This window comes from Pelorhabdus sp. sgz311001 (assembly GCF_055901755.1).
The window spans coordinates 169,991-227,661 of record NZ_JBVXUT010000006.1; the positions used below are offsets into that span (position 1 = coordinate 169,991).

49 protein-coding genes, 1 tRNA gene, 1 pseudogene and 1 other annotated feature (2 of these 52 running past the window's edge) are annotated in these 57,671 nt (G+C 41.8%); of the genes and pseudogenes, 12 read left to right on the forward strand and 39 right to left on the reverse strand.

The genetic code is table 11. The features are described from left to right. The 6 genes from AC0MXB_RS15630 to AC0MXB_RS15655 all read right to left on the reverse strand — a co-directional run. Window positions 1–1,699, reverse strand: partial view of a phage/plasmid primase, P4 family gene (locus AC0MXB_RS15630; RefSeq protein ID WP_474040650.1) — the 5' portion only. Its footprint begins 506 nt before the window's first position; only the first 1,699 of its 2,205 coding nucleotides appear in the window; the start codon lies at window positions 1,697–1,699; its stop codon lies off the left edge, out of view. Between the two features lie 519 nt (window positions 1,700–2,218). Continuing rightward, entirely contained in the window at window positions 2,219–2,818 is a 600-nt protein-coding gene (locus tag AC0MXB_RS15635; RefSeq protein ID WP_474040651.1) for a JAB domain-containing protein, read from the reverse strand. Continuing rightward, the gene (locus AC0MXB_RS15640) at window positions 2,802–3,071 is read right to left on the reverse strand and encodes a hypothetical protein (RefSeq protein WP_474040652.1); all 270 of its coding nucleotides are present in this window, start codon (window positions 3,069–3,071) and stop codon (window positions 2,802–2,804) included. The genes AC0MXB_RS15635 and AC0MXB_RS15640 overlap by 17 nt, the downstream gene beginning before the upstream one ends. Before the next feature lie 489 nt (window positions 3,072–3,560). Next, window positions 3,561–4,550, reverse strand: coding sequence for an ATP-binding protein (locus AC0MXB_RS15645; protein ID WP_474040653.1), 990 nt, complete (start codon window positions 4,548–4,550; stop codon window positions 3,561–3,563). 179 nt (window positions 4,551–4,729) lie between these two features. Then, complete coding sequence (locus AC0MXB_RS15650) at window positions 4,730–5,413, reverse strand: hypothetical protein (protein WP_474040654.1); 684 nt, start codon at window positions 5,411–5,413, stop codon at window positions 4,730–4,732. Between the two features lie 79 nt (window positions 5,414–5,492). After that, entirely contained in the window at window positions 5,493–7,112 is a 1,620-nt protein-coding gene (locus AC0MXB_RS15655; protein WP_474040655.1) for a PrsW family glutamic-type intramembrane protease, read from the reverse strand. 395 nt (window positions 7,113–7,507) lie between these two features. Here AC0MXB_RS15655 and AC0MXB_RS15660 point away from each other — a divergent pair, with 395 nt between their 5' ends. After that, window positions 7,508–7,837 (forward strand): helix-turn-helix domain-containing protein, encoded by a 330-nt coding sequence (locus AC0MXB_RS15660; RefSeq protein WP_474040656.1) that lies wholly within the window; start codon window positions 7,508–7,510, stop codon window positions 7,835–7,837. A 54-nt stretch (window positions 7,838–7,891) separates the two neighbouring features. Here the strand turns inward: AC0MXB_RS15660 and AC0MXB_RS15665 are convergent, their stop codons facing one another. Further along, a complete protein-coding gene (locus AC0MXB_RS15665) occupies window positions 7,892–8,389 on the reverse strand; it encodes a type III secretion system chaperone family protein (RefSeq protein WP_474040657.1) in 498 nt (165 codons plus the stop codon). 176 nt (window positions 8,390–8,565) lie between these two features. Between AC0MXB_RS15665 and AC0MXB_RS15670 the strand changes: the two genes are divergently transcribed. Both AC0MXB_RS15670 and AC0MXB_RS15675 read left to right on the forward strand, forming a co-directional pair. Then, on the forward strand, window positions 8,566–8,871 hold the full coding sequence (locus AC0MXB_RS15670; RefSeq protein ID WP_474040658.1) for a hypothetical protein: 306 nt from the start codon (window positions 8,566–8,568) through the stop codon (window positions 8,869–8,871). Between the two features lie 175 nt (window positions 8,872–9,046). Next, window positions 9,047–9,742 (forward strand): metallophosphoesterase family protein, encoded by a 696-nt coding sequence (locus AC0MXB_RS15675; protein WP_474040659.1) that lies wholly within the window; start codon window positions 9,047–9,049, stop codon window positions 9,740–9,742. Window positions 9,743–10,108: 366 nt separating this feature from the next. On the opposite strand, the gene AC0MXB_RS15680 is transcribed toward AC0MXB_RS15675, so the two are convergent. Beyond that, window positions 10,109–10,831, reverse strand: coding sequence for a putative phage abortive infection protein (locus AC0MXB_RS15680; protein ID WP_474040660.1), 723 nt, complete (start codon window positions 10,829–10,831; stop codon window positions 10,109–10,111). A 437-nt stretch (window positions 10,832–11,268) separates the two neighbouring features. Then, window positions 11,269–11,354 (reverse strand) — tRNA-Leu (locus AC0MXB_RS15685). 154 nt (window positions 11,355–11,508) lie between these two features. Here AC0MXB_RS15685 and AC0MXB_RS15690 point away from each other — a divergent pair. Beyond that, a complete protein-coding gene (locus AC0MXB_RS15690) occupies window positions 11,509–12,225 on the forward strand; it encodes a M48 family metallopeptidase (protein ID WP_474040661.1) in 717 nt (238 codons plus the stop codon). A gap of 79 nt (window positions 12,226–12,304) precedes the next feature. After that, window positions 12,305–13,018, forward strand: a complete 714-nt coding sequence (locus AC0MXB_RS15695; RefSeq protein WP_474040662.1) for an SIMPL domain-containing protein — start codon at window positions 12,305–12,307, stop codon at window positions 13,016–13,018. A gap of 74 nt (window positions 13,019–13,092) precedes the next feature. Here the strand turns inward: AC0MXB_RS15695 and AC0MXB_RS15700 are convergent, their stop codons facing one another. The 3 genes from AC0MXB_RS15700 to AC0MXB_RS15710 are packed head-to-tail and all read right to left on the reverse strand — an operon-like array spanning window position 13,093 to window position 14,359. After that, window positions 13,093–13,605: a hypothetical protein gene (locus AC0MXB_RS15700; protein ID WP_474040663.1), complete on the reverse strand. Its 513-nt coding sequence runs from the start codon at window positions 13,603–13,605 to the stop codon at window positions 13,093–13,095. Next, entirely contained in the window at window positions 13,602–13,937 is a 336-nt protein-coding gene (locus tag AC0MXB_RS15705; RefSeq protein ID WP_474040664.1) for a hypothetical protein, read from the reverse strand. The genes AC0MXB_RS15700 and AC0MXB_RS15705 overlap by 4 nt, the downstream gene beginning before the upstream one ends. A gap of 17 nt (window positions 13,938–13,954) precedes the next feature. After that, on the reverse strand, window positions 13,955–14,359 hold the full coding sequence (locus AC0MXB_RS15710; RefSeq protein WP_474040665.1) for a hypothetical protein: 405 nt from the start codon (window positions 14,357–14,359) through the stop codon (window positions 13,955–13,957). A 142-nt stretch (window positions 14,360–14,501) separates the two neighbouring features. On the opposite strand from AC0MXB_RS15710, the gene AC0MXB_RS15715 reads away from it, so the two are divergent. Continuing rightward, the gene (locus AC0MXB_RS15715) at window positions 14,502–14,855 is read left to right on the forward strand and encodes a hypothetical protein (RefSeq protein ID WP_474040666.1); all 354 of its coding nucleotides are present in this window, start codon (window positions 14,502–14,504) and stop codon (window positions 14,853–14,855) included. 98 nt (window positions 14,856–14,953) lie between these two features. Here AC0MXB_RS15715 and bcp read toward each other — a convergent pair whose 3' ends face one another. Next, window positions 14,954–15,418, reverse strand: a complete 465-nt coding sequence (bcp, locus tag AC0MXB_RS15720) for a thioredoxin-dependent thiol peroxidase (protein WP_474040667.1) — start codon at window positions 15,416–15,418, stop codon at window positions 14,954–14,956. A gap of 106 nt (window positions 15,419–15,524) precedes the next feature. Between bcp and AC0MXB_RS15725 the strand changes: the two genes are divergently transcribed. Beyond that, window positions 15,525–16,637, forward strand: coding sequence for an acyltransferase (locus AC0MXB_RS15725; RefSeq protein ID WP_474040668.1), 1,113 nt, complete (start codon window positions 15,525–15,527; stop codon window positions 16,635–16,637). A gap of 13 nt (window positions 16,638–16,650) precedes the next feature. On the opposite strand, the gene AC0MXB_RS15730 is transcribed toward AC0MXB_RS15725, so the two are convergent. The 10 genes from AC0MXB_RS15730 to AC0MXB_RS15775 all read right to left on the reverse strand — a co-directional run bounded on the left by AC0MXB_RS15730 (window position 16,651) and on the right by AC0MXB_RS15775 (window position 28,529). Further along, entirely contained in the window at window positions 16,651–17,976 is a 1,326-nt protein-coding gene (locus AC0MXB_RS15730) for a hypothetical protein (RefSeq protein WP_474040669.1), read from the reverse strand. Window positions 17,977–18,001: 25 nt separating this feature from the next. Continuing rightward, window positions 18,002–19,756 (reverse strand): pyruvate kinase, encoded by a 1,755-nt coding sequence (gene pyk / locus AC0MXB_RS15735; RefSeq protein WP_474040670.1) that lies wholly within the window; start codon window positions 19,754–19,756, stop codon window positions 18,002–18,004. 22 nt (window positions 19,757–19,778) lie between these two features. Then, on the reverse strand, window positions 19,779–19,976 hold the full coding sequence (locus tag AC0MXB_RS15740; protein ID WP_474040671.1) for a putative signal transducing protein: 198 nt from the start codon (window positions 19,974–19,976) through the stop codon (window positions 19,779–19,781). Between the two features lie 22 nt (window positions 19,977–19,998). After that, the gene (locus AC0MXB_RS15745; protein ID WP_474040672.1) at window positions 19,999–22,092 is read right to left on the reverse strand and encodes a sigma 54-interacting transcriptional regulator; all 2,094 of its coding nucleotides are present in this window, start codon (window positions 22,090–22,092) and stop codon (window positions 19,999–20,001) included. A gap of 138 nt (window positions 22,093–22,230) precedes the next feature. Then, on the reverse strand, window positions 22,231–23,016 hold the full coding sequence (locus AC0MXB_RS15750; protein WP_474040723.1) for a short-chain-enoyl-CoA hydratase: 786 nt from the start codon (window positions 23,014–23,016) through the stop codon (window positions 22,231–22,233). 100 nt (window positions 23,017–23,116) lie between these two features. After that, window positions 23,117–23,533 (reverse strand): MaoC family dehydratase, encoded by a 417-nt coding sequence (locus AC0MXB_RS15755; RefSeq protein WP_474040673.1) that lies wholly within the window; start codon window positions 23,531–23,533, stop codon window positions 23,117–23,119. A gap of 75 nt (window positions 23,534–23,608) precedes the next feature. Then, entirely contained in the window at window positions 23,609–24,802 is a 1,194-nt protein-coding gene (locus AC0MXB_RS15760; protein ID WP_474040674.1) for an FAD-binding protein, read from the reverse strand. Between the two features lie 14 nt (window positions 24,803–24,816). Continuing rightward, window positions 24,817–25,602: an electron transfer flavoprotein subunit beta/FixA family protein gene (locus tag AC0MXB_RS15765; protein WP_474040675.1), complete on the reverse strand. Its 786-nt coding sequence runs from the start codon at window positions 25,600–25,602 to the stop codon at window positions 24,817–24,819. A gap of 49 nt (window positions 25,603–25,651) precedes the next feature. Then, entirely contained in the window at window positions 25,652–26,791 is a 1,140-nt protein-coding gene (locus AC0MXB_RS15770; RefSeq protein ID WP_474040676.1) for an acyl-CoA dehydrogenase, read from the reverse strand. A 175-nt stretch (window positions 26,792–26,966) separates the two neighbouring features. Next, the gene (locus AC0MXB_RS15775; RefSeq protein WP_474040677.1) at window positions 26,967–28,529 is read right to left on the reverse strand and encodes an acyl CoA:acetate/3-ketoacid CoA transferase; all 1,563 of its coding nucleotides are present in this window, start codon (window positions 28,527–28,529) and stop codon (window positions 26,967–26,969) included. Between the two features lie 484 nt (window positions 28,530–29,013). Between AC0MXB_RS15775 and AC0MXB_RS15780 the strand changes: the two genes are divergently transcribed. The 3 genes from AC0MXB_RS15780 to AC0MXB_RS15790 all read left to right on the forward strand — a co-directional run bounded on the left by AC0MXB_RS15780 (window position 29,014) and on the right by AC0MXB_RS15790 (window position 32,912). Next, complete coding sequence (locus AC0MXB_RS15780) at window positions 29,014–30,408, forward strand: GntP family permease (protein ID WP_474040678.1); 1,395 nt, start codon at window positions 29,014–29,016, stop codon at window positions 30,406–30,408. Window positions 30,409–30,834: 426 nt separating this feature from the next. After that, the gene (locus AC0MXB_RS15785) at window positions 30,835–32,229 is read left to right on the forward strand and encodes a GntP family permease (protein ID WP_474040679.1); all 1,395 of its coding nucleotides are present in this window, start codon (window positions 30,835–30,837) and stop codon (window positions 32,227–32,229) included. Between the two features lie 104 nt (window positions 32,230–32,333). Continuing rightward, the gene (locus AC0MXB_RS15790) at window positions 32,334–32,912 is read left to right on the forward strand and encodes a YdcF family protein (RefSeq protein ID WP_474040680.1); all 579 of its coding nucleotides are present in this window, start codon (window positions 32,334–32,336) and stop codon (window positions 32,910–32,912) included. Window positions 32,913–33,028: 116 nt separating this feature from the next. Here AC0MXB_RS15790 and AC0MXB_RS15795 read toward each other — a convergent pair whose 3' ends face one another. The 9 genes from AC0MXB_RS15795 to AC0MXB_RS15835 all read right to left on the reverse strand — a co-directional run bounded on the left by AC0MXB_RS15795 (window position 33,029) and on the right by AC0MXB_RS15835 (window position 45,087). Next, window positions 33,029–36,463, reverse strand: a complete 3,435-nt coding sequence (locus AC0MXB_RS15795) for a DNA polymerase III subunit alpha (protein ID WP_474040681.1) — start codon at window positions 36,461–36,463, stop codon at window positions 33,029–33,031. Window positions 36,464–36,554: 91 nt separating this feature from the next. After that, window positions 36,555–36,989 carry a cell division protein SepF gene (locus AC0MXB_RS15800; protein WP_474040682.1) on the reverse strand — a complete coding sequence of 145 codons (435 nt, stop codon included), beginning with the start codon at window positions 36,987–36,989 and terminating at the stop codon, window positions 36,555–36,557. Window positions 36,990–37,105: 116 nt separating this feature from the next. After that, entirely contained in the window at window positions 37,106–38,914 is a 1,809-nt protein-coding gene (typA, locus tag AC0MXB_RS15805) for a translational GTPase TypA (protein ID WP_474040683.1), read from the reverse strand. Window positions 38,915–39,075: 161 nt separating this feature from the next. Next, window positions 39,076–40,680, reverse strand: coding sequence for an MBL fold metallo-hydrolase RNA specificity domain-containing protein (locus AC0MXB_RS15810; protein WP_474040684.1), 1,605 nt, complete (start codon window positions 40,678–40,680; stop codon window positions 39,076–39,078). Window positions 40,681–40,823: 143 nt separating this feature from the next. Continuing rightward, on the reverse strand, window positions 40,824–41,750 hold the full coding sequence (gene murB, locus AC0MXB_RS15815) for a UDP-N-acetylmuramate dehydrogenase (protein ID WP_474040685.1): 927 nt from the start codon (window positions 41,748–41,750) through the stop codon (window positions 40,824–40,826). Then, a complete protein-coding gene (locus tag AC0MXB_RS15820; protein ID WP_474040686.1) occupies window positions 41,731–42,084 on the reverse strand; it encodes a YlbF/YmcA family competence regulator in 354 nt (117 codons plus the stop codon). The genes murB and AC0MXB_RS15820 overlap by 20 nt, the downstream gene beginning before the upstream one ends. Before the next feature lie 64 nt (window positions 42,085–42,148). Further along, window positions 42,149–42,607: a tRNA (uridine(34)/cytosine(34)/5-carboxymethylaminomethyluridine(34)-2'-O)-methyltransferase TrmL gene (gene trmL / locus AC0MXB_RS15825; RefSeq protein ID WP_474040724.1), complete on the reverse strand. Its 459-nt coding sequence runs from the start codon at window positions 42,605–42,607 to the stop codon at window positions 42,149–42,151. A 99-nt stretch (window positions 42,608–42,706) separates the two neighbouring features. Then, window positions 42,707–43,870 (reverse strand): PP2C family protein-serine/threonine phosphatase, encoded by a 1,164-nt coding sequence (locus AC0MXB_RS15830; RefSeq protein ID WP_474040687.1) that lies wholly within the window; start codon window positions 43,868–43,870, stop codon window positions 42,707–42,709. Beyond that, window positions 43,867–45,087, reverse strand: coding sequence for an ATP-binding protein (locus tag AC0MXB_RS15835; protein WP_474040688.1), 1,221 nt, complete (start codon window positions 45,085–45,087; stop codon window positions 43,867–43,869). The genes AC0MXB_RS15830 and AC0MXB_RS15835 overlap by 4 nt, the downstream gene beginning before the upstream one ends. 249 nt (window positions 45,088–45,336) lie before the next feature. Here AC0MXB_RS15835 and AC0MXB_RS15840 point away from each other — a divergent pair, with 249 nt between their 5' ends. Continuing rightward, window positions 45,337–46,950, forward strand: a complete 1,614-nt coding sequence (locus AC0MXB_RS15840; protein WP_474040689.1) for a GDSL-type esterase/lipase family protein — start codon at window positions 45,337–45,339, stop codon at window positions 46,948–46,950. Here AC0MXB_RS15840 and AC0MXB_RS15845 read toward each other — a convergent pair. From AC0MXB_RS15845 to AC0MXB_RS15865, 5 genes and pseudogenes are all read right to left on the reverse strand, one after another. After that, the gene (locus tag AC0MXB_RS15845) at window positions 46,943–47,821 is read right to left on the reverse strand and encodes a prephenate dehydrogenase (protein ID WP_474040690.1); all 879 of its coding nucleotides are present in this window, start codon (window positions 47,819–47,821) and stop codon (window positions 46,943–46,945) included. The two genes, AC0MXB_RS15840 and AC0MXB_RS15845, sit on opposite strands and share 8 nt — an antisense overlap. After that, the gene (gene aroF, locus AC0MXB_RS15850; protein WP_474040691.1) at window positions 47,818–48,834 is read right to left on the reverse strand and encodes a 3-deoxy-7-phosphoheptulonate synthase; all 1,017 of its coding nucleotides are present in this window, start codon (window positions 48,832–48,834) and stop codon (window positions 47,818–47,820) included. Before aroF ends, AC0MXB_RS15845 begins: the two co-directional genes overlap by 4 nt. Window positions 48,835–48,888: 54 nt before the next feature. Then, window positions 48,889–49,125: a binding site (T-box leader), on the reverse strand. A 77-nt stretch (window positions 49,126–49,202) separates the two neighbouring features. Next, window positions 49,203–49,682, reverse strand: a pseudogene (locus AC0MXB_RS15855) (MogA/MoaB family molybdenum cofactor biosynthesis protein); the annotation flags it as partial. 1 nt (window position 49,683) lies between these two features. After that, entirely contained in the window at window positions 49,684–50,172 is a 489-nt protein-coding gene (gene moaC / locus AC0MXB_RS15860; RefSeq protein ID WP_474040692.1) for a cyclic pyranopterin monophosphate synthase MoaC, read from the reverse strand. 14 nt (window positions 50,173–50,186) lie between these two features. Beyond that, a complete protein-coding gene (locus AC0MXB_RS15865) occupies window positions 50,187–50,411 on the reverse strand; it encodes a MoaD/ThiS family protein (protein WP_474040693.1) in 225 nt (74 codons plus the stop codon). Between the two features lie 173 nt (window positions 50,412–50,584). Here AC0MXB_RS15865 and AC0MXB_RS15870 point away from each other — a divergent pair, with 173 nt between their 5' ends. Then, window positions 50,585–51,256, forward strand: coding sequence for a metal-dependent hydrolase (locus AC0MXB_RS15870; protein ID WP_474040725.1), 672 nt, complete (start codon window positions 50,585–50,587; stop codon window positions 51,254–51,256). Between the two features lie 56 nt (window positions 51,257–51,312). Here AC0MXB_RS15870 and AC0MXB_RS15875 read toward each other — a convergent pair whose 3' ends face one another. Next, a complete protein-coding gene (locus AC0MXB_RS15875; protein WP_474040694.1) occupies window positions 51,313–54,795 on the reverse strand; it encodes a UvrD-helicase domain-containing protein in 3,483 nt (1,160 codons plus the stop codon). Further along, on the reverse strand, window positions 54,792–57,671 hold the 3' portion of the coding sequence (locus AC0MXB_RS15880) for a PD-(D/E)XK nuclease family protein (protein WP_474040695.1). The gene runs 255 nt beyond the window's last position; the window shows 2,880 of its 3,135 coding nt (coding positions 256–3,135); the start codon falls outside the window, past its right edge; its stop codon occupies window positions 54,792–54,794. Before AC0MXB_RS15880 ends, AC0MXB_RS15875 begins: the two co-directional genes overlap by 4 nt.

Here is a 57,671-nt window from a genome sequence, read left to right on the forward strand (position 1 = left end):
GATTCGTAGCTAAAAAAAGCTTAAACTTAGGTGTAAACTCGAAAAATTCCCCATGTAAAAATCGAGCAGTCAGCTTATCGCCACCAGTCATTTGCTTCACTAACGCTTCATCAAAGACTCTTCCTTGCGTAGCCTCTGATGCTACTACAATACGTGAACCTTTCAGCCGTGCTATATCATTACGAATTCCGTCATTCTTTTTGGCCATAAGCGTATCTGTCGGTGTTTGCTGCGCATACTCGCCCAATAGGCTTTGCAAAGTATTTAAAAAAACAGATTTTCCATTAGCCCCACTTCCATATAAAATCATCAGACACTGTTCACGTGTACTCCCTGTTAGCGAATATCCTACAGCTTTTTGTAAAAACTCAATGAGTTCCTGGTCACCATTCATTACTTTATGAAGAAAAGCGTCCCATTGAGGACATTGCGCTTTTTCATCGTAATCAATTAAAGTAATCTTACTCATAAGAGCTTCCTTGGCATGCGAACGTAAATTTCCTGTTTTCAGATCAATTATTCCATTAACGACATTTAACAGCCAATCATCAGCATCAAAATAATCAGGACGCACAGAAATACTTGGTTCTGCAGCTGCAAACTTCATCATCCCTTTGACCTGATTTAAGCCTTCGGATTTTAAAGAGTGGCGAATCAGCTTTTGTCTTTGTTCATCATCGTCTAGCTCAGCTGCCTCGGAATAAATCCCTCGAATGGTCGCCTTTGCCATTTGCATCATACGATCACCAGGGTCTATCTCAAATCGATTTTCATTCCAGACATAAAACTTCTTCATCGAAGGACAATATTTAAAATCACTACCAAATCTCGCTACCATCCGTTCCCCATTGCCCATATCTGTCTTGCGAAAACTCTGTGCACTTATAGAGCGAATATTCCCTTCCTCGTATCGAGAAGCACTAAAGGCAATACGACAAACCTCATCTTCATCAAGTGGCGGATTACATTGCGACTGATTAATTACCTTTAGCGTCCCTAAGAGAGCCGCCTCAGTTATACCTTGGCGTCTTAACGAACAAGCTAATGAAAATAATCGTTCATTTCTTCCGCCCTCTTTTATTGTTGTATTAAGATTACTTTCAAAGGCTCTTGACTTTGTTTTTTTCTGTAAACGTAGTAAAAGCCACTCGGGTATTGACGCTAGCTTGTCGCTCCATTCCATCCATTGGTATACACCGCCACTTTTATGCTTACTAGGTGCAGCAACAACATAGCCGCCATCAGTCTTAAAATCCACTCCACCGCAAACGCTGCCCGCACTGTTTTGAATCATATTGCCGGGATACTGAAAAAATATATGCGATCCACCACTGCCAGTTCTCACTTGGCATTTTTTCGGCAAGACTCCATGGGTTTCTTCAAGAAAAGCAAGGTTTTTATCTCCACCATGACGAGGATCAATATCTAATACGGCTATACCTGCTGTCTTTCCAGTTGCAATTCCAATATTCGCGTCAGGCCACTTTGTCCACCACTGTCGAATAACAACTTCATCTAAACTAGCGTCTTTCACTCCGTTAGCGGTACGTGGATGCTTCCCTTCGCTTTTGCAATCAGTTTTTCCACAGGAGCAAATTCCTTTAGCATCGGGATTGTGTAGCGGAAAAACCGGCCACCCTAAACGACCGTATGCAAGAGCTGCTTCTAAAAGAGTATTTTGGTTGACTTCTATTGACATAATTAGAGAAAAGCCTCCTGATATTTCTATATTTTAGGCCATCGCCTTACTCATTTGCTTTAGTTGGCTCATTGCGGACTTTTCATCAAATTAAGCGGTATCATAACTAAAAAAAACACATCACAACAAATTCGTTCATTTTTATTCCTGTCTCCACAAAATATTATACCTATTAACATTTTTTTGAAATTCGACTGTCAGCTTAGTCATTATGTCAGAATAACCTTACATCAAGCCCATTATGGTACTTAGAAACAGCCAGAAAAATTTTTATCATATTAAATACTTTTTTTCATTTTTGTTTTAATTCATTTCTTCTCCTTACTAATTAATATACCGGATTATAAAAACCCCTCTTATATAGCTTTAACCTATAATTTGTAAAGCTAATTCCATGAATTCTCCCATTTTACGGTGAAAAATTTATTTTTTTAATGCTTTACTTGCTCTCCCATCTTTCTAAAAACTGCAAAAAGCATAAAAAATGCCGCCTATTACGGCGACACAAACAACTCAAATTCACATATACCCAGCTTCTTTAAGACTTTTATATTGTCCACCAGAGCTCACTATCAAATGATCGAGTACCTTTATCTGCAATAAGTCTCCAGCCTGAACCAATTGCTGAGTTAGTTCAATGTCCTCTGTACTAGGCTCTATATCTCCACTAGGATGATTATGAACCAAAATACAGCTAGCAACCGAAAACTTGATCAACGGTTTAAACAATTCTCGTGGATGAACCAAGCTAGCATTCAATATACCTGATGAAATCTGCTCTTTAAATATAACCATATTTTTTGTATTTAGCCCTATCGTCATGAATTTTTCGACCATGGCAAATTCCAAGTCGTTCCGAATCACGTCATAGGCATCTTTGGGTGAACGAACAACAATTCGTTTCCCCCTGTTCGGGTCGTTAACTGCCTTGACAAATTCCAGAATAGCTTTAAGCTGCTTAGCCTTTACCACCCCCAGACCTTTAATGCGCTGCAAATCGACTTCCTCTGCATTCATAAGTGTCTGGATTGTCGGATACTCAGTAAGCAACGACTCGACAATATACCCATCTGGATTTTCTCTCAGACAGCCAGCAAGCAAGTTACGCATGGTTTTCATCAGAAACCTCCCTGTTAAATAAACCGTTTTCAGTGAAAGAAAGCGTCGCCTTCTGTATGTTCATTAAATCCGCTAATGCTATACCATCAAGCAATCCTTGCAAATACACAGCTTCCTGTTCTGCTAGAAAACTCTCTGTATCTTCATCTTTTCCTCTGCATTGATCTCCTACAAGACACGGCTTGATATTTCGTATCGCTATCACTATTCGTCTGCCAATAAAGTCCAAAAGATCTTTCTTTAGATTTTTCATACAACCCCCTCCACCTGCACACGATCCAGCATAATTCGTACCTGTTTACGCAAAACGTCTATAGTGGAACGTACTTCACCTAAGTTCGTTTCTAGTAATCCCTCATACGTAGCCACCTGATGATTAAGCCCTTGGAGCTGCTCAATAGCATATAAGCGCCTCCTCGTGTTTTCATTCCACCATAAAAACGTTTACTGAAGCTACTGAACCTTACTGAAGATAAATTTTCCATTTTTTCTACCTTATTATTTCCTATACGAAAAATAGTTTTTTTACTTCAGTTCATTCAGTTGCTTCAGTGAAAAATAACTAATGATTTCTTTATCTCTGGAACCCCCGTACTAAAGAATTCTATTAGCTAACATCCTTTATTTTGATTAAACGAAATACCTTCGTGGAATTGAATACTGTCTGATGAATCTAAAGGAATGGTAAAATGCTCTTTCACTGAGCAATCCGCATATCGTTTCAAGCGAGAATAACTATATATCACGCCGCCTCACCAGCCCCGACCACCACATAAGATTCAATAATAACACTATCTCTTCTTTTGGTAATGACAGCTTCAATTACCGTTTGAGGTGAAACATCTAGAATTTCAGCCTGATCCGACCACGCTAGAAAACACTTTCCAGCTTGTTCTAATATAGCTCTGGCGAATACCTGACCGTCCCCCTTTAGCCTTGGCTCTGATCGAATAATCCGGTATTGATTTTGCTTTATCAATACTTGCCCACCTGACGGCTCTAAATCTGAATACGAAGAAGCTAAAGATATATCACTTATTTTTCTCCCCTCACTATTTAGCCAAGAAGATAACTGTTCTCCTATATGACGCTCTGGTTTGAAGTATCTTCCATCAAAAATCCCGGTACGATCTTTGGAGACAGTAGCAATGTGATCTGTGTTTAAATCAAATACTGTAGTAAATTCGTATTCGATGCCTTCTCTCTGAATAGCCGCAGTACCAAGTTTTTTCACAACAGCCTTGCCATTTTCATGAACTTGAACATATTCTACCTTTGTCCGTAACGTTGCAATAATATGACAGGAGGATTTTAATATAGCTTCTACGAGTGCATTGTGCTTTGGAGTAAACTCTCTCCATGCAGCCCAGCTATTCCCTTTAAATTTACCGTCTGTGGCTTTACCTTGCTGATCCAAAATTCCCCCTTCACCAGACCATGCATGACTGAGCGAATCAATAATAATCACCTCAAAACCTTTTTGCTCAGCCAACTTAATTGCCGTAATATACTTTTCCGGTTCGTACGGCGCTTCGAGAGTCAGTACCGAATATGGACCTAAATGAGCATACAACTCAGCACTACCATTTTCACTGTCAATTAAAGCAATCTTTGACCAATCACATAAACCTTTGGCTATCATTAGAGCGCTGTACGTTTTTCCTGCACCACTTGGCCCAGTAAGAGCCAACCGTAATTTTGCTCGTTGTCGTTGCGCTGCTTTAAACTCCATAATTCGCACTCCTTCTTAGCTTTTTCTTTGTAATAGAAATTCAATAAATGCCGCCACCAGCTTTAATAATGAAACTCCTATTCCCACATAGCTCCCTCCCCTTGATTAAAATACAAAAAGACCCAGCCATATAGGCCAGGTCTATGATTCACTTCATATTGCTTATACCAAGTTCAAATCTACTTATTATATAATATTTGATTCCAAAGTTCGTCTTCTTTTTCACCCCAGTTATCTGACGCACTCATTACATATAATCTTGAATTCTTTTCATCTTCTATAACTGCATACTTAATATTATCTTTTATAATATAAGGGTTTGAAGTACCGACTCTCTTTTGTAGTGCTGCTCTTAGTTCTTCAATCTCCCCTCTAGTCATTTTTGGATTAAAGGCAGAAAGAGTGGCGATCCACATCGCCCGCATATAAGCAGGATCATGTTGACTAATTTTACTTGAACTAGAGTGCAATAACATTACCACCAAAAATTGTACATTATTGTCTTTATCAGCAAGTCCCCATATATGAAGCCTATTATCAAGATCATATGGCCTATTAGAAATGTCATTATTGTAAAATGCTGATTTTCCTTTACGCTCGAACTTATTTACTCTGAGGAAGTCAGCTACTATTTTATTGTACCCACTTTGAAACTGATTCCTTGTAATTCCTAAATTATGCTCTTTTAAACTAAGGAAGAAAGTAGTTCCAACGCCTATTAAAAATACTACAATTAATATTCGTGCCCACCATTTCTTAAACCAAGCTTTCTTTTCGTGCTCCCCCTTATCTATTTCCACATTTTCTCTTTTGCTGTTTAAGTTTTGTTTTACACTTTTTTCAGTTCCACTGCTCCCATTCATTGAATCATCACCTTATCACAAACTATTTTTATTTAAGTAAGCAAAGCACTGCTGATAAATACTCAAACTACTGCATCATTCAATCAGCTTTTCGTAACAAAGAAATTTCTTTTAACCCCACAGACATAATTGCAAAAATTAGCAACCATGAAATGGCTGTAAGAATAAGCATATGCATCGGAATTTCAAAAACGGTAGTATGAATATTCATATCCCACACAGTATGCATCACGATTACAATGAAAAAAACCCTCAAAAAGCGAAAACTTCCAAGCACTTTTCCTTTGAGCCCATTTGCTGATTTAGCCATACAGAATGCTGCACCAGATAAAGCCGCCCAAACTACATGCCCCCCTGGCGCAAGCAATCCCCTTATAAATATAAGGTCATACATATCACGAGATCCATAATGACGATACCAGCCTAACGCATATCCAGCAGATTCAAAAGCTGCAAATCCAGCTCCAACAGCTGCACCAATCAAAAGGCCATTAAGAGTATATTTATATTTATCATTGTTCAAAATCCAAACTATAGGAATTAATTTAGCAATCTCTTCGACAATTCCGATTATCAATGGCAAGTTGCTTCCTCGACCAAACTCCCGACTTAACATCAAAGTAATAATCATTGAAAAAACCCCACCAATTAGCAAGGCTTTCATAAGCGAATACATGGATATATTCTGCGGAGCATTTGATTCCCAAAAAAAAATCAATAATGAAAACGGAATCATAAAAGTCCCCATAATAATAAGTCCTGGTAGAAAAATTTGGTTTCGAAAGAGTTCAAACCCTAGAAATAGCCCAATATACGTCAACAATAACACAAAGAAAATTCTCGAGAATATCCAAGGTCGTGGCCACGTATCTGATGCTTCTTCAATTTTAGGCGTTGTTTTTACTGTCCCTAATATCAGAAACGCTTCAACCTCATCCGAGGTATGCCGCTTAAACACGTTAGAAAAAACATCACTCAATTTTAAACCATCAGGCATATTCATACCCGCAACTTTAGTAATTTTACGCGCTAATCGAACCAAAAAGCTTGGCTTATCCTGCTCCTCTGCAAACTCATGCAAAGTTTCATTATTATCATTTTGTGAAGTGCTTTCGTGCACTGATGCATTTACGTGCGGGGTAGACCCCTCTTCTCTGTCTGCAAAATCCTTTCTCTGAGGTCTGTGCCCACTACAACGAGGCATAGCACACGTAGCCCCATTATCTCGCCAACATTTTGCATGATATACTTCGCCGCAATCAGGACAGGTCACAGATTCGTCCTTATAGCCAATTGAAAGATCACAATATGAGCATATGGATTCAGTAAACCTACTTTTCGGATTTAATTTATTTTCATTAATAGGCGTGCCGCATTCTATACAAAATGAAGTATCGAATGGCAATACAGTCTTACATACACTACAGTACTTTTTATGATTATCAGCTATTGGCTCTTTTTCTAAAGAAGTTCTATTATCTTTTGAATTCTCCTCATACCCACTTTTAATAACAACTTCTTTTTCTCTTGGTAATTTTGTATTTCCATCTAATGGCGGTCTCTGCACTACAGCAGCTGGAATCTGACCATTTTTATAGCACTCGATTAATAATTTCAACTCTTCCTTTGTAATATTGGGCCTCTCTTTTTGAACTAAGAGGCAGTATTGCATCAGTTCCTCCCTCGATGGTTGCTTCAAATTCATCTCCTCCTATAGTGACAAGTCAGTCTTCTATTTCATCTCATTCGTGCTCCGTACTTAAGATAAAACCTCTCATATCCACTCAATTGGCAAGAAAACGATTTACCAAATGGCCCCAAAGCCGAATTTTTCTCTTTTAATTCTAAGCATTGTACTAAAGTCAAATTGCTCAAGAGTTTTATCCTGTCTAATAAAACCTTTTACATCAATGCGATCATAATACTTACAAGAGCAGTCAATTAATTTTACGCTCTTTATCCAGTGTCATTTTGACACTTAAAATATTAAAATTCCCTTTAAATAACATATTTTCCTGCAATAAAATGTCTTATCGCCACAACAATTGAACTCCCTGACTTTACAATGTATCTTTTAGTCAAGGAGTGTGCAATATGGAAGGTCTTGGAAGCAGAATTAAACAAATACGGGACAATCGCAGTCAAGAAGAATTTGCTTCACTGCTTCAAGTAGACAGAAGCACTCTCGCCTCTTGGGAAATTGACCGCAGAGAGCCAAGTTTGGAGCATTTAGTAAAGATAGCCACTAGCGAAAACATTAGTCTTGATTGGCTAGCTGGCCGCTTAGATGAAAAAGATCTTCAGCAAGCTACTGCTTACATTTCACCAAGCTGGCTAAATCTTATTGATTTCTCGCTTAATTCTGGAATCTCACCTGAAAATATACATAAATTAATCACTACCGCTTTGGCATTGAAAAAATAAAATGCAATGGGCGGTTTTTTTATATCCCGCCCCATCCATATACTCCCTTTTCAATTAATTCAAAAGAGCTTCATTTTCTGTAGTATATACTTGCACATCATCCTTACAACAAGTTATCTCATTTATAATTTGCTCCGGGGATTGATTTCCAAAAAGAACTCTCATAACTAAAAGATACGCTTCATCCGCATTAAAAACGGCACAACGAATCAACTCTAGTACAAGCGAAGCAAAACTTTGCTCATCAATGATTGGCGTTGAAACTCTGTATGCAATTAATCCTGTGCCAATATCAGCTTGCAAGTTTCCAATATAAAACAAGTTATTTAACCTGGTGGCGAGCTCCAAAATCTCATTGATTTTTCCTTGTGGTATTTTTACAGGCAGAAAAACAACAAACGAATAGCGATCATCAATTCGTCCACAGCACTCCCATTCTGCATTTTCAGTGATGAAGCGAGTAAAGAATTCCCTTTCGTCACGTTGATTCACTTCAAAATTCCATTCCTGCGTTGAAAAAAGCTTTTCTACTTCACTAATCACGTTTCTCATCCGAGACACCTCCCAATTTAAAATAATATCCATTGAACGAAAAAAGAGCTTACATGCAGTAGGCTCGTTTCTTATACCACTTTATTTTCCTATCCTTGTACTGTATACTTAACCACTGAACTATATAATTACAAAGCAAAAGGAAAACCATCAATTAATATTCTAGGAGGCACACGATGAAAGATTTAATTGAAAAGGTTGAGGAAAAGTTTTCGAAAGAATTACTTGCGATAAAATTCTTGGAAGAACTAAGTTCACCATCTGGTAAATCCAAAGATATGAATCCATATAAAGCTATTCTTATTAAGAGTCACATGCGAAGCATAGCCATCTTTGAAGTTCAAAATAAAAATAACGATGTTATATATTATGTCCTATGTATTGATGGGCAATTTAAAAAAATATATGCCAAAGAACATGCTAATGAAATGTCTAATGATTTCATTGAATTAAAGAATAAATGGAATAAAATTAGAAAGTAAACGTCTAATATTAAGAGCTATGCTTGGAATCAATAAAAAGAAATAAGTGAAAATACCGTCAGGTAAATCAAATTTTTTACACTTTATCTCGGCACCACCAAGCTATGCGGCTCGTTACACACCTCCCCTTCTTGGTACAAGTAAATTGTAATACAATGATAAAGGAGGATTTTTCATGCGAATACTTGTAATGAGTGACATTCATGGCGAATACGACATAATGCAAAGGGTACTTGACAAAGGAAAATATGATCCAAAACAGGACAAGCTTATTTTACTCGGCGATTACATTGATCGTGGTAATCAATCCAAACAGGTCGTCGCTGCTGTCAAAGAATTTGTCGCCAATGGCGCTACCGCTTTACTGGGAAATCATGAAAAATTCATGATTGAATCTTTAGAAACGAAAGACAGTCGTCTTTGGGATCACAATGGCGGCAAGGAAACACGCTCTAGTTATCAGCACTCGCTTACAGCGATGCAGGAAGATGCTGAGTTTCTAAAAACTCTCCCCCTCTATTACGAAACAGAAAATCATCTGTTTACCCATGCGGGCATAAAACCAGGAATAGCCATAGAAGACCAAACAGAGCGGGATCTCCTCTGGAGCAGACCCGAAGAATACCTAGGAGTTTACCAGGGAAAGACGCTCGTTTGTGGTCATACGCCAGTACAGTCAATTATGAATAATCAACTGTACAACAAGCCGTTCCAGCAAGGCGATACCATCTTTATTGATACAGGTATGGGCTGGAGACAGCGTCTAACCCTGCTAGATTTAACGAAAAAGATTTACTGGCAATCCTGGCATTGGGATAACACAAAAGAGCCCTACGCGTCATTCAAATTAGATATTCACTATTCAGCGTAAAAGACATCTTAATGACTAACCTAGGGCACATCACATGAAAAACTTAAACACCTTCTCCTCGTTATTATAACCAGTCGATAGTTTATGAACTATTTGCTGGTTTCTTTTTTAGTTTGTCTTTAAACGTAAAGAAACATTAATCGTATAAACAAAAAAAGACTTCCGAGATAGTTCCCAGAAGCCTTGATTCTCTTGGAATTCGAACTGGCTGAGGAAACCCCATCTAATTTTCAAAATTTAATCCTGTTTATGGTAACATGGTTCCCTTTACAGTTACTAGGTTATCAGCCTTTTCGTTGGTATCACCTGATATAAATTAGTACAGTTTATAAATCTTTGACCCCAAGAATATCATTAACAAGCTACCTATGTCTTTTCTTTCATTTTGTCATTAAATTCTTTTGCCTTTTTACCTCTCCAGACAAAACCACATACATCATATTTAGTTACCAACTCTAAAAAACCAGCACTTTCCTCGACTATAGATTCTTTCACATAATACTCTATAACATACTGCTGCTCTCCTGACATTGTCGCTTTTAAAATTTCAATATAAAATTGCTTATCATCAATCGAAGTCTTGTCTATCAATTCAAGTAAGCGATGTAAAGTCTTTGCATAGCTTCCCAAATTAAGTTCCAACGATAGCATTAAAGTTAAATTCTTTTTGCCTGTCTTCTCTCTATTGCAATATTCCTCAAAAATATTAAAATGCATTTTATGAAAATATTCTTGTCCAACGAACTCATGAAGGCCGTCTTTATCAATCATTTTATATTTGATTTCTTTTGCGGTCGAGGTTAAATAAGATAAAACATTAAAAAAAGTCTTTTCAAATCGATCTCGTGCTCCATTATTCTCAGCTTTTTCTAATTGTATTGTTTGTCTTTGAAATGTCAAAAAAATAAAAATAGCGCTAAAGAAAGAAAGTGCCCCACTCAACCAAGTCGTTATAGGCCCCAGTTTGCCTACTTTTTCAACAAACGCTATATTATTTGAATCAGGATAAAATCCTAAGAAAAAAAACAAAATTAAAAAAGGTACTAAAACTGTAAATATAATAAAAAGTCCCATCAACCCCACGCTCATAAAAATTCCTCTTTTCATTTTCCTAATTTTATTTCTTTGAAAATAAAAATAATATTTATAAAGAAACTAATTAAAATCTATAAAAATTAGATTATTCTCCTATAACATTTTAATCACCTGCAAAAAAATTCATCAATAAATAAGTAACTATGAATTTACTTCAAAGCCCCTATACCCGCTTTATTATTTAACCCTTCTACAAAAAAACTTAGTATCGTCTGACCAATATATACACATTCCAGTAGATAAAACTTAAATAGTATTAATCACTTAACAAAAGCAAAGAGTTTATTTATAGCACGACTATCTTTTCTTGAATTTGAGTTCAAGTACTAGCCTTAATAAAAACTTTATGAATAAAAAAGTCAGTAGTCGTATTATAGTCGTATGAATAGAAAAAAGACTTCCGAGATAGTTCTCAGAAGCCTTAATCTTGTTGGTGCCGAAGGCCGGACTCGAACCGGCACGAGGAGACCTCGTCTGATTTTGAGTCAGGTGCGTCTGCCAATTCCGCCACTTCGGCATGTCTTCGTGCTGCACATCGCAGCGACATAAATAATAATAACATCCAGAACCTATTATGTCAAGCACTAAAATGCCAGTTTATAAAAAAATTATGAAGCATTTTATAAAACCCTATGGTAAAATCGTAAATAAACCACTTTCGCGAGGTATTTATGAATATATCATTAAACGGACAGCCCTTTTCCTTTGACGTAGTTTTTGTGCCGCGTCGAAAAACCTTACTACTAAGAGTAGTTTCGGCAAGACAGCTCGAAATTAAAGCGCCAAAGAATTACCCGCTTGCCCAAATTCGCGCGCTGCTACTTGAAAAGACTGCCTGGATCATAAGCCATGCCGCCCATCTGGAGCAATTGTCACACGCCACTGTCAATCAAACAATTGCACCGGGTCAAAAAATTTTATTTCAAGGGACGCCCCATGAACTAATCTTCCATGAACATGCCACAGAAACGAAAGGCATGATCGAACAAGACGCGATTCATTTATATTTTGCAACAACTTTACCGCAAGCTCCCAAGGCGATACTAGCCCAGCTCTTCCAAGAGGCAGCGCAGACCAAACTAAGAGAAACTACCGAAACCTGGGCAAAAAAGATCGGCGTCTTTCCCCGCAAGATTACCTTAAAAAACCAAAAGACTTTATGGGGAAGCTGCTCTTCCGCTGGAAACATAGCTTATAACTGGCAGATTATTATGGCACCGCCGCAAGTGATGGATTATCTCGTTATTCACGAACTAGCTCATTTACGTGAACCAAACCATTCCAAACGATTTTGGCAGATCGTAGCCACTTTTGACCCAGCTTATCAAAAACATCGCCTTTGGCTGAAAGAAAAAGGACTTCTATTACGGCGTCTTTTTTCAAATTAAGAGGAAAAACCAGCTTATATGGCGAAATTCCTTAACAGACTACTCAGTCAAAAACAAAACATTTAGGAGGTTTGAACCTATGAACCGATTGAAAACTCTTTTGCTCCTTTGCTTTTGTCTAGCTTTCTTTTTGCCAACAACTTGGGCTAGCGAAGCGCCGACGGTAACCGTTCAGGGAACCAGCCGGATGGAAATAGAACCAGACCAAGCTTTTATTACTTTAGGCGTCGTAAGTCAAGCCGAAACGGCCGAAGCCGCCAGAGCCCAAAACGCGCAAAATTCCACTGCCGTCCGTGACAAAATTGCCGCACTCGGAATCGCTGCGCAACAAATTCACACATCGCAATTTGTGATTTACCCTGTCTATGCTAATGAACCAGATAAATCCACAAAAGTAGCGAAAATCATTGGCTACCGTGTAACAAACAATATTACCGCACAAGCTGATGATATTGCCAGTGTAGGCACAATCATTGACTCAGCCTTAGCTGCAGGCGCCAATCAAGTCACAAATGTACGTTTCCAGAAAAAAAATGATACTGAACTAAAAAAGGCGCTGTTGACAGAAGCTGTACAAAACGGCTTAGAAAAAGCCCAAACCATTGCGGCAGCTCTCAATAAAAAAATTAAACGCGTTTCTTCCGTAACAGAACAGGATCTTAGCTTCCAACAACCTGATTCGCCTCGGTTGATGCTGAAAGCGGAACTATTCAGTAGTAATGCAGCTACACCGATTTCCCCAGGAACCATTATCGCAACTGGCACTGTCTCGCTCATTTGTGAACTAGAATAAAACTTACTGTCTATCCTAGCTAAAAAAATGGGATGTCTCGCTATCGGTAACCCGATGTATGAGACATCCCGTTTTTATTTTGTATAAAATTTTGCAAACCACTTGACTAAAAAAAGCGCTAAAATTCCACCGCCTACCCCAGTAATAAACTGTGGCCAGCTCATTACAAACAAAATCGCCTTTGCTGCCGGTGCTGGCAATGTCAAAAAAGATAATAACCAGACAAAAGAACTATACATCATTACGGTTTTAAGCGTCGCCGCTCCCAAAAGCCTCAACCAACTTGCCCTATGACGTAAACCGTAAAAACTCAACAGAAAAACTGAATTGGCAATAGCCACAGGCAAAATGAATACAGGCAAAGGCAGCATTTGCTGCGCAAAAGCTACAAGCGGTGTAATCCAAGCAATAAACAAAGCGGCTCTAAGCCCTACCATTTCACAGGCGAACAGCAAAACACTGTTAACTAGCGTTCCGATTAAAAAGGTCGTGAACATCGGCGGAATCGGAATCATCAGCCGCAAGGACTGAAACACAAGCGCTAAGGCGAGTAGCAGTGATCCGCGTACAAGCTGACGAAGTTTCATTTGTGCCACTTATGACGCAATCGCCGCACAGTCGAACGAGGCGGTCGTAAGTTTCCGCCCAAAAAAATCCAAACAAGTAAGGCCAACAGCAGCAAGCTCGCCACTACACTTCCAATAATATCTAGATCTGATAAGACATTGACTATGGTCAACCCAACTAAAAAGGTCAAACTTTTTCCCATATCAATATAGGGATGGCGTTTTAAAACAAGATAGCAAACAGCTAACACGCCTACATCAATCAACACCCAAGCAAACATGTGTACAAAGACATTTTTCAGTAAGCTGCTGCCAATCATAATCGCAAAAATTAACAACCAAGCCTGATTCATCGAGTATCTCTCCTTTCTTAAAATAAGGCGATCTCAGAATGCAGTTGCGGCGCCAAATTAAATAAGGATTTTTGAATCAGTTCCGCTTCCCCTTGCGTGACCTCTAGTTTTACCCAATACTCACGGCCATCGACAAAGTGAAAATAAAACTGATACCCTTTCGTAGCTTCTTCACAGGAAATTTTATCTAGGTCCGTCAAAAAAACATCATCATGCTTGACAAGGCCCTTCATGAATTTTTTCCGATAAATCACAAGACGCTTTGCTGTAACTAAAAAACCCGCATCGGGAATAGAAAGCATAAAAAAGGATTTTTCTAAGGGAACAATACAGGGAATTTCTTCTGGCGGAAACAAATTTGCTCGAAGAAAATCAACCCAAACGCGTTCTGGAATCTTTTCCATTTCTGTTAAAACAGGCATGCCTTTCACCTCACTCTTCTAATCCTAACTGATTGCATCACTTTCGTCAATTCTTTCGAAATTTTGAAAAAAAGTTTATTATTTCCGTTTTCTGTGCATACTTTGATTATATAGAAAATTATTGCATAAAGGAGTGTTTTTTATGAGTTTTTCCTTTCAGTTATTCGAGCCGAAAAAACCTCGCACGGTGCCAAACACAGAACCACTTGTAGAAGTTCGTCCCAATGGCCGCATCGTTTTTAATAAAAAAGCGGCTGATCTTTTGGCAAACAACCGATTTTGCATGCTTGGTTATGATGCGACGCAAGAAGCCGTCGGTATTCTCCCCTTAGAAGAACCAAAAACAAATTGTTTTCCCATCCGTTTCGCTTCTAAAGGCGCTTATATCGGCGCCAAACGCTTTTTTAAACATTTTAACATTTTACCGGAAGAATTAATTGAAAATCAACCGATTCAATCAGGTAACTTTTTAGGCATTCCTCTGAATCAACAATAAAAACACAGCTGTCTCCCAGGCAAAACGCTCTTTGTGAAAGCTTTGCCTGGGAGACAGCTCTTATTTAGGGCAGGAAAATAGCCATAAAGCGAGAATAATTATAAGGCACAGGCCGCGAGGACTTCCTTTGCATGGCCTTGTGCTTTTACTTTGCGCCATACTTTAGTGATTTTACCTGTCTCATCAATCAAAAAGCTAGATCGTTCAATTCCCATTACTTTTTTTCCATACATATTTTTCTCTTTCATAACGCCGTAAAGTTCGCATACCTTGGCGTCACTATCGCTCAGTAAGGCAAAAGTTAACGAATGCTTGTCTTGAAATTTTTCATGAGTAGATACGGTATCGCGGCTCACCCCTAGTACCACAACATTAAGTGCTTCCAATCTCGCAACAATTTCATTAAATTCTTGCGCTTCAATAGTGCAACCCGGCGTATTATCTTTCGGATAAAAATAAAGGAGAATCCGCCGTCCTTTCAAGTCCGATAAGGTAATGGTTTGCCCGCCTGCAGCTGGTAAAGAAAAATCAGGCGCTATCATATTTTCGGTAATTTCGCTCACTCTATTCCCTCCGTTTCTCCTAACTCGCTCATCTTATTCGACATAGTTTAACCAAATCCTGTTATTCTACACCATTTTTACTGTTTTGTAAGGAAAGGACTTTATTATGGCAAAACAACGCATTTTATCTGTTGAATATATTCGCGGCATTGCAATGCTCGGGGTAGTAGGTATTCATACCGGAGCTTACTCACTCACAAATCCTAAAGTAAATATACAGCTTTTCGCTTTACTCGAAATCGTAAGTCGCTTTAGCGTACCTATTTTCTTCTTCGTTTCTGCTTTTGGCCTCTTTTGGGCGCAAAATTTAACAGCGCCCTTTTCTTATGGCGAATATCTGCGAAAACGCGCTAAAACCGTTCTGATTCCCTATTTAGTCTGGTCTTGTCTGTACTTGCTTCATTCCACTTATCTAACTGGCGATACAAGCTTTTGGCGACCACGCGAACTATTTGACACGCTTTTTTTCGGACTGGCTTCTTACCAACTCTATTTTCTCGTCATTTTATTATGGTTTTATCTATTCATGCCTGTTTGGCGCTATTTGCTCAAAATTTTACTTTCCCATCCTGTTTATTTTATCCCTTTGCTGATTCTGCAAATCGTCTTCGATTTTTATTCTAGTTATTGCATTCCTGCCGTTACAGGACATCGCTTTGTAGATCATTTGATTGACTACCGTTTGAATTACTGGGTTTTGCACTATGTATTTATCTTCCTTTTGGGCGGTTACTGTGCTCAAAACTTCGTAGCGGTATCTCAAGCAGTAAAGCGTCATAAAAACGCCGTCCTTCTCTTCATTACGACAACCTTGATCGCGATGCTTGGCTTGTACTACTATCTGCTGTTTGGGCTGCACTATACGCCGGAACAAGCTGTGAATACAGGACACCAACTCAGCCCTTTCGGGATTCTCTATACAGTAGCGGCAAGCTTGTTCTTTATCATGTGGTTTGAAAGCTATTCGCCGCCCACTTTATTGGCCTCGCTGCTGCGTTCTTTAAGCACCCATTCTTATCTTGTTTATCTTGTCCATCCCTTTTTTATGTATTATCTGTCACGTCTATTAGAAAAAGAAAATCTTCTGTTTACAGGCTTTATGACTTTATGTTTCTACAGCGCCACAGTTCTTTGCAGTCTTCTCTTCGCGGCTTGTTTAAACCATTACAAAAAGAAACTGCCGCTTGTATCATTGTTACTAACAGGCAACCGCCAATAAAAACTTCGATCAACTAAGACAAAAAGAACAAAGGGGGCAGCTCTTTTTTGTCCCCAAGCATTCCGATCGCTTCTTGCAAAGCTGCCGCTTCTCGTTTATTCTGACGTTTATTTTGACACCAATACAGATAAAAGAGCTGACAAAAGGCCTCTATTTCTTTTTGCCCTTTAGCAGATGCTTTCGGCCACTGATGAAATATCCAGAATAAAAGATCGCTAAATGCGACTGTTGCTTCCTGACGTAAAACAAAATGCATCAACAACGATAATTCTTTCATGATTATGAAAAGACAGTGTTGTCGAAAACCCTGACTGGCTTCTGAATAGCCTAGCCGACATTCATCACGCAATAAAACTCGTCCTTTTTTCAAAAAGGGATATAATAAAGGAAAGATTTGCTCATACCCGCGCTGCTGCACTGCAATACGGCAAATCCGCCCAGCGCTAGCTGCTGCAGCTTCGAAATAGGCAACGTTTCCCGCCTGTAGGGCCGCTTCAATCATCCCGCTGACAATAAGCGGCGTCACAGTACTCTTGGTCGAAGCCAGAAGCTGACAAGCAATACTTTGACTTTCTAAAATCCACTCCGCAAATTGTGCTTTCGATAAACTGCCTTGTTCTACAAGAATAGCGATCGCTTCAAGCAAAAAAGCCGTTGTATCTTCCGTTCTTTGGCTAACACTTTTTCTTAGCCAAGAAACCCACGGCGCTATGGGTAACGCTCCTAAAGAATGTAGATCACTTCGCTCCATGATTCTAGTATATCGTAAAACGATCTCACGAAAGAGGCTTTGATCTCGCCTAACTGCGATAGAGCCAATCCTTCCTACTGTTAATAGACCGGCTGCAACAGCCGGTCTATTTTCTATGTCGCTTAAACTGGATTCGTTTTTCTCTAAATAAAGTAATGTAAGGTCGGCCGCTTTAGCACAAAGAAAAATTTGACCATACCGTGCAGAAATGAGCGCTAAAAAGGCAAGTTGACTAAGGCAAGCCGTTTGTTGCTCCCGATTCAAACAGCGAAATAAAGGAGTAAACGCAGCAAACAACAAAACAGCCATATCATGTTGTTTCGTCTTTAAACAAGCAGCAATCGCCAAAGTAAGCTTCATCGGTTCATTTTCACGATGCCAGCCGTTCCCATAAGCACTTTTTATCTGCTCAATAATTTGGACGGCTTCTACTGTTTTTCCTTGTTTTAAAAAAGCAAAGAGCAGTAAAAAAGCTTTTTTGAGCCATAGTAAGGATTGCTCTGTATTCTGCTTTTGCTCCAGACGTTTTCTAGAAAAAGCTAAAAGGAAAAAACGCCCGCGCAAAATCTTGCGTCCAAACCCCAGCATCAGCCCTGCTCCCCTTTCCGTCCCTTTACCGTACGTTAATTTCCCCTTGATAAATCAAACCTCTCGCCGCATCGACAGTAACAATCGCCCCATCCTTCAGGCGATCTGTAGCGCCATCAACGCCGACAATGACGGGCATTCCGTAACTGATCCCCACAATGGCTGCTTGAGAAGTAAATCCGCCTTCTTCGGCAATAATCGCGCCAGCCTTGACAGCAAACGACGCTGTTCTTTCATCAATACCGGGAACAATCAAAATATCGCCATCTCTAAACTTTTCCTTGATTTCCCGCTCGGACCGAACAATACAAACTTTGCCTGTTACACTTTTTTGACCAACACCCGTACCGCGCATTAAAATATTACCCACAACATGAACACGAATCATATTGGTTGTACCAACTGTTCCAACAGGAACGCCGGCAGTAATCACAACAAGGTCTCCATCTTTAATAATATTGGCAAACAGAGCACTAGCTACCGCATTATTAACCATTTGATCACTGTCTCTAGAGCTAGGGCCATGAAGCGGACAGACACCCCAATGTAACAGCATACGTCGCAGCGTTTTTTCATTGGGCGTAACAGCTACAATCACCGCTTGTGGACGATATTTTGAAACCATACAAGCCGTATATCCCGATTCTGTGGCTGTCACAATCGCCGCCGCCCCTAGTTCGTGGGCAATTTGTACCGTCGCATGACTGATTGCATCTGTCGTCGTCCGAGATTGTCCCAAACCCTTGTTGGCAAGCAGTGAACTATATTCAAGGGAGTTTTCGGTACGAATCGCAATTTTCGCCATCATTTTAACCGCTTCTACGGGATATTTGCCGGAAGCAGTCTCGCCGCTAAGCATAATACAGTCGCTACCGTCATAGATAGCATTAGCAATATCACTAGCCTCAGCCCGAGTCGGTCTAGGATTTGTCATCATTGATTCCAACATTTGGGTTGCCGTAATAACAGGCTTCCCTACGCGGTTGCATTTATGAATCAATAATTTTTGAATGATTGGTACTTCTTCTGCCGGAATTTCAACCCCTAAGTCGCCGCGGGCTACCATAACGCCATCAACGACTTTTAAGATTTCATCCATATTATCAACACCAGCGGCATTTTCGATTTTAGCAAAAATCAACATGTCCGATTCGGCTTCTTCTAAAACACGCCGAATTGCTAAAACATCGGCAGCTCGCTGGATAAAGGAGGCGGCAATACAGTCCATCCCCTGCTGAATCCCAAAATGTATATCGGCAATATCCTGTTCGGAAAGCGGCGGCAACTGTACACTAACGCCAGGGGCAGCTACCCGCTTCCTATCGCTAATTTCACCGCTGTTTTGAATTGTTGTTACAATATTGCCATCTTCAATTTTATCAACATGCAAACTGATTAAACCGTCTGACAGCAAAATTGTATCACCTGATTTCACTTCTTCAGGCAAAAGAGCATGGCTAACTGTAGCCATATCCGCCGTGCCTTCGATCGTCTTGCCCGTCAAAACAAAACGATTTCCAGCCACAAGCTGCGCTTTCCCGCCTTTAAATTTCCCAAGCCGCATTTCCGGCCCTTTGGTATCGAGCATTAAAGCCACAGGAATTTTCGTTTCTAGCGACGCCTGTCTAACTAAAGCAATCCGTTTCGCATGATCCTCGTGCGAGCCATGCGAAAAGTTGAAGCGAGCCACATTCATGCCTGCTTTTAACATCTCCGCAAGAGTTTCAAGCTTGTCCGTACTAGGTCCTACAGTGCAGATGATTTTCGTTTTTTTAATCATAAGACACTCTCCCTACAGCGATTTATTTAATAGCAAATTGACATAGAATTTCATGTGCTTCATTGACTTCTGATTGTAAAACGAGTATTTCATGGGCGCCGTCGCCAACACCGGCAGCACCGAGCGGCCTAGTATCGGCAAGAATTCCTTCACTTGTCAATAGATTTTTAAGCGTTTCTGCTTGTGCTCGATTTACCGCAATATATACAACTGTCCACATAGCAGCCTCCCAGGCCCTTAATTTAATGAATCTTATACTTTTGCAGCTTTTGATAAAAGCCGGAGCGATGAATACCAAGCAATTTTGCTGCTTTGCTTTTATTGCCGCCTGCTAACTCTAAAGCCTTATAAATGGCTTGTTTCTCCGTATCTCCTACTAATCCTGCCAATTTTTTGTTATTTTCTTGATTTTTCTGCGGCAATGATACAGTGACTGGTGACAACAGCGGTAAATGCTTCGGCATAATATAACGTTCATCGTCCATCATATTAACAGCTCGCTCCAAAACATTCTCTAACTCGCGTACATTCCCTGGCCATTCATAAGCCATTAAAAGTTCCATGGCCGCTGGCGAAACCCCTTCAACTTCATGTTGGACATGATAATAAATTTTTTGTAGCAGAACCTGACATAATAAAGGGATATCCTCGCGTCGCTCCGAAAGCGGCGGAATATGAATCGGAACAATATTTAGACGATAGAACAGGTCAAGGCGAAACTCACCTTTTGCCATCTTTTCTTCCAAATTACAATTGGTGGCTGCAATCACTCGTGTATCGACTTTGGTGCTTTTGGTGCCACCAACGCGTTCAATTTCTTTTTCTTGCAAAACGCGGAGCAGCTTTGCCTGCATCGATAAAGGCATATCACCAATTTCATCAAGAAAAATTGTTCCCCCCTGAGCTAACTCAAATTTGCCGGGCTTACCGCCTTTACGAGCACCGGTAAAGGCCCCTTCTTCATAACCGAACAGCTCCGATTCTAACAGATTTTCCGGTACAGCAGCGCAATTCACTTTCACAAAAGGTCCATGACGACGCGAGCTAGCATGATAGATAGCTTGGGCAAACAGTTCTTTACCTGTACCGCTATCCCCCAGAATCAGAACGGTTGAATTCCCCCGTGCCGCTTTTACAGCTAACATTTTTAGCCGTTCCATCTCTTCACTTTTCCCGACAATCTGTTCTACTGCCAGCTTATGGCCTTTACTGCTGGTCTCTTCTGTATAGCATTCCATATCAGACTGCATCTTAATATGCTTATTGGCTAGAGTTTTTAATTCTTTCAGTTCTGTGAACATAATTTTACCAACTGCACCGACAACTTGTCCGCCCTGCATCACTGGCAGACGTGTTACGATACAATGGTGACTTTTAATTCGCTGATATTCGCCTACTTCAGCTTTGCCTGTATGGGCTACCATATGCATCCTGGTATTGGGAATCACGTCAGACACATGTTTACCAACAGCGTCTTCGCGACGAATCCCGAGAAGGTTACAATAAGCCGAGTTTAGCATAACGATAATTCCCTTACGGTCTACTGCTACCACACATTCTAGCATGCTATCGACAAAAAGATTGGTCATGTAATTTTGTTGCTGCACTGTCCGCAATTCTTTTTGCAATTTATCAAGAGCTGTAATATCCTGAAAGGTTGCTACAGCGCCGTCAATACGCTGTTCATTAAAAATGGGAAAACGATTTAGTAACAACTCGTGACCATTTACATGAAAATACTGATTCATTTCGGCTGTAGACGTCTGTAGAACGCGAAGCATTCCTAGTTGCGGTAAAACTTCTTCAATCGCCCGGCCTTCTAATTGATCTTTTGTAAGACCGATTAACTGTTCCCCGGCTCGATTTACTGCTGTAATAAGCCCCTGTCCATTAATTGCAATCACGCCGTGAAATAAGGCATTATTTTCGGAATCGAACTCACTTTCTAAAGCAGTCACAGCATCAGGAAGACTATATAAAAGCGAGCTGCAATTTACAATGCCTAAAAAACGTTTATTGTCATCCACAACAGGGTAAATCACCTGTTCAAAATGCTTATGATGTTGATGAAGTTCAAAAAGAGTCATAAGCGGTCGAAGCGTAACAATGTTGACTGTCATCACTTCTGAAATCGTATGCCCTAAAGCATCGCCGAAATCGCCAATTGCCTTAATTAAAGCCGGTTTTGTCAATAATCCAGTCACACGGCTTTCACTATTCACTACAGGTAAAGATTCATAGCAAAGATTCGTTGAAAATACCTTTGCCGCTTTTGCCAAAGACATTGACGAATTCAAAGGAACGATATCTGTATTCATCATATCGATGATGCGCATTAGACTCCTCCTTTAAATACTTAGGTTCGAATATAAATAATTTGACGCTTGCAGGCGATTTCCTTTTTTCCAAAAAGCTCCGCTTAATACAAAAAGGAACTTGCCTGACGACAAGTTCCTTCGCTTGCTTTTGCAAAGTTATTTTCCCGTAAAAGCTGGTTTGCGTTTTTCCACAAAAGCAGCCATACCTTCTTTTTGATCTTCTGTAGCAAAGCAAAGGCCGAAGACTTCCGCTTCATAAGCTGTGCCGGAATCAAGATCCACATCCATGCCTTCGTTAATTGCTGCTTTACAAAGCCGTACAGCAATTTCGCTTTTCCCCATAATTTTATGAGCCATTTTCTTTGCTGTATCGAGAAGCTCGGCCAAAGGCACTACTTTGTTCGCTAGGCCGATACGATAGGCTTCTTGTGCATCAATCATATCAGTTGTAAAAATCAGTTCTTTGGCTCTGCCTTTGCCGACTAAACGAGGCAAACGCTGAGTACCACCAAATCCCGGAGGAATTCCTAGGCCAGCTTCTGGTTGACCAAATTTTGCATTTTCCGCAGCAATACGAATGTCGCAAGCCATGGACAGTTCGCAGCCGCCGCCTAAAGCAAAACCATTCACAGCAGCAATCACTGGCTGTGGTAATTTTTCTATTTTATCGAATACAGCCTGACCAAGTTTTCCCCAGTTACGGCCTTCGATTGCATTCATTTTCTGCATTTCTGTAATATCGGCGCCAGCGACAAAAGATTTTTCACCGCTGCCTGTAATAATAACAACTTTGACAGCCGGATCAACGGCTATTTTGCCAAACAAATCGGTTAAATCATACATAACTGCTGCATTTAAAGCATTGAGCGCTTTCGGGCGATTAATTGTTACTAAAGCAATTCCTTCGTCAACGCTGTAAAGTAGTGTACTATATTCCATAATATCCACTCCCTAGCTTTTAGTATATATTCTATACTTTCGTTGCTACCCGTGACTACAGAAAAGAGTCCTGCAGGAGATCCTGCAGTGACTCTTTATGCATTTATTTCTTCATAACTGTTGCTTTACCATCAGTAACAACTTTTCCTTCTTGATTTGTTACTGTGGTTTTTAAAACTAGACGGTTTTTACCTTCGATTTTTTCGATAACTTCTGCCGTCGCTGTCAGCGTATCGCCGAATTTCACGGGAGCGCGGAAAGAAAGTTCCTGTCCCATATAAATTGTATTTGCCCCAGGAAGAGTTGTCCCAAGCACAGCGGAAATAAGACCCGCAGAAAGCATGCCGTGAGCAATTCGTTCGCCAAACATTGAGTTTTTAGCAAACTCCGCATTCACATGGACCGGATTGAAGTCTCCTGTGATACCAGCAAAAGCATAGACATCGGCTTCTGAAATCGTTTTAGAAACACTGGCTTTTTGACCGACTACGATATCAGCAAACTTTACGTCTTGAATCATAATGTCACCTCTTTCTTTTTTTATTCAAAATTCATTTTCACTGGCTTGCATACACTTATATGGTTAAGAAACCATTTAAGCTTTTAGCTTTTTAAACTCTTCAATCAAAATCGGTAGAACTTCCATAGCGTCTGCTACAATACCATAGTCGGCATATTTAAAGATTGTCGCATCAGGATCTTTATTGACAGCAATAATCAGATCTGATGTAGTCATGCCCGCCAGATGCTGAATCGCGCCTGAAATCCCAAAGGCAAAATAGATCTTCGGCGCAACGGTCTTACCCGTCTGACCCACTTGATGCAGCGCCTGTTTCCAGCCAGCGTCAACCGCTGCACGGGACGCCCCAACGGCTCCGCCCAGCACTTCTGCCAAGTCTTCAATGAGCTTGAAGTTTTCCAAGCTGCACAAGCCACGGCCGCCTGCTACAACAATTTCTGCTTCTTCAATATTGCACGATGCCGAACATACGCTGATCACTTCGATCAGTTTCGTCCGAATTTCTTCTGGTTTCACTTTGCTCTTTAAGCGGACAATTTCGCCCGTTTTGCTATAATCTTGCTCGGGACGCTTAAAGACTTTCGGGCGAACCGTACCCATCTGCGGACGATAATCCGGGCATACAATCGTAGCCATGATGTTGCCGCCAAAAGCTGGACGCGTCCAAGCTACTAATCGATCTTCATTGATATCCAGGTTCGTACAGTCTGCCGTTAGGCCTGCATTGACCCGACAAGACACTCTCGGTCCGAGATCGCGGCCGTCGACTGTCGCTCCTAATAAAATTACATTCGGTTTATACGTATTGACTAAATCGACAAACGCGCTAGTGAAGGCATCGGAATTGTAATGACTGAATTCTTCTCCTTCTACGGCATAGACTTTGTCTGCGCCGCTCGCAAAGAGTTCTTTCGCCACTTCATCTACATTCCCGCCGAACATGACTGCCGACAATTCTTCGCCTAATTTATCGGCTAAAATCCGACCCTGGCCTAAGAGTTCATGAACCACGCCGCGAGCCTGACCGGCGGTCTGTTCTACAAAGACCCATACGCCTTTATAATCACTCTTATCGACTGTCGCCGACGATTCTACTTTTTCCCGGCTGATTGCTTCTACCGGACATACCGATAGGCAAGCGCCGCAGCTTGTGCAGGCGTCTGTTGCAAAAGCTTTGCCATTATCCTGCATTTCCAGCGCGCCGAAGGGACAGGCTCCCACACAGGCGCCGCAGCCGATACAGATTTCTTGATCTACTTTTACTGCCACTGTTTGTTCCCTCCTTATATAACCTTAGCGTCGGTAAGTTTTTGCATAAGCACTGCCACGGCTTCACGGGGCGTTTCTGCTTCGATCATCTGACCGCCCGAGCGGGAAGGAGGGGTAAATATTTTGCTAACCTGTGTCGGCGACCCTTTGAGGCCGATGCGTTTTTCATCTACCTCAATTTCAGCCAGCGTCCATACAGGAATTTCTTTACGATTAGCTTTCATGGTACCGCGTACCGTTGGAAAGCGCGGCTCATTTGCTGATTTCACGACCGTAGCTAATAGCGGGAATTTCCCTTCGATCACTTCATAGCCTTCTTCATGTTCGCGTTCGACGCGGAGCGTATCGCCCTGCACTTCGAATTTAGAACAGCAGGTAATCTGGGAAATGCCTAAATGCTCAGCAATTTCCGGTCCAACTTGAGCCGTATCGCCATCAATGGCCTGTTTACCACAGAGAATGAGATCATAGGTAGCGATCTTTTTGATGGCTGAGGCAATGGTGTAGCTTGTCGCCAGCGTGTCGGCGCCGCCGAAGGCGCGATCGCTAATCAGGATCGCTTCATCAGCTCCCATAGCCAAACATTCTTTCAGGGCGTCTTTCGCCTGAGGCGGTCCCATGGAGACGACGGTCACTTTGCCGCCTTCTTTTTCTTTGAGTTGCAGCGCCGCTTCCAAGGCATTTTTGTCAAAAGGATTGACAATGCTCGGCACTCCCTGACGAACGAGCGTGTTCGTTACGGGATCGATTTTCACTTCGGTCGTGTCAGGTACTTGCTTGACACAAACTACGATTTCCATACTTTCGGCCTCCTGTTACACATTAGTAAAAGCGGGGGGCAAAAGCCCCTTACCGCAAGATAGCGCCAGAAACAACCATACGTTGTACCTGATTTGTGCCTTCATAAATTTGGCAAATTTTCGCATTTCTGAAGAGACGTTCTACAGGATATTCTTTCGAATAGCCGTAACCACCGAAGATCTGAACAGCATCTGTCGTAATTTCCATTGCTGAATCAGAAGCAAACATTTTAGCCATAGCAGCCTCTTTCGAATAAGGTTTGCCCTGATCTTTCAGATAAGCAGCTTGATATACGAGCAAACGAGAAGCTTCAATTTTCGTAGCCATGTCAGCCATCATGAAAGCAAGTGACTGCTGTTTTGCAATCGGTTTGCCGAACTGAACGCGTTCTTTGGAATATTTAATAGAATGTTCCAAAGCTGCTTGTGCAATTCCAAGAGCCTGAGCGGCAACGCCAATACGGCCGCCATCTAAAGTCGTCATAGCAATTTTGAAGCCTTCGCCTTCTTTGCCAAGACGATTTGCTGCTGGAACACGGACGTTTTGGAAAATCAATTCCATAGTCTGAGAGGAACGAATACCAAGTTTGTCTTCTTTCTTACCGAAAGTAAAGCCTGGCATGCCTTTTTCCAAAATGAATGCGGTAATCCCTTTCGTTCCTTGCGAACGATCAGTCATAGCAAAAACAACATAAATATCAGCAACTTCGGCATTCGTAATAAACATTTTGCTACCATTTAAAATATAGTCATCGCCGTCTTTGACTGCGATGGATTGTTGTGCACTCGCATCAGTACCAGCATTGGCTTCTGTCAAGCCAAAAGCGCCTAGAGAAGTACCTTCTGCGATAGGAGTAACGAATTTTTTCTTCTGTTCTTCTGTACCATATTTAAAAATCGGCCAAGCGCAAAGCGATACGCTAGCAGAAAGAGCAATACCCAAACCGTCATCAACGCGGGAGATTTCTTCTACTGCCATAATATAAGTTAGACCGTCGCCGCCAGCTCCGCCATACTCTTCAGGGAAGCAAATTCCTGACAAGCCTAATTCGACCATTTTGTCATATAAATTACGGTCAAAAATATCTTTTTCGTCTCTTTCTGATGCGCCTTCAGCCAATTCAGCTTCAGCAAATTCACGAACAAGTTTTTTCATTAAAGCCTGATCTTCTGTCATTTCAAATTTCATTACAATACACTCTCCTTTTATCTCTTGCCTTTTTTAGTGAAACATGAGTTATAAAGAAAACTGTCTGATTATACTCTTTCGCCAAAATATTCAAAATACCTTTGCATGAAACTATTTTTTATACAAACTATTTTTCTACAAAATATTCAGCTTTTAGTACATCAGACGCTCCAAACTAGCAAGTAAGCATTTCTTCTTTAATTCCCATAGGTGCATCCGTAAAAATACGAGCATCCATAGTTTTTAAATTTGGCGAAATCTCTGGCTTAAATTCCATGTGTGCCAAAATGTCTTTTTCCAAATCTACGCCTGGCGCAATTTCGGTTAAAGTAAGACCTTTATCTGTCAATTCAAATACAGCTCTTTCGGTAATATACAGGACAGGTTGATTCACTTTGCGAGCGTAGGCGCCGCTAAAAGTAATTTGTTCCACTTGTTTTAGGAATTTTTTAGCCTTTCCTTCCTGAACAATCGTCAGTTTGCCATCACCAACAGCTACTTTGAGTCCACCGGCTGTAAAGGTACCACAATAAACTACTTTCTTAGCATTTTGTGTAATATTAATAAATCCGCCGCAACCAGCAACACGACCTTTAAACTTACTTACATTAATATTTCCTTCAGGATCGGTTTCGGCAAGACCCAAATATGCTAAATCTAAACCGCCGCCGTCATAAAAGTCGAACTGGTAGGGTTGATCCAAAATTGCTTCGGCATTCGTTGTAGCACCAAAGCTTAATCCGCCAGCAGGTACGCCGCCAACAGGCCCAGCTTCAACAGTCAGGGTCATCGTGTCGCCGACTCCTTCTTCATTGGCAACCATAGAAATTCCTTCAGGCACGCCAATACCAAGATTTACTTTCGCATTACAAATAAGTTCTAAAGCGGCACGGCGAGCAATGACTTTTCTTTCATTTAATTTCATCGGAGGTAGAGAGTTTAATGGCACGCGCACTTCACCAGAGTAAGCCGGATTATAAGCTTCACCATAAGTCTGCTTATGATGCTCTGGTTCAGCTACAACGATATAGTCAACAATCAAACCAGGAATTTTCACGTTCATCGGCGCTAGGGTACCGTTTTTAACAATTCTTTCGACTTGAACAATAACAATTCCACCGGAAGCTTTGGCAGCTTGAGCAATAGGTAAAATTTCGAGCGAAACAGCTTCGCGTTCAATTGTAATATTACCTTTTTCGTCGGCACTAGTACCGCGAACAAGAGCCACATCAATCGGGAAAGGCTTATACCACAGCCACTCCTCGCCGCCGAGTTCGACAACTTCAACAAGATCTTCCTTAGCAGCTGCATTAATTTTACCGCCTTCTACCCGTGGATCTACAAAGGTATTTAAACCGACTTTTGTAATGACGCCAGGTTTTTTGCCAGCAACTCCACGGAACCATTGGGCAATCGTTCCTTGTGGTAAATTATAAGCTTCAATTTGATTTTCTACAGCCAAATTGCCCAGTTTTGGCGATAAATTCCAATGGCCGCCAATGACTCGCTTTACAAGCCCGGCATGACCAAAATGATTTAACCCAAGATCCTTGCCGTCCCCTTGCCCTGCTGCATAAACCAAGGTTAGATTTTTGGGTGATTGACTCTGCAAAAAAGTTTCTTCTACTTGAGCCGTAATAGCTTCAGGATGACCGCTGCCAAGAAAACCGGAAGTTGCTACTGTTGCGCCATCATGAATCAACGCCACCGCTTCCTGCTTTGTAATCACTTTTGCCATATCTAACTCCTCCTTAAAGATAAACTCAAAACCTATTCAGCCATAAAAAATGCAATTGCCGTGCCAAATTTCTAAAAATCTGAAAAATTATAATAAAACTTCGCACTTTTCTTCACAAAGTCAAATGTTTTCGATTGTTTGCTTACAAAATATTTTTGTACAATTCCCGTTATTTAAAATATTTGCAAGCCATTCATTTGATAAAACTGTCTAATATTAGACATACATGTCTAATTAATAGACATTTTATGTACATATTAGTGCACAGTAATCACAAATAATTTTTCTGTTTTTTTTGACTTCATAAAATTCACTATATATTTCAAACGATTTATTTAGAAATAATACGACTATTTTCAAATTCCCACTCATTTTGGTATATAACTTGCAATAACACTTGTTATAAATATCACAAATTTTTCCCCGAAAGGAGTGACGTGTTTCATCGGTTTTCTCAAACTTTACTTAGGATGGTGATTTTAGAATGGATGTAATTGGTATTCTCCTCAGTCTGTTTTTACTTATGTTTTTTGCCTATCGCGGTTTCTCGGTTATTTTATTCGCTCCTGTTTTCGCCCTTCTTGCCGCTTCTATGTCAGGATTACCCCTGATGCCTGCTTATACGGAATTATTTATGGCTAAAGCAGTTGTCTACATCAAATCGTTTTTCCCCGTCTTTATGTTAGGAGCCGTTTTCGGCAAAGTCATGGAAGACACTGGACTTGCCAAAGCAATTGCTCGTTCCATCATTCAGTCACTGGGCAAAGAAAGAGCGATTCTCTCTGTCGTACTAGCCTGTACGGTGTTAACTTATGGCGGTGTTAGTTTATTTGTCGTTGTATTTGCAGTCTATCCTTTTGCTGCAGCATTATATAAAGAAGCAGATATTCCCAAACGCCTATTACCTGGTACCATTGCCCTCGGCGCCTTTACCGCTACAATGGATTCCTTTCCTGGCACACCACAAATTCAAAATCTCATTCCTACTAACTTTTTCGGCACAACAATCTATGCGGCGCCAATCCTCGGCATTATCGGCGGTATTCTAATCTACACATTAGGTCTTTTTTACTTGGAACATCGTCGTAAAGCAGCTGCGGCCGCTGGCGAAGGCTATGGTAACCATACCTTAAATGAGCCTGAAGTAAAAGAAGACGTAACACTTCCGCCTTGGTATGTAGCAATTCTTCCATTAATTACTGTTCTGGTCGTAAATCTCTTGATTACAAAAGTAAATTGGGACCCTTCATTAATTACTATTTTCCAAGACATGAAAATTCCCCTTGTTGCAGCTGGTATAAAAAACGTTCTCGGTATTTGGGCTCTGATTATCGCCTTGATCTGCGGTATTGTTCTAGCTGTGTTACTAGGAATTACAAAGCTGCCAAAAGGTGGTTTGATCAAAGCATTAAACGCTGGTACTATCGGTTCCCTGCTTGCCATTATGAACACAGCTTCTGAAGTAGGTTACGGCAATGTAATTGCGTCCTTAAGCGGCTTTAAACACATTTCCGCTGCTCTCATGTCCATCAAAGTCGGCGGTAGCCCGCTCGTATCGGAAGCTGTTACCGTAAACGTACTAGCTGGTGTCACAGGCAGCGCTTCCGGCGGTATGTCTATTGCCCTAGATTTAATGTCTAAAGACTGGCTCGCCTGGGCAAATTCCATTGGAATGTCCCCGGAAATTCTTCACCGTGTCGCTTCCATGGCTTCCGGCGGCATGGATACGCTTCCTCATAACGGTGCAGTCATCACGCTTCTCGCCGTTTGCGGTATGACACATAGACAATCATACCCTGATATTTTTGCCATGACTTGTATTAAAACATTCATGTGCTTTGTCATTATTTTAATTCACTCTGTAACAGGTATTTTATAAAACAACAAAATATAAAAATAGAGAAATAAGAAAAGTAGTTTGTATTTTTGCATTGTATGTATGATGTTGAAGTGAGGGTTTTATGGACGGCGGCGCAGTAGCGCCGCCGTCTTACGTTGTCTAGAAGATCAATTTCTGGACATAATATGTATATAAATTTAGACGCAATCGGACAAAATAATCACTATTTTTTATATATTCAATCTAATTAAAAAAAACTTATATTTTTTACATTTCTATTTTCTCATCCACACTCTTCTTAGCTCACTTATTCAATAGAAAATAAGATTCCAGGTATAAATCTTGCATTTTAAACATAATAAGTATATACCCTATATTGATTCGTTATTGAGGGAGGTGAAGATCAAACTTTTCCTTGGTATGAGTGATAAGCTAAAATAACTTGACAAAGGACGGTGGACTACAATGGAAGTCATAGGTATTATTTTAAGTCTATTTCTTCTCATGTTTTTTGCTTACCGCGGCTTTTCCGTGATCCTCTTCGCCCCGGTTTTTGCTTTATTGGCAGCCTCGCTTTCGGGACTTCCGCTCATGCCAGCTTATACAGAATTATTTATGGCCAAAGCGGTCACCTACATCAAATCATTTTTTCCTGTGTTTATGCTCGGCGCTGTTTTTGGCAAAGTTATGGAAGATACCGGCTTGGCAAAATCAATTGCCCATGCCATTATAAAATCGCTCGGTAGAGAACGCGCTATCTTGTCTGTTGTTCTCGCCTGTACGGTCCTTACCTACGGCGGCGTAAGCCTCTTTGTCGTTGTATTTGCCGTATATCCGTTTGCTGCAGCTTTGTATAAAGAAGCAGACATTCCCAAACGGCTGTTACCTGGTTCTATTGCTCTTGGCGCTTTTACGGCTACCATGGATTGCTTCCCAGGAACGCCGCAAATTCAAAACCTTATCCCAACAAACTTCTTTGGCACGAATATTTATGCCGCACCTATTCTCGGCATTATCGGCGGCATTTCAATTTATACCTTAGGCCTTTTCTACTTAGAACACCGCCGCAAAGCTGCTGCGGCAGCCGGTGAAGGCTATGGCAATCACACGTTAAATGAACCAGAAGTAAAAAACGAAACGAATTTACCGCCTTGGCAGCTTGCTATTTTACCGCTGTTGGCTGTTCTAGTAATCAATTTTATGATGACCCGCGTTGAGTGGGATCCCGCAATTTTAAAGGTATTCCAAGATATGAAGCTGCCGCTTGTAGCAGCCAGCGTCAAAAATGTTCTTGGCATTTGGTCACTCATTATCGCTCTAGTTTCAGGCATTTTGTTGGCCATTGCTCTCGGCTTTACAAGACTTTCTTCTGGTGGCTTGATCAAAGCGTTAAACGCTGGTACTATCGGTTCCCTGCTTGCCATTATGAACACAGCTTCTGAAGTAGGTTACGGCAACGTAATTGCGTCCTTAAGCGGCTTTAAACACATTTCCGCTGCTCTCATGTCCATCAAAGTCGGTGGCAGCCCGCTCGTATCAGAAGCCGTTACCGTAAACGTACTAGCTGGTGTCACAGGCAGCGCTTCCGGCGGTATGTCTATTGCCCTAGATTTAATGTCTAAAGACTGGCTCGCCTGGGCAAATTCCATTGGAATGTCCCCGGAAATTCTTCACCGTGTCGCTTCCATGGCTTCCGGCGGCATGGATACGCTTCCTCATAACGGCGCAGTCATCACGCTTCTCGCCGTTTGCGGTATGACTCACCGCGAATCCTACCCAGATATTTTTGCTATGACTGTTATTAAAACCTGTATGGTTTTCCTCATTATTTTGCTTCATTCCATTACAGGCATTCTGTAAAAACAAAATCAGTAATGGTAGCTGCTCCGCCAGGAGCAGCTTTTTCTTTACACCAAAAACGAGTATAATATATGAGAATGCTTCTTCTTAAAGGAGGAATTAGGTTGATCACAGCAAAAAAAGCGTTTCTCACCGCGACCATTCTACTCACGTTTTTTCTCTTCATCGAAGTTCCCATCATCGATGCGGGCCTGACAAGTCAACCTAAGCCCAGTGATGTACTCATTGTACTAGGCGCTCGATTAATCGGTCATGAACCTAGTGCAGTGCTTCAATTAAGGCTGCAAGAGGCTTACCGTCTTTATGAAGCAGGGTATGCAAAAAAAATCATCGTGAGCGGCGCTAAAGGCTCCGATGAAGATATTTCAGAAGCACAAGCTATGAAAGACTACTTTTTACAGCAAGGCGTATCAGAAGATGTGATTTATGTGGAAGAACACTCTTATAATACCTATCAAAATTTAGCAAACTCAAAAAAAATCATGGAAGAAATGAACTGTCATAATGCGATCATCGTATCAAACACTTCTCACATACACCGCGCTCTACTGCTCGCCAACCAAATAGGCCTTGAAGCAACAGGCGCTCCGGCCCCGCTACCTAACAATATTTATTTCACAGCAAAACAATATGCGCGAGAAGGCGCCGCGGCAGCAGCCCTGCTGTTCATCCCGTCAAAATAAAAACAGCCCTTTAAGTCATACATTCTGATATGCCCCCAAAAAGTTAGATTTTTATGGTCTAATTGATTGGGGGCAATTCATACCGACTAAAGGACTGTCTTTTTATTTATTCCATATTAAGCAACTGTTACCGAACCAGAACCAAGCAACTGGAGCAGTTTAGGCACAATATCTGTCGATAAATCAACCCAAAAACCGCGATCTGTTTTAATTACTTTTTTATTGCCAGCAAAGTGAAGATACACAACCGACTCTCCAGCTTTCGCCTCAAGCAAATCTTTCAATTTAGCCATAATTTCTGGTGTTTCCTGGTGAACAGCAATACGAATATGCACTTCTTTATTACTGTCGGCAGTACTTGCACCTAATTCGCGAATCGTACTTGCTAAAATCTTAGCAGATTCTTCATTTTTACTGATACGTCCCTGTATAATCACTGCTTTATCTAATAGCAACAGCGAACTATATTGGTCAAAAACGCGAGGAAATACAACAATTTCGATATGATCCGTCAGGTCTTCCAGCTCTAAAAAACACATAAGCTCACCATTTCGGGTGCTGATTCGCTTCGCGCCAATAATCATACCGCCAATACGTACGGTCCGACCATCTGCAAGATCGCCTGACAAAATATCCTTGATCGCCGTCAAAGAGCGAAACTGTTCGCGATAAGAATCAAGGGGATGACCCGTAATATAAAAGCCGATGATTTCTTTTTCCATGGCCAAACGCTCTAACAACGGCAACTCTGGCAGATCAGGAAGGTCGATATGCACCTGATTTGTCAGATCGTCGTCGCCAAACAGACCAATTTGGCCGCTTTGTAAATCTTTTTGCAGTTGTTGGGCTGTTTCGACAACTTTATCAATAACCTGTTTCAGTTGTGAGCGCTTATACCCTAAAGAATCAAAAGCGCCGCATAAAATAAGACTTTCCATGACCCGCTTATTAACAAGCCGCATATCAACGCGACGGCAAAAATCAATCATAGATGTAAATTTTCCGTCTTGCCTGCGAGCTGTAATAATACTTTCAATGGCGCCCTCACCCACATTTTTTACAGCGGCCAAGCCAAAGCGAATCGCTTGCTCACTTACAGAAAACCGCGACTGACTTTCATTAATATCAGGCGGCAAAATTGCAATTTTTAAGCGGCGACACTCTTCAATATACTGCCCAACTTTTTCGTTGGCGCCAATAACGCTTGTTAACAGAGCGGCCATAAATTCCTGGGGATAATGTGCTTTTAAATACGCCGTCTGATACGCTACCAAAGCATAAGCAGCACTATGCGATTTATTAAAGCCGTAATCGGCGAAATGAGCCATCAAATCAAAGACTTCAATCGCAAAACCTTTCTCAAGTCCATTATTGATGCAACCTTGAACAAAATGATCTTTCTGGGCCATAAGAACTTCATGTTTCTTTTTCCCCATGGCGCGCCGCAAAAGATCTGCTTCGCCTAAAGTAAATCCACCAAGCACAGAGGCGATCTGCATAACCTGTTCCTGATATAAGATAACACCAAAAGTATCCTTTAAAATGGGTTCAAGCAACGGATGCAAATATTTCACTGTTTTGCGGCCATGACGTCCTTCAATAAAATCTGTTACCATACCACTGCCTAATGGCCCTGGTCGATATAAGGCTACAAGGGGAATAAGGTCGGCAAAGCAACTAGGTTTTAATTCCTTGACTAAATGAGTCATGCCTGATGATTCCATTTGAAAGACACCCGAAGTTTCACCTTTTTCTAAAATTGCAGCAGTTATTTCATCCGCTAAGGCAATGGCCTCAATGTCAAAAGCGCTGTCATGATTTTCTCTAATTAAATCAACAGCGTCGCCAATCACAGTCAAAGTACGCAATCCCAGCAGATCCATCTTAAGCAGACCGAGTTCTTCAATCAAATCTTTATCATACTGCGTCGTTAAAAAACCTTCAGTGGAGTTTTGGAGCGGTACATATTCTGTTAAAGGCTGCCTAGCAATAACCAGTCCCGCTGCATGAGTCGAAGCATGCCGCGGTAGTCCTTCTACCGCCTGAGCTAGATCAAGGAGTTTTTTGGCTTCTTCATTTGTCTCATAGAGATTTTTCAGTTCATGACTTTGAACAAGCGCTTTTTTTAAAGTAATGCCAAGTTCGTTAGGAATCAACTTGGCTATCTTATCAACTTCGCCATAGGAAAGATTTAACGCTCTGCCCACATCACGTACTGCGGCCTTTGCCGCCATCGTACCAAAAGTAATAATCTGGGCTACATGATCCGCACCGTAACGCTGAGCTACGTATTCAATAATCCTACCGCGTTTTTCATAGCAAAAATCAATATCAATATCAGGCATGGTAACCCGTTCTGGATTTAAGAAGCGTTCAAAAAGCAATCCATACTGCAATGGATCAATATTGGTAATTCGGAGAAGATATGATACGACACTGCCGGCAGCTGAACCGCGGCCAGGTCCTACGGGAATTCCATTCCGCCGGGCATAGTCCACAAAGTCCCACACAACCAGAAAATAGCTATCGAAACCCATATCATGAATAATAGATAATTCATAATCGAGACGTTTTTTTATTTCATCAGTTACACTTTGGTAACAGCGCTCTAAATTTCTTTCACAAAGCAGGCGAAGATAAGATTGAGCGGTATAACCTTCCGGCACCGGGAATTCCGGTAAATGATAATGATCAAAGTCAAAATCCACTTGACAGCGTTCGGCAATCTTTAAGGTATTCGCTAGCGCTTCCGGCTGACCAGGAAATAATGCAGCCATTTCTTCGCCTGATTTTACATAAAATTGATCATTAGGAAACCGCATCCGATTTGGTTCATCAACCGTTTTTCCCATCTGGATGCATAATAACACATCATGAAATTCCGCATCCTGCCGCTGAATATAGTGAATATCATTCGTAGCGACTAAGCCAAGACCATATTTTTTTGCCAAAAGAATCAATGCTTCATTTGCCGTTTTCTCTTCTGGCAAACGATGATCTTGTATTTCTAAAAAGAAATGATCTGTATCGAAAATATCAAGATATTCTTGTAAAATCTCTTCCGCCTTCGGTAAATTTCCTCGTAAAATCTGGGCAGGAATTTCCCCGGCAATACAGGCGCTCAGTACAATGATCCCTTTACTATACTGCCGCAGCAATTCGCGATCGATTCGCGGTTTATAATAAAATCCCTCTGTATTCCCCCGTGATACCAGCTCAATTAAGTTTCGGTAGCCTTCATTCGTCTCGGCTAGTAAAATCAGATGGAAATAGGCATCGCCTTCTCTTGTCGTTTTCTCTAACCGCGACTTTGGCGCTACATAGACTTCACAGCCAATAATTGGTTTAATACCAGCCTTTTTGGCTTTTTTATAAAAATCAATACAACCGTACATCACGCCATGATCAGTAATGGCAATCGCCGGCATATTCATTTCCTTCGCCCGGCTGATCAGTCGATCAATGCGGCTGGCCCCATCAAGTAAACTGTATTCTGTGTGAACATGAAGATGAACAAAGGGAGTCTGCTCGCCTTCTGTTTTTCCTGCCATAGAAACCTCCATTACACTAAAATGCTATATTGCAGTATGAAAAAACAGCACTGCCTCGCGAGCAGTACTGTTCAAAAGTTCAGATTTTATCTTATTGCAATCCGAGACGTTGGACTGCAATCGGACTGTTAAAAGCAAATAAATCATGGAAAGAGGTGCGATCTAACGCCTTTTCACACGAAACCGCTACTCCTTCCGGCACATACAAAATCACTTCATCTGAAATGATTTGAGCCTGTCCGTGAAGCACATAACATACGCCTTGCAAAAAGTCATGCATAGTCTGTTGCTCATATTGCTGCAGTCCCGCATAATTGATTAGCAGGGCTGAACCATCTTGTAGCCAATCGGCGTAGGAACAAGTCTGCTCAAGTATAGCAGGCGAAAGTACAATCATTTTTCCCTGGGGAGATTCTTGCAGCACAAGAGAATGAGGCCTGAGGCGATGCTCTCTCTCCTCTGATAATTCATTCAGACTCTCGGGCATAATATATTGTTTTACCTTATCCCATAGAGAAGGAGCCATAATTGTTTCGCCTCCTAAAAATCAGCTGCGACTTAGCTCAATCTTTCGCCATTTCTTAATATAATTCGCGATAAAAAGAATCTCTCCTGCCATAAATACGGTAAGAAAAGAAATCCTTAGGATTTTTTCTTTTCCCGACCGCGAGCTTGACGATTTAAAACGGTTTTGCGTAAACGAATGCTTTTCGGCGTAACTTCCACTAATTCATCATCATTAATATATTCAAGAGCCTGTTCTAAACTTAAAATTTTCGGCGACGTCAAACGAATCGCTTCATCAGAAGAACTGGAACGCATATTTGTTACATGTTTTTTCTTACAAGGGTTCACGTCCATATCCAGTTCTCTGGTATTTTCGCCAATAATCATGCCTTCATAAACTTCCTGCGCTGGAATAATAAACATAATTCCACGATCTTGTAGGCTGTAAATGCCATAGCCTGTCGTTTCTCCTTGTTCAAAAGCCACAAGAGCGCCACGTTTTCTGCCTGGAATTTCTCCCTTGAAAGGAGCATAACCATGGAACAAATGATGCATAATGCCATTGCCCTTCGTATTTGTCAAGAACTCGGAACGGAAACCAATCAAGCCACGAGCTGGAATGATAAATTCCATACGCAAATAGCCGGACAATTCCACCATATTAACGAGCTCTGCTTTTCTTGTTCCGAGCGATTCCATAACGGCGCCCATAAATTCCTGTGGTACGTCAATAGTCAGATTTTCCATTGGCTCACAAAGCTGACCTTTTATCATTTTATTTAACACGCGCGGTTTTCCTACTTGGAATTCGAAACCTTCGCGACGCATTGTTTCGATCAAAATTGCCAAATGTAATTCGCCACGGCCTGCCACTTCAAACGAATCAGGGCTATCTGTTTCTGTAACGCGTAAGCTTACATTCGTTTCGATTTCTTTAAACAAACGATCGCGCAAATGACGGGATGTAACAAACTGGCCTTCCCGTCCGGCAAAAGGACTGTTATTAACACTAAAGACCATCGCTAAGGTCGGTTCATCAATATTAATTGTCGGCAAAGCCTCAGGATTTTCCGGATCAGCAATCGTTACGCCAATATTAATATCAGCGATTCCTGTAACAGAAACAATATCGCCAAGCGCCGCTTCAGAAACCTCAGCGCGCTTCAGACCTTGGTAAGTATAAACCTTACCAATTCGTTCCCGTTTCGAAACATCACCATTTAGAACAACGACATTTTGTCCAGCCATCATTTTACCACGAATAATACGACCGATAGCAATTTTTCCGACGTAATCATCGTAATCCAGTGTAGTGACAAGCATCTGCAAAGGACCATCAATTTCGCCTTCCGGTGCCGGAATTTTTTCGATGAGCAATTTAAATAGCGGCGTTAAATCCTTATTATCATCATCCATGCTCATTTTGGCAATGCCTTCACGTGCTGTTGCATAAACAACAGGGAAGTCAAGCTGTTCGTCATCTGCATCGAGCTCAATAAAGAGTTCTAAAACTTCATCAACGACATCTTCTACGCGCTGATCAGGACGATCAATTTTATTGATGACAACAATTGGTTTTAGTTTTTGTTCTAGGGCTTTGCGCAATACATATTTCGTCTGCGGCATGGGGCCTTCGAAAGCGTCAACTAACAGAAGTACGCCGTCAACCATGTTTAATACACGTTCTACCTCGCCGCCAAAATCAGCATGGCCAGGAGTATCCACAATATTAATTTTCACGCCGTCATGCATAACAGCCGTATTTTTCGAAAGAATTGTAATGCCTCTTTCTCTTTCTAAATCATTAGAATCCATTACTCGTTCCGCAACTTGTTCATTGCTGCGAAATACGTTGCTTTGTCTAAGCATGGCGTCTACCAATGTTGTTTTGCCATGGTCAACGTGAGCGATAATGGCGATATTTCTCAAGTCTTCGCGCTTCATGTATAAGTACCTCCTAAGTACAAAAGAGAAAAGGATGCTGTGCCACCTAGCATCCTTTCTAGTTTCATTTAAATATCAATATAGTATACTTCTTGCCCTTCTGTCAATTGTTTCCCGTAAAATTTTACACAAAATCCGTCATAAATTCAAAAACGCTGTCTTTATTTAGCAAAAAACTTTTTCATTAACCCGCGAACTTGCGAAATAAGACCGAGCACTTTACCGGCTTGTGCTGGTTCCTTAAGCAGAATTGTTTCGAATTTTTGTTTATACTCACGATACTCTTCTTCCATATCTTTAAGCGCGCTCTGCACTTGCCGCACAACAGGGTCCACAATAACAATATCGGATTCCTTCACTTCATAGTGACGGCCTGTAATGGTAATGGCATCACCATAGGCAGGGATATAGGCAGGCGCCTGAATCGTTTCCTCTACCACTTTTGCAAAAGGCTCTGACATGTTAATTTCGCCATGAACAATGAACACACCAGCTGGCGGCTCTTTAAAAGAAGACAGCCAATGAAGCAGTTGCTGTTGATCAGCATGGGCTGAAAAGCCTTCTAAATTGCAAATTTTCGCCTTAACAGCGACTTCTTCCCCCATAATTTTAACGCGTTTAGCCCCTTCGATGATCCGACGCCCTAAACTTCCCTGCGCCTGGTACCCTACAAAAAGAACCGTTGAGTCGCTTCGCCACAAATTATGTTTTAGATGGTGAAGAATCCGCCCAGCATCAGCCATGCCGCTGGCTGAAATAATGACAGCTGATTGATCCATTGTATTAATATTTTTTGATTCCTCCGCTGTTTTCGTAAACCGTAGGTTCGGCCAATCCGCTGGCCCCTTGCCTGAAGCCACTAATAATTCATAGGCTTCTTCATCATAATCTTCCGAATGACGAAGAAAAATACTAGTAGCTGCAATCGCTAAAGGACTGTCAATAATCACAGGAATATCTGGAATCCGCTTTTCTCTAAGTAGTTTTTGTAAATAGTATAGCAGCGTCTGCGTTCGCCCGACGGCAAAAGCGGGAATAATAATATTGCCGCCTCGCTCTACTGTTTCCCGAATAATCTCGGCCAACCGCTCTTCTCGATCATAGTGTTCATGAACCCGATTGCCGTAAGTCGATTCGGTAATGACATAATCGGCATGTTCTAAATAGGTAGGGTCTTTTAAGATCGGTTGATCAGGTTGCCCTAAATCGCCGGAGAAAACCAGTTTTGTCGTTTCTTCACCTTCGGTCACATAAACTTCTAAAAGGGAAGAACCTAAAATGTGACCCGCGTCTTGAAACACAATACGAATGCCTGAAGCGACCTCAAATTCACTCCGATAAGGAACAGATGAAAACTGGTTTAAGCAGTTATAAGCGTCATCAATCGTATACAAGGGAATCAGTTCTGGCCGTCCAAGCCGTTTGCCTTTGCGATTATAAATTTCGGCATCATATTCTTGAATGTGAGCGCTATCAGGCAGCATAATTGAGCACAGCTCTTTTGTAACAGGAGTTGCGTAGATTTTACCGCCATAACCAGCGCGGCAAAGACGCGGCAAAAGTCCGCTATGGTCAATATGGGCATGCGTTAAAATTACAGCATCTAAAGTATTGGGCATAAAATGAAAGGGGCGGCGGTTGAGAGCTTCGATTGTTTTTGAGCCTTGAAACATGCCACAATCAATTAACACCTGTTTTCCATTGGCCTCCAGTAAATAGGATGAGCCTGTTACCATCATTGCTGCGCCTAAAAAAGTAAGTTTCACTATAACCACTCCTTTACCGTCTAATCTTTGCTTTCCTATTACTTTATACTGAAAAGTTCGACAAAGAAGACTTTTTTCCCTTTTCCCCAAAAAAAGAACCATGAACGGCAAACCGTTCATGGCCAAAGTTCAATCCGTAAAAATTAAGGGCGTCCAATGACTCGTACCTCTGGTTGAAGTAAAATACCGTGAGCCGCCTGTACCTTCTGCTGCACTGCGGCAATCAAATTTAGTACATCTGTCGCTGTGGCTCCGCCGCAATTCACTACAAAACCAGCATGTTTCTCGCTAACAGCGGCACCGCCGATTTGAAACCCTTTCAGCCCAGTCTGTTCAATCAGCGTACCAGCAAAGTGCCCAGGCGGACGTTTAAAAGTACTTCCGGCACTTGGCATATCAAGTGGCTGCTTTGCTTCACGCCGAGCAGTGAGCTCCGCCATTTTTGCCAAAATAGCCGCTGAATCGCCGACTTGTAAAGATAAAACAATTTCACAGATAATAGCATGATTTTCTTGAAAAATACTGTGACGATAGGCAAATGCTAATTCTTGTCGAGACAATACGATTTCTTGACCATCAAGCGTTACTGCCGAAACCGAAAAAACGATATCCTTGATCTCTCCGTCATAAGCTCCAGCATTCATAAAGACTGCGCCGCCGATGGTTCCGGGAATACCAATGGCAAATTCAGCGCCAGAAAGCTTCTGAGTCGCAGTAAATTTTGCTACATCAGCCAGAAGAGCTCCCGCTCCCACGGTAATTGTGTCGCCATTAGCCTGCATGGATGCCATATTATCGCCTAAAGCAACTACAGCCCCAGCAATACCGCCGTCACGAACAAGCAGATTGCTGCCATTACCAATCACCGTAACAGGAATCTGATGCTTTGCCGTAATTCGCATGACTTCTGCCACTTCTTGTTGACTGCCTGGCAAAATAAAATAATCAGCAGGCCCGCCAATTTGAAAGGTCGTATGATCTTTCATCGGTTCATCAAATAAAACTTTACCTGTTACTAATGCAGTTTGAAGCTCTGCCTTAAATTTTTGATTAGCGCGGTAATTTTCCAAATATATCCATTCCTTCAGCTATAGAATCACCTAATACTTTATAAATATCGGCCATAAGACGCTGAAACTTAAAGTGAGCCTGCAAAAATTGCGCTGCTGTCTGATTCAGCATCAAAACTTCCATAAATTTTTGTAAATCTGCCTCTTTTTCCGTTGACGGTTGCCCCGTCATACGGTCATACTCATAAGCCATTTGCTTCGCTAAAAAATCCCGTACAAGTTCTTGGGCCTTACTATCCTGTTCTAAAACCTTTTTGGCTCCGACAAGTGCTTGATACTCCGCACTTGTATTTAGCAATCGAGCTAATTCATGCGCTTTATCATAAATGCTCACTGGATTCCCCCCAATATTCTGCTTTGTTAATATATGCAAGTTATAAAAGCCTATGCTTTATTTTCTAGCGCATACCAGGATAGCCAATCTGACGAAGCGCTTCATAAGCTACGATAGCTACGGCATTCGACAAGTTCAACGACCGTGCGTCTTCAATCATCGGAATCCTGAGCCAACTATCAGGATAACGATCCATAATTTCTTGCGGCAAACCTGCTGTTTCGCGACCGAAAACAATGACATCCTCTTTTTGAAAGGCAATTTCACTATGGGCTTTCTGCCCTTTTGTTGTATTTAAAAAAAAGCGATGGCCTTGAAATTTCGCTTCGACTTCCGCAAAAGAATCATAATAAAACACATCAACAAGATGCCAATAATCAAGTCCAGCTCGTTTTAAATGCTTATCATCTGTTGAAAATCCCAAGGGCCTCACTAGATGAAGACTGCAACCTGTGGCCGCACACATTCTAGCAATATTCCCAGTATTTCCGGGAATTTCTGGTTGAAATAAAACTATATTCACTGACATTTCACCTCATAAATTGTATTATAAACGACATATAACAGAAAAAGCAAACAGAGCAAACAACAAAGTTTGCCCTGTTTGTCATATTTCTTGCGACTAAGCTTTGGCCTGTAAAACCATTACGGCAATATCATCGCGAATTTTTTGATTCTGCACATTCCCCACTAAGTTTAAAATAGTATCAAAAAAGCCTTGTGGATTCGAATGCAGTAAATATTTATAACTCATGAAATAGCGCTGTAGATCTTCACCAATATTTTTTTCTTCTTCGATAATCATCGCATCAAAAAGTCCCTCGGTAGAAATAAGCAACATATCTCCAGGCAGAAAAGCCTGCTGTTCTTCCTGATAACGAACATTGTCTTGTTGACCCACTGAACAGCTTTCCTGGTGTAGGCACAAAGCCGTATCAGTCTTGGCCGAATAAAACAACGGATAACTGTTCCCCCCATTAGCCCAGGTAAGCGTCTCACCTTCAATGACGCCGACAAAAGCATTAAAAGGTTGAGCGCCTTTTAACATTTGATAAAAAGACTGATTCATTTGCTCTAAAACAGCCGCCGGAGTACGACCTGCCTTGATTGAATGTGCAAATTCTATTTTTCCCATAGCTGCTGTCATGGCCGCCGTGACCCCTTGACCAGACATCTCCGCCATAATAAACCAAACCTTATTTCCTTCTTGTACACAGTCATAAAAAACGCCGCCAATATCTTGACAAGGTACATACTTACCAAACATTTGTAGGGAAGGAAAGTTTTTCACTTCGGTCATGAGCATTGTGTGAAATACGTTAGCAAGCATTCTTTCAAGTTGCATTTTTACCTGCATGGACATAAGTTCTTTCTTTTGGGAATAAGATTCCAAGGCATTTTTTACTTTGATTGGCACAATCACCTTCATTTGTTGCGGTGTGAGCGGCTTAGTAAAATAATCGTAAGCACCCAATTCCAGAGCCCGGCCAATGCTTTCAATATCGTCCATCGCCGAATAAACAATCACTGGTATATCTTTAAGGTCTTCGTTTGCTTTCACTTCTTCAAGAACCTGATAACCATCTTTTCCCGGCATCATTAAATCTAGAATAACTAAATCGATAGGCTCACGTTCCAAAGCTTCCATTGCTTTAAAACCATCTTCCGCTTCTAAAAATGTAACAGACTCCAAAGTACTAAGCACAGAAGAAATCAATCGGCGGTTCAACCTTACATCATCAACAACTAAAATCTTATACAAAGGAATCACCTCACGTTTTTTCATGTTTCGTTTTCCTTGGCAGGCAACTGCACTGACTGTTTATTCGAAACCAAATCTTCTAATTCTTTATACACTTGCTGAAACTCACTTTCTAGCGCCGCAAAATGCTGACGACATTCGGCGAAATTCCCTTGATTCGCCCATTGTTCCATCTGTTGCAGCAAGCGACTAAAGCGCCTAGCTCCCAAGCTAGTACTACTTGATTTTAAATTATGAAGCAATATAATAAACTCTTTACTATTTTCTTGCTGCAAAGCTACCGCAAGATCAGAAAAATTCGCTGGCGCCTCTTGTAAATATATGGTAATCAATTCATAAACAAAATTCTCAGTGCCAGAATTTTCTAGTGTGAGCAGAGCCTCAATTTGACCGAGTTCAACTGCTCTATCCTGTAGCAAACAAGTAGTTTGTCCCAAAGAATCAAAAGCAAATAAATTAACCGCTTCTATGCCAAAAGGCGCTACGAACCAAAAAGACGATCCCTTGCCAAGTTCACTAGCAACACCGATTTTCCCACCCATTTTTTCAATAAATTTGCGGCATAAAGCAAGTCCCATGCCTGTACCGCCAAATTGGCGTGTTGAGGAACCGTCGGCCTGCACAAAGGGCGCAAAGAGCTTCTCACAGTCCTCCGACGCAATTCCAATTCCCGTATCGGCAACAGTCACGCGCAACCACAAACAATTGCTTTGAATATCGACAGCCTTCATCGACACCGTTATATTCCCTTGGCTTGTAAATTTTATTGCATTGGCAGCAAGATTCAAAATCACTTGCTGTAAGCGAACAGGATCGCCAACAAGCTGCTCTGGAACATTTTCATCCACGTGAAACGCTAGCTCCAACGCTTTTGCCGCCGCTTCCGACTGCAATAGCGCATGCATGGTATGCATGATCTGGCGTGGTTGAAATAAGCGCGTGTCAAAAATCAGTTTATCGGCCGCCGCCTCCGAATAATCAATCAACTCCGTAAGAATCGTTAATAGTAAGGAAGCCGATTCATAAATCATGGCGACATACTCCTGTTGCTGCGGCACTAGTTCCGATTGCAACAATAAGTCGCTCATTCCTAAAATTCCGTTTAGAGGAGTACGAATTTCATGACCGATATTTGTCAAAAATTCATCCTTAGCCAACTTAGCCTTTCGGACCTCTTCTTTCGCAGCAGCCAGCTCTTCCTTGAGCTTTGTTAATTCTAATAGACGATCTTCCTGCGTCATTTGTAACTCCTCGCTTTTCCTTTATAAGTGAGCAGCTATCTCTTATATTTCATTTCCCGCTTTCTCGGCTGTTTCCTGCTCAGATTATGACGAAATTTTGGTAAAAAAGAAAAAACAAGGCTTGGCGCAGTGCCAAAATCCTTGTTTTTCCATTGATCAAGCTTTTCATAGTCATTTGCGACTAAATTGTGATAATATAAAGTAGATATTGCTATAATAAGTTAACGTTCAAAGTAGGTGCATTGATTCTTGATAAAACGTCTTTTCATTACGCTTTTCGCGATTATCCTATGTTTTTATATACTGGAAGCGACTAATTTTTTGGGGTTTACCCATTTTAAACCACAGTTAGAGGCCTCACTCGAAGGGGAACAACTTGTATTACACTGGACGCGGCTCCCTATTCCCGTATTATATAAAATTGAAGTTTTAACAAGCAATCCCACCAATCCCCACCGCAGCGAAAACGTACAAACCTTAACAAGCTTTTATAGTTGGACGAATCATTTTACAATTGATCCTTTACTGAAAGCCCATACGTATTGGCGGGTTACAGCGATTGGTCTCTTGCAACATCCGCTGGGAGCTCCTTCTGATGTCATTTCGCTTGTCAAAGCATATGATACGCAAGAACCTGATACAAACTATTACAAACCAGTTCCACTCAAGCCAGTCGAGAATCAAATCGTCTCTGATACACCGATTCTTATGTGGAAAGCCATTTCCACAGCTGTATCCTATGAATTAGAAATTCTCACAAGTCCGCCGGAAAATCCAAATGGCTCGGCACTATCGGCCCATCATCTGTTTAGTACGCAAGAAGTCTATACAAACGGTTACCAACTAGACGTAAGCGATAGACCGGAAACGACCTTTTACTGGCGCGTACGAGCCCTTGATTATTATGGCAATCCTATCGGCGTTTTTTCCGATGCAACAGAGCTTCATATTGACCATAATAAAAAAGAAGTTTTACATCCTATAATTAACAATTTTTTCAATCAAAATGGTATGGCTACACCGCTTTACCCTGTCTATAGTTGGATTCCCTTGCAGCGAGTTAGCGGCTATGAAGTAGAAATTCTAAGCCAACCGGATCATTCCAACGGCGTAGCGCCATCGCCTTATCGCCTTGATACAAAGTTTGTAACAACAGGCAATGACTGCTACGATGAAACGCCACGCAGCAAGCCAGGCATCTACTACTGGCGAGTCAGAGGCTTTGATGAAGCGGGAGCTCCAGTCGGTGAATATTCAGATTGCGCCCCGTTTACAGTCGATCTAAGTAAAGGCGCCTACAGTGCGACTTTAGGCGATAGCATTACGCATGGCGGTGGCGCTATTTCCTACTCCCCCTCCGACTGGGAATACAGTTACCAGACTTATTTTCAGTTTCCTACAGTCAATTTAGGCAAAAGCGGTGATACATCAGAATCTATGCTAGCGCGATTTGACGCGGATGTTCTGCCGTATCATCCTAAATATCTGATCATTATGGGAGGATCTAACAGCTTACGCGGTGGCATACCAGCCAGCCAGGTTATTAGCGATTTGGCAAAAATGCGTGATAAATGTTTAAAAAATGGAATTCGGCCAATCTTTCTAACGCTGCCTCCCATCAATCCCGATAATATTAACCGAGCTTTTAATGAAGAAACCTCACCAAATTGGAAGTCGCAGTTTCATGAAGTAAACCGTTTCATCAGAAGTCAGCCTTACTTTATTGATATTGAACCCTTTATGACTGGTCCTGATGGCTTATTGCCCGAATACTACGGCCTAGATGGACTCCATCCTGATTTAGCGGGGAAAAAGTTGATGGGACAAATCATCAATCTCAACTGGAGTCGGGTAACTAGATAGATTTCTTAGTATCACACCAATCTAACAACCGATCACGGCGCTGTTTTGCCGCTGCAAAAAATTCTTTTATACTAGTCTCTTCTTCTTGCTCGATCGAATCAATCAGTTGGTCTAAAACCAACTGATATTTTTTTAGGCTTGTGATAATTTCCGCTTTATTAGTGAGACAGATATCTGTCCACATAATCGCATTGGATGAAGCAATTCGCGTGGTATCACGAAAACCGCCGCCAGCCAAATTAAGAATTTCTTCACTTTCTTCATAACAGCCTAGCGTATTGACTAGACCAGCGGCTGCTACATGGGGCAGATGGCTAATAACGGCAGCATAGCGATCATGGCTGTCTGGCGCCATAAATGAAATGTCTGCTGCCAGGTCCGTTATCAGTCCTTTTAAAAGGGCCACTGCCTCTGTCGGTACATGATCTGCTGGAATCAAGATATAGCGTTTATTAACAAACAGATCGGCCTGAGCTGCTTCTATGCCGCTTTTTTCTCTTCCCGCCATGGGATGGCCACCGATATAATAAAAGTCTTCTGTCGGACTGCTTAAAGCTTCATAGAGGCATTTTTTCACACTGCCCACATCTGTTAAAATAGCACCTGGTTTTATATGGGGTCGTATCTCATTTACCAAAGGCAAAATACTTTGCATGGGAGTACAAAGGAAAATGACGTCAACTGTGGCAAGATCTTCCCATGCTGTTATGGTGCGATCAATGGCTCCTCTCGCCACAGCGCAGTCCATTACCTCTTGCGATTGATCCCAGCCCAAAATAATTCGCCGCTGATCGCACTTTCTTGTCAAGGCAAGCCCGATAGAGCCGCCAATCAGCCCCAGCCCAAGAATGGCAATCACTTTTTCTTTCATACGAGCTTCCGATCTACAGCTTGAGCAATTTTATTAAGACTGTCCATAAGGCTTTGGAAGTCTTCTGGATTTAAAGACTGCGCACCATCTGACAAAGCTTCTGCTGGATTGGGATGAGCTTCAATAATTAATCCGTCAGCGCCAGCGGCAATCGCGGCTTTCGCCATCGGTCCTACTAAGCTACGGACACCTGTTCCATGGCTCGGATCGACAATAACAGGCAAATGACTTAACTCTTTTAAAGCGGCTACAGCGCTTAAATCAAGGGTATTTCTCGTATGGGTCTCAAAAGTCCGGATTCCTCGTTCACAGAAAATAACCTGACTGTTTCCTTCGCTTAAAATGTATTCTGCTGCATTGAGCCACTCATCAATCGTTGCAGAAATGCCGCGTTTTAGTAATACTGGTCGATCCGCTTTTCCCACCGCTTTAAGCAGCTGAAAGTTTTGCATATTTCTTGCCCCGATTTGTAAAATATCGGCGTACTGACTAACAACAGGTACAGAGTGACTATCTACGACTTCGGTGACAATGGAAAGACCCGTCAACTCTCTTGCTTTCGCTAAATATTTTAGCCCCTCTTCTTCCAGCCCCTGGAAAGAATAAGGCGATGTGCGCGGTTTGTAAGCGCCGCCCCGTAAAAACTGAGCTCCTGCCGCTTTAACGATTTTTGCTGATTCTAGTAGCTGTTCCTCACTCTCTACAGCGCAAGGCCCGGCCATAACAGCTAGATTTTTGCCGCCAATTTCAAAACCGTTTACTGTAATTACAGAATTTTCCGGATGAAATTCTCTGCTGACTAATTTATAGCTTGTTGTCACAGGCACAATCTTTTCTACACCTTTCATTACCACCACTGGCAACTCGGCTATCGCCTTTTTATCGCCAATGACGCCAATAATCGTCCGAAGGCTACCTTGTGATAAATGGACTTTTAAACCTGCTGCCGTAACCTTTGCTACTACTTTTTGAACTTCCTCTTCCTTTGCCTCTGGTTTCATTACAATAATCATAATATACTAGCCTCCTACTTGTTTTTGGGTAAAATAAAAACTCCCATCCCTCAAATCAGGGACGGAAGTTAATTCCGCGGTACCACCCTGCTTGCTATGCAAGCCGCTCATTCAGGTACGGGCCTATGCCGATACCTTAGCCTCTGATAACGGTGGCACTCCGGCTCAGCCTACTTACAGTTCGGCCTGCTGCTTCCAGATGTATTTCAGATAGAATAAGTATCAGGTTTCACCCCCCCCTGACTCTCTGCAACTTTACGCTATCTTACTTCTTCTGTTCATCGCATTTCGTTGTTTGTAAGTTTATCAAAAAGACGCTTATATGTCAACACTATTTTATTGTTTTTTTGTTAAAAATGATAAAACTGTTAACTTCTCGCACATTCTGTCGCGTCACCGCGCATAATTTCCAAACCATGCTGCAAGGTTGGCAATATCACTTCAAGACATTCTTTCACGCCTTTCGGGCTGCCGGGAAGATTTACGATCAACGTACGGCCGCGCAGTCCTGCTGTCGCCCGACTCAACATCGCCCGTGGGGTAATCGTAAGCGACTTGGCTCGCATGGCTTCAGGAATCCCTGGCACTTGACGATCAATAACAGCAAGCGTGGCTTCTGGCGTCACATCGCGCGGCCCCAGACCAGTTCCCCCTGTCGTTAGAATGAGATCCGCTTGTTCTTTGTCAGCCATCTGACATAAAGCCTGCTGTAGCTCCATTTGATCATCCGCAACAATCTGATAAGCTATGACCGTGCCAAAATGAGCAATAAGCGACTGAATGAGTTCCCCGCTTTCATCACGTCGTTCACCGCGCGCTCCTTTATCACTTGCTGTAAGAATTCCAATTCTAAACATGTTCGTACCCCACTTTCTGAAACAAACCGCTTTTACCGCCCGCTTTTTTCAACAGTGAAATTTTGCCAATCTCCATCGTCTTATCAACAGCCTTGCACATATCGTAAATCGTAAGAAGAGCTGCGGAAACAGCGGTTAAAGCCTCCATTTCCACGCCAGTTTTACCATAGGTTTTCACTTTTGCTAAACAATGAACTGCCGCGGCCTCTGGCAATAAAGTAAACTCTAAATCCACGCCTGTCAAAAGCAGCAGATGGCACATAGGGATAAGTTCCGCTGTACGTTTCGCCGCCATAATACCAGCTACCTGGGCTACGGCCAACACATCGCCTTTGCCAATCTTACCAGCTTGAATCAGCTCTAGCGTATCGGGTATCATAGTAATAATACCTTCCGCAACAGCAAGTCGTTCTGTATCATTTTTCGCTGTTACATCGACCATTTGGGCTTTCCCATCTTTATTAAAATGAGTGAATTCCATTTCTCTTCCCGCCTTTAATCAGGATATAAATCAAGCTGATCGCCATCTTGCAAAATAAATCTTGCCGTACAGGCCTCATGATTCACCTTCATACGTTGAATTTCTTGTTCATCCAGTTCCAACTCCTGCAACAATTCCCCTACAGTCATATCCTCAGCTACGTCAGCTGTCAGAATGCCGCTATTGCTATTCGGCGCATATTTTTTTAACATTTCATGTAATCGCACTTCGATGACCATGAAGTCAACTCCTCTATCATAAGTTCAATGCTTTGTTAGGCTTTATTCGGTCATTTGTAAAAAAATTCCTTCTGTAGTTATGCGGCGGTAAAAAAATCTAACAGCTAAAACAAGGATTTTATCGCGAAAAAGAGAAATCTACTATACATTATTTCAAAGGAGGGCTCATGAAAATGGTCCAATTTCACTTTTACGGTCATGCCTGCTTTGCTTTAAAAGACGGTGAACACACGCTTCTCTTTGATCCCTACATAAGCGAAAATCCGTTTCAAACTGCCAAAATAAATGAAATAGATTGCACCCATATTTTTATCTCCCATGGTCATGGCGATCATCTAGGTGATGCAATAGCGATTGCCAAACGCACAGGCGCGCTTGTGATCACCACCGCGGAAATCGCTCATAAATGCACTGACGAAGGCTGTAAGGCTCATCCCATGCATATCGGCGGCACTCGCACCTTTGATTTTGGTAAAGTTCGAATTACACCAGCTTTTCATGGTTCTGGAATTCCTGGCGGACATGCAGCTGGTTTTATTGTAACATTCGGCGGCACAACCGTCTATTATTCCGGCGATACAGGCCTATTTGGCGATATGGCTCTCTTAGGTCGTCTGCAAGCAATTGATTGGGCCATTCTACCAATCGGTGATAATTATACCATGGGCATTGATGATGCAGTAGAAGCAGTAAAGCTTTTAAACCCGCGCAAAGTTGTCCCTATCCATTATAACACTTGGCCGGTCATTGCCCAATCACCCGAAGAATTTAAAGAAAAAGTAGAACAAGCAACGCCATCACTTGTTAGCATCGTAAATCCAGGACAAGAAATTATACTTGATTAACAAGAAGCCTGCACTTTCATTAAGTGCAGGCTTCTTGTATCTATCCTTTCAATCTTTTACTCAGCACTTGGACAAAAATACCGATGCAAACAATAAGGACAATTTTGCTGCCGACAAGAATACTTTGCTTCTTCACGATGACGAAGCAGAAAAGTACAATCCTCACGCAGTTTTTCCTCAAACTCATTCACTGAGATGGGATCAACTTGTACTACAGTGTCTGTTTGCAAAAAGTAAAGTGAAGCGCTTGCGACGTTTTTGCAGCGTAGCTTTGCTGCTGCCCAACTATAAAGTTGCAGTTGAAATTGATAATGTTCGTTCCAAGGAGTGATCCGTGTATCACCGCAAGCATCCGTTTTAAAATCGACAATTTCCAAAGCCGTTTCTGTTTCAACTAGTCGATCAATGGCACCACGAAAATAATAAGGCGGTGAACCAGGAAGCGCCGTAGTAAAGTGCCATTCATTGTGATACGTTCTTGCCAAATCCACCCTAGCAAAAGAGCTTTTGCAGTAAGCCTCACAGAGGGGGAGAGCGGCCTCAAATAAAGCTTCATGCAACTCTTCTGGCGCTGTAAACTCTACGGCATTTTTTAAAGAAGCTGCTAGTGGCCCTTGACGATATAGTTCGATAAACTTATGAACACAGCTTCCCAGCAACGCCGCTGGTACTGCTAGTTTCGCTGTCTCTCCCCCTAGGGAAATATTGAAAGCTTCGCTAACCAGGAATTCTCGTTGATCAGGAATCTTTGCAATATAAGAGTAATAGTAAGCCCGCGGACAAAATTGATACTGGCCTAACATTGCAGCCGAGAAAAACGGCTCAATGCCTGCTTTGTCACTGTGCAGCGGCTGAAGATTTTGTTCGACCCAGGCTAAATCTACTGTTTTATCAGACAAAACGGAACTAGCTTCCGCCTCTATAGTCATTTCCTCTGGTTCATAAAAATGCAGATATAGCAGTTCATCGGCAAGTGAAATCACTTTATTATCTACCGAAATTACCGCAAGATTCAAAGCTTTTAACAGCCATTGATGCCAGCTATTCAATTCACTATAATTTTTTTCACTAATATCTTTTATACCTTTTTCATCATGAACTGAAGATAAAATAAAATAATCTTTGGCCCGTGTTTGCGCCACGTAAAATAGCCGTTTTAGCTCCCATTTTTCCTGTAAGCTGATCTTTTCTTGCAAAGTAAGATATAAGCTATTCATCCCCCAAGAACTCTTCGCAGCAACAGCGAATTGTTCATCTGCTGTAAACAACAGCTTAGAAGCCGAATTTGTAAAGCGTCGCTGCAAATCAGGCAGTATTACAATCGGATACTCCAACCCCTTGGATTTATGAATTGTTAAAAGCTTTACCGTATTGCCTGACTCGCTTTCGATCTGGGCCTCGGCTTCCTGTGTTTCCTGCCGCAGCAAGTCATCAATATACAGCAAGAAGTCTGATAAACAAGCGCCTTTCGCCGCCTGAGTCGCCACTAAGGAACAAAACTTATCGACATTGGCGGCTTTTTGTTGTCCCATAAATTGACTAAATAAGAATTCACGATAATGAGTTGCTGCAAGAGCCTGCTCTAACAGTTCCGGTACAGGCAAAAAACCACGAGAATTTTTCAGCTTCACTAATAACGCTTTGGCTGCTTCACAAACACGTTTTTCTTCGTCTGGCAAGTCGAAAAGCTCCTCAAAATGAAGCAGCCCTTGCCACAAAGATGAATGGTTCTTTCGTAAGGCAAGCAATGTCATATCTTGTACACAAAAAAATGGGGAACGCAGCAAACCAATAAACGCCTGTTCGTCATAGCTATTTTGCAATACACGCAAAAGATGAATGAGGTCAATTACTTCCTGTTTCGCAAAAAAGCCGCGTCCCCCCACTACGTAATAAGGAATCTTGGCCTGTCGCAAGGCCTCTTCATATAAAGCAATATCCGTAAATGCCCGCAGCAAAATCGCCATATCACCATATTTAGCGGCTCTAAAACATTGCGCCGCTTCATCATACACTCTTTTTTCACTAGTCAATTCTTTGAGACGCTTGGCAATCATAGCCGCCTCTAGCTGCCGGTCGGAAAGCTCTCCCTCTTCTGTTGGCTTAAAAGCAATCAGCCATTCGACGAAATTCTCCTGGCCATCACAAGTTTTATGCCCCTTTGTGGGCTGAAAAGAAACGACGGTATCACCAGCAAACAGGCGATCAAAAAGCTGATTTCCGAAAGCAACTAAGCGGCTTTGTGAGCGAAAATTCGTATCCAAAGCCAGCGAGACACCACCACTCGCTTCGATTTCTTTTCGTACTTTTTCAAAAACCTGTACGTCAGCGCCACGAAACCGATAAATCGACTGTTTTGGGTCCCCCACAATAAACAGTTTATGGCCGTAAAGTATTTTAGAATCTCCGCCAGCCAATAAATAAACAAATTCTCGCTGCCGATCATTGGTATCTTGAAATTCATCGACCATCAAATAACGATATTTTTGACAATACTTTTGGCAAATATCAGGATACTCTTTCAAAAGCTGTAAAGTTTTCAACTCCAAATCAGCAAAATTAAGAGATTGCTGCACCGTTTTCGCCTGATTCCATACATTATGAAGCTCTTGATAGAAAGCGGCCAGCGACGGAATTAATATTAAAGCAGTTTGACAAGCCATCGTTGCCGCCAGAAGCCCTAGCGCCTCTTCCATTTCTTCTTTTGCCGCCTTGGCGTCGCCGCTTAAACGAATGTTTTTTAACGTTTCCTTCACTTCGCTTTGCCAAAAAGACAAAAAATCAGCGTCAAGCAGCTCCAATTTTTGTGCAATCATTGCAAGCTTCTCGCCAAGACATTCCAGCTTGCCGCGCCCGGCTGATCCAGCTTTTAACTCCCCGGCATAGCCAACCAAAGCAGTAACGCTTTGCAATAGTGCTATTTTTCTAGCTGCCATTTGTGCAATTTCTGCTTCATAAGGTGCCGCTAACTGTGTTGACAGCTCTTCATTCAACCAACCTGCCGCCTGCAATTCTTCACATAAAGGCGGCAGTTCTTTATATAAAGTTCGCAAAGAAAACTCTTGCAGTAAACTAGCTAACCAAGGTGATTTTCGATCAGCCGCCGCTAAAATGACTGTTTCAACCGTCTTTTGTAACAGGACTTTATTTTCGCTATCTTCCATAACGGAAAAATTGGGATCAAGACAAGCTTCTACGGGGTTTTCCCGTAAAATTCGGCCGCAAAGACTATGAAAAGTAGAAATAGGCGCATATTCCAGACGACTCTTTTGAGTATTCCAATAGGCTCGTTCATCCCAAGCACTGGCAGCCAATTCTTCTATTAACGAAACGCGCAAACGCTCGCGCATTTCCTTGGCCGCTTTTTTCGTAAAAGTAATGGCAATAATTTCTTCACAGGAAGCTTTTTTTTGCCTAAGAATATTCATATACCGTTCGACAAGCACCCTCGTTTTACCAGCGCCAGCGCCAGCGCTTACCGCCACATTTCGATCTAGTGTCAAGATCGCTAACTGTTGTTCCGGCGTAAACTGCTTCATAAGGCACCTCCTTGTCGGCAAATTCCTTGTCCTAAGCAATAATTAGAACATTGCTGCGGCATGGCGGGGAAAAAGCCAGCGTCAATCTGTTCCGTAATTTTAAACAGCTGCGCCGTAAATTCTTCGTAAAAATTATGCCAATCGTCTTCTGACAACAAACATTGACTGGAAATTTTTATGGAACCGAACTGATTTTTACACTCAGACCGCCACAATCCATCTTTAATCAGAGCACCTTCAATGGAATAATAAGCGCCGCCTATAACACCTTGTGTCCTAGCTGTAAGCAGCTCGCTTACAGCTAAAATATAAAGTGGTAATTGCAAGTCCGTCTTCGCTTTAAACGTATCTTTGGCCGCAGGAACCGACGACTTCTTATAGTCATAAACAGCATAACGCTCTCCCGTCGTATCAATCCGGTCCACCTTACCACATAAAGCTAGCTCATCATTCTCTCGCTTTAAAATAAGCGGCATTTCTAGCGAGGCAGCATCAGAAGCAGGCTGCAACTTGAGACCAAAGCTCCATTCTAAATAAGCAGGACGAAGCGCCAAATCAGATTCGCTCTGTTTTGCTACTTCATAGGCCAACCATTTCTTCAAAGCATCCGCCATCGCATTAGCCTCATAAGGCCATAATTTGCCGCCAGAAAACCGACCTTCCTGCTCACTAAGGTTACGCATCTGCGCAAAATCTGCTAATAGTTCTTGTTCATACTTGTCTATCTCAGTTGCCACGAGCTTTTGCTGACGATATCGCCCCATAAACTGTGCTAAAGTACGATGATATAGTTCGCCTGCGGCTGTAGCTTCTGTCGTTTCCCCAGCCTCCTCGATCCGTTCCGGCTGAAGTAAATATGTCAAGAAATAGGCAAAGGGACATCTAACATACGTTTCAAGCTGCGAAACGCTCCAAATCTTTGACCGGATTGCCTCTTGTTGCCACTTATGCCAGTTTGGTACAAAACCGCCAAATAAACTTTCTTGGTCATGTCGACGACTTTCTGCCGCCCCTTCATTCCTAATTACACTCGGTAAAGGAAACCGTAGGAGTAACGCTTCGCCAATTAGTCGTTCGTCTTCTGACAACAGCTCGCTGCGTCTTTGCCACAAAGCCTTGCGTTGTAGTTGCCTCATGCTATAAATTTCGCGGTAATCGTCAGGGAAAATTTCATCAATGGCAACAGCACGCTTGTTTTTGGGTGGAATCTCTGTTAAACGATCGATTTCAGCCAAAAAAGGTGAAGGAAGGGTTTCTTGATTTTCAATGCCGCTCACATATAGACGTTCTTTCGCCAAAGCAACGGCTACCGTAAAATAAAACTTCTCCTCTTCCCGCCGTTTTGCCGCTGTGGGCAAGCTGACGCCCAGTTCATTCCAAAGACGTCTTTCGTGATCATTGTACAGCCAATTCTCCGGCACGGCTTTGGGAAAATGGCCTTCGGTCAGTCCTAGCAGACATACCGTAGAGAAGGTAACGCCTCTTGCTTCAGCCGGACTGAGTACTTGAATTCCACCGTAAAACGGCTCTTCCAGCGTAATGTTCTGCAAGCTGAAAAACTGGCTTAATAGCTTACTATATTCAGCCAAAGTCAAGCTTGATTCCCCTTGCCCCACAGCAACTAATTCTTCCGATAAAGTATCTAGACCACTAATAATTGCCTTGTAAGACAAAACAGCCGCTTTAAATCGTTCTAGCGGTAAACCCTCGCGATAGAGTCGGCCTAGGCTAGTAAAAGGTACAAGCTCTATCATTAACGTGCTCAAAGTCGCGCCGAACTCTTTAACTCGAGCCCTTTGAGGCATCGTTTTTATGATTTCATAAAGTGTTAGAAATCCTTGTCTTTCTTTGGGATAAGCTTGAAGCCATTTAAGCCAATCCTGCCATTGATAAAGACGTACTCCTGCCGCTTTTTGCAGCAGTTCTTCCCTGTCCCAGCCATATCGATTGGCTATAAAGGCAGAGTCTAGTAAAGTTTTTACGCTTTGTTTCGACCCACCGTCCATATGAGCCGCAATAATATCAAAGAGCAGTTTTAGCAGCGGTTGGTTCATAAGCGGCTCATCGCGTCGACGGTCTAAGGGAAGGGAAAGTTCCTTACATAAGGCAAACAGCCCAGGATATTTTTCGTCACTGCGAATCAAGATAGCAATTTCATCAGGTCGTTTACCGTTAATCAGCTGCTTTTTTATATAGCTGCCGACAAGTTCCAGTTCCTTGGCTTCATGGGGCGCTGTCACGAGTTCAATACAAGGAGCCGCGACTTTTTCTATAGACTGTTCCGTAAACAAAGTTTGTATAAGCGAGTTAAGACAGTCACTGCGGTTTTGCTCCGATGATAAATCGACCCATTCCACGGCAAAACCAGCCCCAACTAAAAAAGTATAGGTTCTTTCTACAGGACCATAAATTTCGGGCCGATTCTTCTCATAGGCAAGGGCAATCTTTAGTTCACATTGCTGTCTTAATACATCAAGAAGTTCTTGCTGCAAGGGAGTAAAAATATAAAATTCACTAAAGTACAAAATCTCATAAGTAAACAGTTCGGGCTGATCACGTAACGCTTGACTTGCTAAAAAATAGGATTCTTCTAAATCAAGCAGCTTATATTCGTCTAGTTTCTGTTGATATTTTTGGTAAATAATCGTCAGTTCAAAATCTTTTATGTGAGTTTCTGGACTGCCTTCTTTCGCGGTTATCGCAGCCAGCCACTCCGCAGGGCTGGTAGCGCTTCGCTTAATCTCGCCAATCAGACTAGTAATTGTACGAATAAAGCCAGGGAACGACCTCATTTCCTGGAAATAATGCAGTTGTCCTTCGCCGATCAGATCGTCAATAATCTGCTTTACCAAACACTCCTGAGCCATGCGACTCAT

Bases quoted from the DNA above. Each gene is read 5' to 3' on its own strand.
- AC0MXB_RS15800 (WP_474040682.1), bottom strand. From the start codon at position 36,989: ATGGCTCCTTCTCTATGGGATAAGGTAAAACAATATATTATGCCCGAG.
- AC0MXB_RS15875 (WP_474040694.1), bottom strand. From the start codon at position 54,795: ATGAAGCAGTTTACGCCGGAACAACAGTTAGCGATCTTGACACTAGAT.
- AC0MXB_RS15680 (WP_474040660.1), bottom strand. From the start codon at position 10,831: ATGAGCGTGGGGTTGATGGGACTTTTTATTATATTTACAGTTTTAGTA.
- AC0MXB_RS15745 (WP_474040672.1), bottom strand. From the start codon at position 22,092: ATGCGCATCATCGATATGATGAATACAGATATCGTTCCTTTGAATTCG.
- AC0MXB_RS15650 (WP_474040654.1), bottom strand. From the start codon at position 5,413: ATGAATGGGAGCAGTGGAACTGAAAAAAGTGTAAAACAAAACTTAAAC.
- AC0MXB_RS15845 (WP_474040690.1), bottom strand. From the start codon at position 47,821: ATGAAAGAAAAAGTGATTGCCATTCTTGGGCTGGGGCTGATTGGCGGC.
- AC0MXB_RS15700 (WP_474040663.1), bottom strand. From the start codon at position 13,605: ATGAAACTTCGTCAGCTTGTACGCGGATCACTGCTACTCGCCTTAGCG.
- AC0MXB_RS15770 (WP_474040676.1), bottom strand. From the start codon at position 26,791: ATGAAATTTGAAATGACAGAAGATCAGGCTTTAATGAAAAAACTTGTT.
- AC0MXB_RS15640 (WP_474040652.1), bottom strand. From the start codon at position 3,071: ATGAAAAATCTAAAGAAAGATCTTTTGGACTTTATTGGCAGACGAATA.
- aroF (WP_474040691.1), bottom strand. From the start codon at position 48,834: ATGATTATTGTAATGAAACCAGAGGCAAAGGAAGAGGAAGTTCAAAAA.
- AC0MXB_RS15730 (WP_474040669.1), bottom strand. From the start codon at position 17,976: ATGCTGGGGTTTGGACGCAAGATTTTGCGCGGGCGTTTTTTCCTTTTA.
- AC0MXB_RS15765 (WP_474040675.1), bottom strand. From the start codon at position 25,602: ATGGAAATCGTAGTTTGTGTCAAGCAAGTACCTGACACGACCGAAGTG.
- AC0MXB_RS15775 (WP_474040677.1), bottom strand. From the start codon at position 28,529: ATGGCAAAAGTGATTACAAAGCAGGAAGCGGTGGCGTTGATTCATGAT.
- AC0MXB_RS15675 (WP_474040659.1), top strand. From the start codon at position 9,047: ATGCGAATACTTGTAATGAGTGACATTCATGGCGAATACGACATAATG.
- AC0MXB_RS15695 (WP_474040662.1), top strand. From the start codon at position 12,305: ATGAACCGATTGAAAACTCTTTTGCTCCTTTGCTTTTGTCTAGCTTTC.
- AC0MXB_RS15705 (WP_474040664.1), bottom strand. From the start codon at position 13,937: ATGAATCAGGCTTGGTTGTTAATTTTTGCGATTATGATTGGCAGCAGC.
- AC0MXB_RS15830 (WP_474040687.1), bottom strand. From the start codon at position 43,870: ATGAAAAAACGTGAGGTGATTCCTTTGTATAAGATTTTAGTTGTTGAT.
- AC0MXB_RS15710 (WP_474040665.1), bottom strand. From the start codon at position 14,359: ATGCCTGTTTTAACAGAAATGGAAAAGATTCCAGAACGCGTTTGGGTT.
- AC0MXB_RS15870 (WP_474040725.1), top strand. From the start codon at position 50,585: ATGGTCCAATTTCACTTTTACGGTCATGCCTGCTTTGCTTTAAAAGAC.
- AC0MXB_RS15795 (WP_474040681.1), bottom strand. From the start codon at position 36,463: ATGGCAGGAAAAACAGAAGGCGAGCAGACTCCCTTTGTTCATCTTCAT.
- moaC (WP_474040692.1), bottom strand. From the start codon at position 50,172: ATGGAATTCACTCATTTTAATAAAGATGGGAAAGCCCAAATGGTCGAT.
- pyk (WP_474040670.1), bottom strand. From the start codon at position 19,756: ATGATTAAAAAAACGAAAATCATCTGCACTGTAGGACCTAGTACGGAC.
- AC0MXB_RS15670 (WP_474040658.1), top strand. From the start codon at position 8,566: ATGAAAGATTTAATTGAAAAGGTTGAGGAAAAGTTTTCGAAAGAATTA.
- AC0MXB_RS15755 (WP_474040673.1), bottom strand. From the start codon at position 23,533: ATGATTCAAGACGTAAAGTTTGCTGATATCGTAGTCGGTCAAAAAGCC.
- AC0MXB_RS15785 (WP_474040679.1), top strand. From the start codon at position 30,835: ATGGAAGTCATAGGTATTATTTTAAGTCTATTTCTTCTCATGTTTTTT.
- AC0MXB_RS15835 (WP_474040688.1), bottom strand. From the start codon at position 45,087: ATGACGCAGGAAGATCGTCTATTAGAATTAACAAAGCTCAAGGAAGAG.
- AC0MXB_RS15780 (WP_474040678.1), top strand. From the start codon at position 29,014: ATGGATGTAATTGGTATTCTCCTCAGTCTGTTTTTACTTATGTTTTTT.
- AC0MXB_RS15665 (WP_474040657.1), bottom strand. From the start codon at position 8,389: ATGAGAAACGTGATTAGTGAAGTAGAAAAGCTTTTTTCAACGCAGGAA.
- AC0MXB_RS15715 (WP_474040666.1), top strand. From the start codon at position 14,502: ATGAGTTTTTCCTTTCAGTTATTCGAGCCGAAAAAACCTCGCACGGTG.
- AC0MXB_RS15740 (WP_474040671.1), bottom strand. From the start codon at position 19,976: ATGTGGACAGTTGTATATATTGCGGTAAATCGAGCACAAGCAGAAACG.
- typA (WP_474040683.1), bottom strand. From the start codon at position 38,914: ATGAAGCGCGAAGACTTGAGAAATATCGCCATTATCGCTCACGTTGAC.
- AC0MXB_RS15865 (WP_474040693.1), bottom strand. From the start codon at position 50,411: ATGGTCATCGAAGTGCGATTACATGAAATGTTAAAAAAATATGCGCCG.
- AC0MXB_RS15690 (WP_474040661.1), top strand. From the start codon at position 11,509: ATGAATATATCATTAAACGGACAGCCCTTTTCCTTTGACGTAGTTTTT.
- AC0MXB_RS15645 (WP_474040653.1), bottom strand. From the start codon at position 4,550: ATGGAGTTTAAAGCAGCGCAACGACAACGAGCAAAATTACGGTTGGCT.
- AC0MXB_RS15635 (WP_474040651.1), bottom strand. From the start codon at position 2,818: ATGAAAACCATGCGTAACTTGCTTGCTGGCTGTCTGAGAGAAAATCCA.
- AC0MXB_RS15660 (WP_474040656.1), top strand. From the start codon at position 7,508: ATGGAAGGTCTTGGAAGCAGAATTAAACAAATACGGGACAATCGCAGT.
- AC0MXB_RS15725 (WP_474040668.1), top strand. From the start codon at position 15,525: ATGGCAAAACAACGCATTTTATCTGTTGAATATATTCGCGGCATTGCA.